This is a genomic window from Roseivivax halotolerans (assembly GCF_900115815.1).
Classification (GTDB): domain Bacteria; phylum Pseudomonadota; class Alphaproteobacteria; order Rhodobacterales; family Rhodobacteraceae; genus Roseivivax; species Roseivivax halotolerans.
Genome location: NZ_FOXV01000015.1, coordinates 1 through 57,104, shown reverse-complemented (window position 1 = coordinate 57,104; position 57,104 = coordinate 1). Strand labels below are relative to the sequence as shown.

Sequence of the window (57,104 nt, the reverse complement as noted above, 5' to 3'; positions counted from 1 at the left end):
GGTCGGCTTGCGAAGGTTGCGCATGGGCCTCCTTATGCAGCGACGTCGCCGCTGCACGGTATGCTGGCACTTGCCTTCATGGCAAAGACTGATTTTAGCCTCCTCCCGGCCGCTCGTGCGCATTGCGACGAATGGTCAAAAAATTCCTTTGTCCAGACACTTCGACCTGCACAGGGCCGTTATGCTACCATCCCAAGTTAGTCGCCAGCCTGTCGCGGGCTGTGCGACCATTAGGCCGCTAAGTGAGCGCATAGGGTGAGAGTGTCACATGGAATTATGGCACCTTGCAAAAGCCGACAAAAATAGTATGCCTTTCCGAGTATGGGCGAGGAAAGGATGCCTCACATGGAAGAATCTGCGGATCCTGCCGTGACGCGCGACGGGTCGGTTAGAGGGCCAGGATCGGCTATTCGTTGCGCCGGCATCTGCGCGGGATACAGCACGGAACGCATCCTGCACGACGTGGATTTCTGCGCTCTGGACGGAGGGATAACTGCGCTGGTCGGACCGAACGGTTGTGGCAAGTCTACCTTGCTCAAGGTTCTTGCACGGATCCTCAAACCCGGATCTGGTCGGATTGAACTGTTTGGAGCGCCGTTGGCCGATGTGCCCACGCGCCAGATTGCACAGAAGATGGCACTTCTGCCGCAAGGACCGATCGCGCCCGAGGGCTTGTCAGTGCGCGAGCTGGTGGCGCAAGGACGCTTTCCGCATCAGTCGCTTTTGCGACAATGGACACGCAAGGATGCTGATGCCGTCGATGAGGCAATGGCATTAACCGACGTTGCCGAGCTGGCCGACCGGCCTGTAGCATCGCTTTCCGGTGGTCAGCGCCAGCGGTGCTGGATAGCGATGGTGTTGGCACAGGACACCGAGGTGATCCTGCTCGACGAGCCGACGACGTTTCTCGATTTGCGTGTCCAGGTCGATATCATGTCGCTGCTCTACCGGATCGCGCGCGAGAAAGGGCGGACACTGGTCGTAGTCTTGCATGAATTGAATATGGCCGCCGCCTATGCGGACCGTATCGTGATGATGCGGGACGGCTGCATCGTCCAGGAGGGACTACCGGGCGAGACGGTGTCGGGAGACAACCTGAGCCATGTCTTTGATTTAGATGCGCAGGTGATCGCGGACCCCGAGACCGGTCGGCCCGTGTGCATCCCTCGAACCCGAATTCAGGCGCGCGCGGCGGAATGATGTCGCGCGCACTCTACCTGGGACCACCGGTCGTGATCGGCGGCATCCTCCTGCTATTCCTGTGGCATATCGCTGTCGGCGCCAAGGCGATCCCTTTATTGACCGTCGCGCAATCGTTCTGGGCCTTCGACCAGACCGAGTTCGATCATGTCGTGATCCGTAATTTACGCCTGCCGCGCGCAATCTTCGCGATCAGCGTGGGTGCATCGCTCTCAGTTGCCGGAGCTCTGATGCAGGGCGTGACCCGAAACCCCCTGGCCGAGCCGGGCCTTCTGGGATTGCTGGCTGGGGCATCATTTGCTGTCGTGGCCGCGATCGGGTTCTTCGGCCTCGCGGCGCCTGGCTGGATCCCGGCTGTTGCAGCGTTGGGAGCGCTCGGGGGCGCGGTTATGGTTTGGACTATCGCGGCGCGGGTGCCTGGTGGGGCAACACCGTTGTCGCTAATTCTCTCCGGCGCCGCGGTGACCGCTTTTCTCGGCGCCCTCATCACCCTGATGCAGCTCATGGACGAGCAGACTTTCGAGAGCCTGCGCGTCTGGCTGACCGGCACCTTGGCCGGTCGCCAGATGGACGTCTTTTTGTGGTGCTTGCCATGGTTTGCCGCTGGACTGTTGATCTCATTCGCGGTCGCGCGTCAGGTCACCGCGCTCGCCATGGGCGAAGAAACGGCGATTGGCCTCGGCGTCGATATCGCGCGACTGAAGATTATTGTTCTCATCTGCGTGGTTGTGTTGACGGCTGCGTCGGTCGCCGTTGCGGGGCCGCTTGGATTTGTCGGGCTCGTCATCCCGCACGTCGCACGACTGCTCGTCGGGTCGGACTACCGGCTCGTCGTGCCGTATTCGGCCGGCATCGGTGCAGCCTATCTGCTGCTGGTCGATATCGCGGCGCGGTTGGTGCTTGCGCCGGTCGAGGTTTCGACAGGCATCGTAACCGCGCTTCTCGGCGCGCCTTTCTTTATCTGGTTGGTGAGGACGCGGCTATGAATGACGCATTGATCCTGCGAAGCGCGGGCGAGCGAATAGCGCTGGCAGTTCCGATCAAGGGTCTTCTGGCCGTGTCAGGATTGTCGGCGGTCATCCTCGGGATCGTTGCGATCAGTTTGATGTCTGGAAGCTATCCGCTCGATTTGCCAGGTGTCTGGGCCACATTGACGGGTGTGCCGCCGGAAGAGACAGCTTCCACTGTTGTCTGGCAGTTTCGGTTTCCACGTCTTCTGGCTGCGCTTCTTGTCGGTGCGCTTCTTGGTCTGTCAGGAGCGATCCTGCAGAATGTTACGCTCAATCCCTTGGCTGACCCCTCGCTCGTTGGCGTCAGCCAGGGGGCATCGTTGGCTGTCGTCGCAATCATCGTCGCCTTTCCAGGTGCGGACGGTCCTTTGCGACCGTTGTATGCATTCGGTGGCGCACTTGTCGTCGCGGCGATCATTCAATGGATCGCCATGAAGCGGGCAGGGGGCGCGACCATGCGCTTTATCCTGACCGGCATCGGCATCGCCGCCTTTATTTCAGCGATCACTTCGGCCATGCTGACCTATGGGCAAGTCGATCAGGCTTTGTCGGCTCTTGGTTGGCTGGCCGGCAGCATACATGCGGCGGGCTGGGGCGAGGTCCGAATGCTGTCGCTTCTGACCGTGTTACTCGTTCCGGCTGTGATTTGGGCGGTGGGACCGATGCGCGCACTTCGCTTCGGGCCGGACATGGCGACCGGGCTCGGCGTGGCCGTGCGCCCGGCACGGATCATTCTGATCACCCTCGCCGTGGCTTTGGCGGCCATTGCAGTGTCGGCCGTCGGCCCGCTTGGTTTTGTCGGTTTGATCGCCCCGCACCTGGCGCGACGGCTGGTTCACACTGGCCTGGGACTCCAACTTGTTCTGACGGGGCTTGTGGGCGCGGTGATGGTCTCAGGTGCGGACCTGATCGGACGCGCGCTGTTCGCACCCGTTCAGATCCCAGCCGGGATCGTCACGGCGCTCGTCGGGGTGCCGGTCTTTGTGATGGTTCTGCTGCGCAGCCAAACGAGAACACAACTTTAAAGATCTCCTGTGCGGACATCTTTTACGTTTATTACCTTGAATCTTGTTTCCGACTATTTTAGTCAAGATTCGTTCGAAGGCGCGCCAGCCCCATCGCCAGCCAGCTTTGAAACCCAAAAAAGACTGGTGATGAGGGATACATGGGAAGGCAAATTAGATTCGCGCGCGGTGGTATGGCCGGGTTTCTCGCCTGTTCGGCGTCAATGATTGCAGCGCAAGCGTGTGCCGATACCGAGCTGAGCTTCGGTTTCAGTGCAGATGGGTACATCGCCGAAAGCGATATGAACGGGAGTGACAGCTACGTGGGTCTCTACCCGGAGTTCACGTTGACGACGACTGCCGATAGTGGCTGGAGTGTCGAGGCGTATTTGGCACCTGAGCTTTATACGAGTTCCAATGACGAAAAGGAGTTTGGAGCTGATGACCCGTATACTTTCAGCTCGCTCACAATTACCACACCGGGCGGCCTGTCGTTCGGTGCGGAATATGAGAGTACCTATCTCCGCGAAACCGAAGAATTCTTCCGTGACGCCTACGCTTTATTCATCGAGTCGGACGCAATCGGGCGTTTGGCCTACGGAGACATCGACAGCGCCGTTGGCTTCAGCTGCATAACGGCACCAGGCGGTACCACGAACTTCGCTGCCGACGACCTGACGAATTTCGGAAGCTGTGAGAGCTTCGGGTTCCAATCCACGCTCCTCTACAATACGCCCGACTTCAACGGCTACACGGTCTATGCAAGCCTGTCCAACCCGCCCGATGAGGATCTATCGGCGGGTGATCCCAGTCGGACATTCAGCCTGGCGCTCGCCTATGCCGGCGACGTCAGCGGCAACAGCCTCGAATACACAATCGGGTTCGAGCGCGTCACCGACTACTTTGGGACGCCAGATCATGGCGGCGCGCATGCAACTGTCGTCCAGGCAGGGGCGACCTATGGGATTGGTGATCTGATCTACAGCGCGTCCGGATCGGCCCAGTTCTATGAGGGAACAGACACGACGCAATTTGGTCTCGCACTCGGGCTCGATTGGCAGGCAACCGACCGTCTGCTGATCGGCGGCGGGGTTACCCGCGCCCAAGTGGCCGACTTCTCGACGGCAGATTTTTCGACTGAGCATCAAACAACCTACGGTCTCTCGGCAGAGTACGCCGTCATTCCGGACCGCCTGACTCTCGATATCGGGGCGTCACGACTGTCGGCGCCGTCGGGCGATGACACGCTGATCGGCGCCGGGTTCTCGGTCAGTTTCTAACGAAGGACCGGGCCGCGAGAGCGGTCCGGTCCTCTTCGGTGACCACTCCGGTCATCGCCCAAAAAAGAGGACATGCTGCATTGAAAAACGCGATCGTCTTTGCCTTTTTTGCCGCCGCCATGGGGTCATCTGCAGTTGCCCAGGATTGCGCCGAAGGCCAACGCCTTTTCGTTCATGACCATGGCCAGACCTGCATCCCCGAAACCCCGGAGCGCATTGTGTCCCTGCGCGGCGAACAGTTCACGGCGCCGCTTTGGGAGCTGGGTGCGAATCTTGTCGGCTCTTCGGGCCGAGTGGACGGCTCCAAGAACGACGGTCTGCCGTACCCACGCGGCGCCTACGATATCTTCGGGCTGACGTTCTCCGACTCTGACCTGACTTGGGTTGGTGATCCGAACAATCCTGATCTCGAGGCGATTGCAGGGGCCGACCCTGATCTCATTCTGATACCCGATTGGCAGACTGACATCTATGACCAGCTCTCGATTATCGCGCCCACTGTGGTGATTGGGATTTGGAGCAATCCCCTTTTGCAGCGGTTCGAGAAGATCGCAGATGCCGGCGGTGTGCTGGAGGAGTACGAGGACCGCCTCTCGCAATTTAACACGCAGCTCGCCGACGGCCGGCGCGTCGTCGAGGACATGATCGGCGATTCGTCAGAAGTCAGCGTCGCCGTGGCCGAGGCTTTCGACGGAAAGCTCTGGGTCTACAAGGATTACGCGGCCCTCAGCCACGTGATCGACGAACTTGGTTTCGTCACACCGCCGGTGATCGCGCAACTCAAAGACGGCAATGCTGAGTTGAGTCCCGAAATTTTGCCGCAGATCGACTCAGACTTTATGGTCGGCACTTACAATATCGCATTCGACCAGCCGCCCAGTACCCGCCTTGCAGAGTGGGACGACCTGGTCCCTGGCTGGGACGAGATCCTTCATGCACCCCGCCACAATCAGCATTTACTTCTCGACCGGGAAACCATGCGAGGCGTCAGCTTCCGCGCGCTCGAAAATACACTCGCAATCGTTCTGGCGAATATAGCGACCCGAGATTTCGTGCCGCTGAACAACTGATGGAACCATTAGGTTGCGCGTCGCGCGTTTTTGAAAGGAGCCTGTCATGCCCCAGGATGCTATTATTCCGGATACCCACGGCGCAACTTTCTGCGCCGATCACAGTCGTGCCATGGGCGAGGACTTGGCCGGCAGGGGAGGTTTTCCAGAGCGCAAGATCCTGATCCGGTGGCCGAAAGCTGCGTGGCGCTACAGTCGATTTGCGGCAGAGGGAATGCCGCAGGATCTGCTCGATGCCATCGATCGGGTTCAGGACGCGGGCTGGAATGTCAGTCTAATAGACCGCAAAGGCGAGCCGGACGCGCGCCATACGGTCTTGCTTATGCCGGATCGGCTGGCGTTTCATCTGGCCACGGGCGACTTACCGGGCTTTGTCGATGCCGTCCCGCGGGGGCTGTCCGTCATGGAGCGGTTTTCTCCGCGCAGCATGGAGCCGCGTACAGTCCTCGTTTGCACCCACGGCAAGCATGACCGCTGCTGCGCAAAGTTCGGATTCGCCACCTACAAGGCATTGGCGACAGAGGCTGCACGCCGCGGCGATTTTTGCGTTTGGGAGGCAAGCCATCTTGGCGGCTGCCGTTTTGCAAGCACCGTCGCAACCCTGCCGTCTCGCCGTAAATATGGGCGGGTCGCGCCCGCTGACGCGCCCGACTTTCTTTCCGCTGAAGCTGAGGACCGCCCGTATGTTCCCTGCTTTCGGGGCAGCGCTCAATTCGATGTCGCGGCCCAGACCGCCGAGGTGCTGACGCTCAGGGCTATCGCACCAGAGCACCCCCACGCAGTGGCGCAAATCGCCGAACTAGAAGGCCCCGCTTCAGCCCGGCGCTTCTTGGTCGAGGTGGCCGGGCACTGCGCCGAAGTAATTTGCCGACCCGAGCGGAGCTACGCCTACAACGCCTGCACGGACTTGGCCGATAATGTACCGCATGCTGGTTTCGATGCCTGGCACGGTGAGCTTCTGTCACTGGAGGCGCTGCCATGAGCCAGACCTTGGCAGGCGCCGTGACCCCGCCTCGCACGAGACGCGAAGCAGCGCCGATCCAACCTCTACGACAGTCCCATTCCCGATCTTCAGACCAGAAAGTCGTCATGAAACTCGCATATACCTCAGCCGTTGCGCTCGTAGTGACCCTCGCCACACCGGCTCTTGCTCAGGATTGTGGTGAGGGTTTGCGCGCCTTCGAACACCATTTGGAGACGAGCTGCATACCTGAGGATCCACAGCGCATCGCCAGCCTCCGCGGCGACCAGATTACCACGCCGCTGCTGGATATCGGCGCGCCGATCGCGCTTACGGTCATGAACCGGATGGAGGATGGGACGACGTATATTCGCGGCGCTGCCGACATCTTCAGACAGCAGTTCATCGAGGCATCGGGCGTCGAATATTTCAGCGACCGCGCGACGATAGACGTTGAAGCGTTGGCGGCCGAGCAGCCTGATCTCATCATCGGGCGCATCTGGAATGAGGAAATCTACGACCAGCTTAAGGCTATTGCACCAACCGTTATTATCCCGCCCAACATGCCGTTCCTCGAACATTTGGAGTGGCTCGCCGACGCCGCGAATATGAGCGACACATTCGACACCGAGCTTGCACGTTATGAGAGCCGGATTGCCGAGGCGCGAGAGGTCATCGGCACCCCGTCAGAGATCACGCTGTCGCGCTTCGATCTTTGGGATGACGGCCTTTGGTATTATCCGAACTGGGGCGCGATCGACCAGGTCATCAACGACATAGGCTTCGCCAAGCCCACGATCCAAACGGAGGCCACCGAGGGGCTCAGTGGTGTCAGCGTCGAACGCATTCAGGAGTTTGATGGTGATGTGCTGATTTCGAGCCGAGCGCCGCGCTTTGGGCAGACAATTCCGATGCTGAAAGAGCAGTGGGACAGCGTGGCGCCTTTTTGGCGCAACCTGGATGGCGTCGAGACAGGTAATCACTTCTGGTATGAGCGCGACATTCTTGTCGGCTACACGTTCGAGTCCCTCGATCGGTCTATCGATTTCCTGACGGCGATAACCGCCGGCCGCGGGTTTGAGTGAAGTCGTCATGATCTCTCTCACCTCACCGTATCCGAACATTGATCAGCCCGATGCCGAATGTAGCCAAGCGCTAGAGAAGCGCAGAAAAAGACGAGGCGCATTTCCTCGACTGCGCGTCGATCGGCCGTTTCAAACGCGCATGCCTTCGATCGCTGCCGCTGGCGGACGGGCAACAGCGCGATGCTGTCGATATGATCTTGTCGTCGGGGCTCATTGGCGGGCCCCTCCCGGATTTTCCGGGCGCGGCGATTTCTGTGCCGCGCCGTCCGCAACCGAAAGGCAAGACCCATGAGAACCACGCTCATCACCCTCGCGGCGCTCGCTGCACTGTCCATGCCGGCCCTCGCGCAGGAGACGCGGACAATCACCGATGATTTGGGTCGCACAGTGGACGTTCCGGTCGATCCGGAGCGCATAGCCGTCCTGCACGACAAGAACCTCGGTACCCCGCTGATCGAACTGGGGGTCCTGCCGGTGGGAAGCCATGGGCGCACGACCACTGAGGGCGAGCCCTTCATTCGCGGATCGATCACCGTGACGGGCTTTGACTTCGACAATTCCAACATCTCCTTCCTCGGCACCAACCCGGCCGATATCGAAGCGGTAGCGGAGGTTTCGCCCGACCTGATCATCACCTCAACATGGCAGAACGCGTCGGTCGATCGGCTCTCGGCAATCGCGCCCACGGTCGTCGTTGACACCACAGAACGGCAGACGCTGGGTGTCTTTCCGCTGCTGGCGGAGGCCACAGGCACGACAGAGCGGCTGGCACGACTGGAGACACGGTATCAGGCGCAGATCGACCAGATCCAGCGGCTCGTAAATACCGGCGACATTCGGGTGAATGTTATCCAGGGCATTAACGACGGTATCTACGTCCAGCACACCTATTCCGCTCTCGGCACCGTGCTGCGAGACGCGGGCTTCAAGTTCCCGCCCGCCGTCGATGCCATCGGTGTCGGAGGCGCGCAGACATTCTCGGCAGAGGCGATGCCCGAACTCGACGCCGACGTGATCTTTCTCACCTACCGTACCGACCAGGACCAGACGCCCGCCGATGCGCGCGCCGCGATGGAACGACTGTTTCCGGGTTGGTGCGAGACGCTGCATGCCTGCCGCGAGGACCAGATGGTGATCCTGCCGCGGGCCGAGGCGACGTCGGCCTCCTATGACGCGCTGATGAGCCTCGCCTTGGTGGTCCTCGCTGCCACGAGTTCCACCGACATCGTGTCAATTCCGGAGTGAATCCGGCGCCGGGATCAATGCCCATCCGAGAAATGAACGTGAGGAGCGACACAGAATGAAAAAGTACCTGGCAATCGCTTTTCTGCTCTCTGGCCTCTCGCTACCGGCCACGGCGCAGGAAACTCGTATTTTCACTGACAGCGCAGGCCGCGAGGTGACTATTCCAGCCAGTCCGCAGCGCATCGTTGCGCTGCATGACACGTCGATCACCTTGCCGCTGGTAGAGCTGGGCAAGCCGCCGGTGGGCAGCCTTGGGCGCGTGCGGCCCGACGGCAGCCGCTACCTGCGCGCGGTGGAGACCATCCTGCACACCTCTTTCGAGAATTCCGACATCGACTTCGTCGGTCAGTGGGCTCAGTTCGACTTGGAGGCCATAGCCGCACTACAGCCCGACCTGATCATCGGTCTGTCGGGATGTCAGGACGATATCTACGACCAGCTCGCCGCAATAACAGCCACCGTTTACGTCCCATGTCGCCCCGAGGACGCTTTGGAAAAGATCCGGATGATTGCCGGCGCGGCAGGAATCGTGGATCGCTACGAGACACGGATCGGCGCCTATCGCGATGCCATCGAGCAAGCCAAGGACTTTATCCCTGAGGCGGGCGAGATCACGGTCTCCCACATTCAAGCTCAGGGCTACGACGGAAAGGTCCATGTCTACGCAGATTACGGCGCGTTGACCACTGTGCTGGACGATATCGGCTTCGCCCGTCCCGCGCCGGTGGACGCAATGCGTGCAAATGGGACCGACGAGGAGATCATCAGTCCCGAGGTGATTGAGCGCTACGACGGCGATTTCGTCATCGACACTTTTCGCATCGACCAAGATGATAGCCCGGCGAATATGCTCTCCCGCTGGGCCGAGATGGTGCCGGGATATTGCGTGGCACTGCATGCCTGCCGCGAGGGGCAGTTCATCGCCCTTCCGCGCGAGCATGCCTCCCCACAGAGCTTCACCACGCTTCAGTACAATATCAATTACGTCGTCACCCACATCGCCGGCCGCGATTTCGCGCCGATGGACGCAGAATGACACGCTAAGAAATGCGATCTCTCTGATGGAGAAAAACTGATGAAGAACCAACTTACAATGGTCTTTATTCTCACCAGCTTCTTGCTCACTTCTTCTGCCCTGGCCCAGGATTGCTCCAAGGGCCTGCGCCTGTTCGAGCACCACGCGGGCACCGGTTGCATCCCCGCGGACCCGCAGCGGATCGTCACGCTGACGGACATCAATGCGCTGTTGCCTCTGATGACGGAACTCGGCGTGACCCCGGTCGCCAGCGCGGGACACATCGACGACAGCGGCGATCAGATTTTCCGGCGCATGGGCGCGTACGATACATCTTCTATTGAATGGGTGGGCACATACGGCAGCCCCGACCCCGAGGCGGTTGCCGCGCAGAACCCCGATCTGATCATCGGCTCGCCTTATCCCGAGACGAACTACGAGATATTTTCGAAGATCGCTCCGACGGTAATCCTCGACATGTTCGAATACCCGGCGGACGACACGCTTCTGATGTTGGCTGATGCGGTCAATCGGACCGAGCGAGCGCGGGAGCAGCAAACCGAGCTTGAAGCCGTCGCCGAAGGCGTGCGCGAGACGCTCGGAGCCGATTTCGAGCGCACGACGCTTTCGATCATCGCCACGCAGGATACCGACCGGACTTTCTATCGGATGGAGCCGCAGGGCGGATGGGGCGTGATCCGCGAGTATCTCGATCCCACCATGACCCCGCCCGAGCGCCCTCTTGACCCCGAAAACCCTTATGAGCGCATAACCTACGAAGCGCTTCCCGAGCATGCGGCCGACGTCATGTTTCTCGTCACCTGGGATCACGACGAAACGGGGCACTCGGCGATCTTCGAAGACTTCCTCGCCGATCCGCTGGTTCAGGCTCTGCCGGTCGCGCAGGCGAGCAAGATCTTCAACATTGAAGGACAAAAAGCTGGGGGGTTCTCATGGACGGGTATCGGCCATGGGCTCGAGCGGATTGCCGAGGTGGTGACGCGCGATGATCTGAACCGGGATCTTGTCGTGGAGTGACGGTCTCGTCTGCCATGACCTGCTCGGGCTACCCATAACCACATTCAACCGAAAGGAAAGTCACATGAAACCCAACCTTACCGTCCTTGCCGCGCTTGTGGCATTTGCTGCAACCCCCGCCCTCGCGCAGGATTGCCCCGAGGGCCAGCGCCTGTTCGAACATGCTGCGGGCGAGACCTGCATCCCCGAAAATCCGCAGCGGATCGCGTCGTTGCACCGCCTGACGGCGACATTGACGCTGATGGACCTTGGTGCCATGGACCGAATCGTGGCCTCCGAAGGCCATCCGACCGAGGACGCCTATTTCAGCGACCTCGTGTCCTCGCTTCTCGATATCGACCTGCAGGACACAGACATCACGTTCTATGGCTGGGAGGTCGATCTGGAGCGTCTCGCCGCGCTCGAACCCGACCTCATCATCGCGCGTCCGTGGGATACCGAGATATACGATCAGTTGGGTCAGATCGCCCCGATGATATCTCTGCCCATCGACGTCGACTTCCTCGACTACATGGGGATCATTGCTGATGCCGGGGGGGTAGAGGCCGAATACGACGCCGCGCGGGCCGCCTATGAGGCGCGGATCGAGACGGTTCGTTTGCGCATCCCCAACGCCCCCGAGATCGAAGTCGCCGTGATCTATGCGGACGACAGCGAGATCGGTCTTTACAACAATTTCTATGCCCTGACCCAGGTCCTCGACGATCTCGGTTTCAGCCGCCGCGACGTCGTGGACGAGGCCTTCCTGGGGTTCGAGGGTGCCTACGACCACGCGACCAGCGTTCCCATCTCGGCCGAGCGCATCGACATCATCGACGCCGACATCCTATTTGCCGCCTACTGGTATCCCTGGACCGACGAAAAGCCCGGCCGGAACTTCATCCGCGACAATCTCGATGCCCAGGTTCCGGGGTTCTGCCAGTTCCTGGAGGTCTGTGAGGCCCGGCAGATCGTCTATTTCGATGCGGCCGAAACCTACTCAGGATCCTTCGCATCACTGCACGCAGCAATCGACCTGATCGAGCAGCATGTGGCGAACCGAGACCTCGTCCAGGTCATCGAATGACACCGTGGTGGCTGCGTCCCACGCGAAACAGGCGGTCCACCAAGTCAGAAAGCAAGGATACCAGACCAATGAAACTCGCTATCACCACTCTCGTGGCTCTCGCGGCGCTCGCCACTCCTGCTTTCGCCCGGGACTGCGCCGAAGGGCAGCGCCTGTTCGAGCATGACGCGGGCGCCGATTGCATCCCCTCCGATCCGCAGCGGATCGTGTCGCTGCACGACAGCGTGCTGACCATCACGCTGCTGGAACTGGGCGTCATGCCGGTCGGCAGCCATGGTCGGCTGACCGACGACGGAGAGCCTTTTATCCGGTCCGCGAGGACGCTCACGGGCATCGACTTCGACAATTCCGACATCGCGTTCGTCGGCGCCTTCCCGGTCGATCTCGAGGCGATCGCCGCGCTCGACCCCGACCTGATCCTCACCACCCAGTGGCAGGACGCCCCAGTGGAGAGGCTCCGCCAGATCGCGCCGACGGCGCTGATCGACTATTCCCGGCGCGGAGACTGGGGCACCTACGCGACCGTTGCCGACATCGTCGGCGAGGCAGACCGGATCGCGGCGATGGAGACCCGCTACGCCGCGGCCATCGACCAGATCCGTGAGCGGATCGACACCGAGAACATCACGATCAGCACGATCCACGCCCATGACACCAGCCTGTTCGTCTACAACCCCTACGGCAATATCGGCCGCGTGCTCTACGACGCGGGGTTCCGGCAGCCGCAGGCCGTCCTCGACGTGCCGCTGAACGACTGGGCCGAGGTCAGCGCCGAGACGCTGCCCGCCTTCGACGGCGATTTCATCATCACCACGTTCAACGGCTCGACCGCCGACACGCCCGAGGACGTGCGCGGCTACTTCGACGCGCAGGTGCCGGGCTATTGCGATCTGCTGCACGCCTGCCGGACGGGGCAGATGTTCATCCTCCCGCGCGAGGAGGCCTCGGCCACGAGTTACGACGCGCTTCTGGCCACCGCCTACGCCATTCAGTCCATTGTCGGCGGCCGGCCCTTCGAGCCGATGCCGGAATGACGCGTATTATGAATAGGAGTATTCACATGAAGACCTTCACCATCACCGCTGCCGCGCTCGCGGCCCTCGCCCTTCCGGCCCTCGCGCAGGAATGCCCCGAGGGCCAGCGCCTGTTTGACCATCACGCGGGTGCGGACTGCATCCCCGAAGACCCGCAGCGCATCGTCACGCTGCAGGACCAGAACGGGCTGTTGCCGCTGATGGAGCTGGGCGTGCGGCCCGTCGGCTCGGCCGGGCACATCACCAATGACGGGGAACGGATCTTCCGAAGAATGGAGGGCTACGACACCGCCGGCATCGAGTGGATCGGCACCTACGGCACGGCAGTCGACCCCGAGGTCATCGCGGGCCTCGATCCCGATCTGATCGTAGCCTCCCCGTGGCCGCCGGAGGCACCGGAGCTCTACGGCGACATCGCTCCGGTGGTGGTGATCGACATGTTCGAGCAGCCCTTGCCCGACGCGCTGTTCCAGTTCGCGGACCTCGTGAACCGGACCGATCGGGCCGAAGAACTGCAGGCCGAGCTCGAGGCGCGCATGGACGAGGTTCGCGAGGACTTGGGCCCGGCGCTGGAGGCAACGACCGTGTCCTTCTTGACCTCGAACATCGAGGACGGCCAGTTCTACCCAACCAACCCGACCCAAGCGATGGGGGTGATCCTGCGGGGCCTCGACCCGATCCGCCCCGCCGCTGAAAGCGATCTGGCGGACAACCGCGAATACCGCTCGATCGAGACCATCGGCGCACACGAGGCTGACGTTATGTTCCAGCTTGTCTTCGACGCCGACGATCGAGGCGATAGCGACGCGTATAACGCGTTCACATCGCACCCCTTAGTGCAGGCGACCGAAGTCGCGCAAGCAGGCCAGATCTTCCCGCTCGACGGCTCGCAAATGGTCGGGTCGGCCTGGCGCAAGGTGATGAACGGCCTCGACCAGATCGCCGCCGTGTTGACCCGCGAGAATCTGAACCGGGACCTCGTATCCGAGTGACGCAATAACGACCCCGGTCGGCACTTGCCCGGCCGGTGGTCATCGAAGGAAGACCCCATGAGCTTCATACGGTTGATGACTTTCTTGATTGCGGCGCTGGTCGGACTTTTTGCTTTCGCCGCGACCATTACCGCGCAGGAATTCCCGCTCAGGATCCAGCACAAGTTTGGAACGACCGTGATATCCGAGCCGCCCGAACGGGTCGCGACGCTGGATTACGGTGGCGCCGACAATGTCCTGGCGCTGGGGCTGCAGCCACTGACCGTACGCGCATGGTTTGGCCCGTACGAGTCGCACCTCTGGCCGTGGGCGCAGGACCTCGCGGAGGCCGATCCTGTCCCCATACAGGCGCCATTCGATTTCGAGGCGATTGCCAAGACGGATCCTGACGTGATCCTCGCTTTCCGCTCTGGGATAACCAGAGAGGAATACGAAAGGTTGACGCGGATTGCGCCAGTGGTCGCTGTGCCGGAAGGCCGAGGTGACTGGGATCTTGGTTGGCGGGAACAAGCTGAGCTTGCTGGACGCGCCTTGGGTCGATCCGGCCGGGCGAGGAGGCTGATCGACGCGGTCGAACGAAGCATCGAGGATGTGGCTGCCGAACACCCAGAATGGTCTGACAACACCTTTGCCATGCTGACCTGGTGGGACGGCTCGGTGCTTCTGTATTCCGACACGGATTCCAGCGTGCGGATCGTCGAAAACCTCGGCCTCGCTGTGCATCCCCGCGTTCGCGAGCTGTCCGTGCCCGATCAATCGTCATTCACGATCTCACAGGAGATCCTGCCTGACCTCGATGCCGACGTGATCTTCTGGTGGGCGGTGCCGGAGAATATCCCGGTCATCGACGCACTGCCAGCGCGCCGCTTGATGCGCGCGCCCGACGAGGGACGAGAGATCATTTTATCAACCGAGGGTCTTGCCAACGGGGCCCTTGCCAATGGGTCGCTGCTGAGCCTGCCTGTCGCGATCGACGTTCTCACACCGATGATAGAGGCCGCGATGGACGGCAACCCGAATACTGCCGTTCCCGACCAATAAGGACCATTCAATGCGACTTCTCTTCACTCTCGCCGTGATCCTCTTCGCGCCGCTCGCACGGGCACAGGAATTTCCTCTGACCATCGAGCACAAGTTCGGAGCGACCGTAATCTCCGAGCGACCCGAGCGGGTCGCTAGCCTTGACTATTCCGGCGCGGATGACCTGCTTGCGCTTGGGGTGCAGCCGGTGGCGATCCGCTTTTGGTATGGAGACTACCCGCGCGCGGTCTGGCCCTGGGCTGAGCCGCTGCTTGAGGGCAATCCGGAAATCCTGCGCGGCGAGCTCAATTATGAACAGATCGCGGCGGCCGATCCGGATGTGATCCTGGCGCTCTGGTCGGGCATTACCGCGGAGGATTACGCACAGCTCTCGCGCATCGCACCCGTGGTCGCGGTGCCCGAAGGGGTTGGCGACTATGCGCTGCCATGGGATCGTCGCGCGCTGATCGCCGGCCGCGCCATTGGTCGAGAGCAGGCAGCCGAAGAAAAAGTCAATGCGATCAAAGACCGGCTGGCTCAGGTCGCCGCCGACCATCCGAATTGGCAAGGGCGCAGCGCCGTTGTTGCCTACGCGCTCGAGTCCGATGCGCCCGGGGCCTACACTTCCGAGGATATTCGGCCGCTACTGCTCGAAGAGATGGGCTTCGTGACCCCGCTAGAGGTGGACGCGCTGGCCAGCGAAGGCAACGCATTTGCAATACAGTTAAGCCCCGAAGACCTGCGCGTGCTCGACGCTGACCTCATCGTCTGGGTCACGACTGACGATGCCTATCCGCATGTGTTGGACCTCGACGCCCGTCCATTCCTGACTGCCTCGCAGGAGGGACGCGAGGTGTTCACCGATACCGTCCTCGGCTCCGCCTTCAGCCACGCCTCGCTCCTGTCGCTGCCCTTCGCTATCGACCGGTTGGTGCCGATGATCGAGACGGCGCTGGACGGCGACCCGACCACACATGCCGACGAACGCCCCGCGGCAGCAAACTGAATCTTCATGAAGGAGATACCAATGAAACGCGTTCTCACGACCCTGGCCGCGCTTGCGGTCATGACCTCCCCGGCGCTGGCCCAGGATTGCGCTGAGGGGCAACGGCCGCACGACCACGCTGCCGGGAACACCTGCGTGCCTGAACGCCCTGAGCGGATCGTGTCGCTGCACGATCTGACGATCACCCTGCCGCTTGTCGAACTCGGTCTGACGGATCGGATCGTGGGCAGCATGGGCCGGCTCGAAGATGGTGCATCGGGGCCGACACTGTCGACTGTGCCTGACCTATTCGGCGTCGATTTCGATAGCGCCGACATCGAGTTTCTGGGCGTCTGGGACTACGATCTCGAGGCGATCGCGTCGCTGCAGCCCGACCTGATCATCGGGCGGCCCAGCGAGGAGGAAATCTACGACCAATTGTCTGCTATCGCGCCGACGGTGCTGCTCGACCCAGCGGAGCCGCAACTGGAATTCCTCGAAGGCGTCGCGACACTTGGCGGTGCGCCAGACCGGTTCGACCAGATGCGCCGCGCCTATGACGCCCGCATCGCCCGCCTAAAGGGATTGATCGCGGATCCGGGAAACGTCGACATCGCGGTGCTCTACAGCGAACCCGGCTGGCACGGAATCTACGACACGTTCTACGCGCTGACGCAGGTGGCGGACGATCTGGGGCTGGGGCAGGCCGAGGCGGTCAGCGAGCTTTTCGATGGGACCGAAGAGGTGATCGACCACGCAACCAGTAAGGAGATCAGCGTCGAGGCGATCCAGGCTGCCGACGCGGACCTGACCTTTCTGCCGTACTGGGCCGAAGACGGAGCGCGCAGCACGCCAGCGGCGGTCCGCGCTGGCATGGAGGCCGTGCTGCCCGGCTGGTGCGACTTCTTCCGTGCCTGTGCCGCGGGCCAGGTGGTGATTTTCGAAGCGACGCCCGTCTACGCAGTCTCCTTCACCTCATTCGACGCGGCGATGGCGCTCCTCGAGGCTGAACTTGTCGGCCGCGATCTGACCGAAATCACAAACTGATCTCATAGCCTGGAAAAGGAAAGCACCATGAAACGCCTTCTCGCAACCGTGGCCGCGCTTGCGGCCCTCGCGCTTCCCGCCGTCGCGCAGGAGATGCGGACCTACACCGACGCTCTTGGGCGCGAGGTGGAAATTCCGGTCGATCCACAGCGCGTCGTTGTCCTGAATGACAGCAACGGCGGCGCCCAGACGCTGGAACTTGGCATCACGCCAGTCGGCATGACGACCCGCAGCGGCGTGTTCGAATTGGGCAGCCGCTACGACCTTTCGGGGACGACGCCGATCGGCGATTACGGTGCGCCTGACCTCGAGGCCATCGCCGCGCTGAACCCTGACCTGATCGTCGGCTACACCGCTTCTGGAGAGGCAGGCCAGTCGCCCGGAGAAATCTCCGCCTTCGAGGCATTGGCCCCCTTCGTCATGCCGGAAACCTTCGCGCCGGTCCACGAGGTGATGGCGGATTTTGCCGCGCTTTACGGCCGGGAGGAGATGCTCGCCGAATTGCGTTCCCGGGATGCCGAGAGGCTGGCCGAGGTGCGCGCCCTGCTCGACGTCGATTTCGACGATCTGTCGGTTTCGGTCGTGCAGATCAACAGCGAGGGTCTGGTGAATACCTTTCGTGCGGGTTTCTTCGCCTTCGGGGAAGTTCTGACCGAACTGGGCTTCCGCAACTTTCCCGAGAACCAGACAGATAGTTTCGCGGAAGGGGAGTGTTGCACGCCCGACGTCAGCATGGAACGCATCCAGGATTTCGATGCCGACGTGCTGTTCTACGTCCACTACACCCCCGACACCGATCCGATGAACGATCCCCTGTTCCGCTCGTTGAATGCGGTTCAGGCCGGGCAGGCCTTCGAATGGGATGACGATTGGTGGGGGAATACCTACGGCACGCGCATGAACGTGCTCGACGATCTCGCGGCATGGTTCACGGAAACGCCCATCCGCGCGGATGTACATCCTTGACCACGATTGTCACGACAGGCCCGATGAAAGGGAAACGCCCATGAAACGCCTTCTCACGACCCTTGCCGCGCTTGCGGCCTTAGCTATTCCCGCCGCCGCGCAGGAGATGCGGACATTTACCGATGCGCTGGGGCGCGAGGTCGAAATCCCGGTCGACCCGCAGCGGATTATCGCGATCCATGACCTGACCATCACAATGCCGCTTGTCGAGCTGGGCGCGCCAGTCGTGGGCAGCCATGGCCGGGTGCGCGACGACGGATCAACCTACCTTCGCTCGGTCAACACGATCTTCAATGTGGATTTCGACAATTCTGACATTGAATTCGTGGGCGCCTTCAACCAAATGGACTTCGAGGCCATGGCTGCACTCGATCCTGACCTCATCATCGCGCGCGCGCCTTGGGACGAGGAAATCCGTGAGCAACTCGAAATCGTCGGCCCCACGGTCTACGTAGCCGACGTGCCAGAGCCATTCGAGACCTATCGCCAGATCGCCGATGCGGCCGGGATGCTACCGGAGTTTGAGGCGCGGCTTGGCGACTACGACGCGCTGATCGAGGATGCCCGCAACTGGGCGCCGCAACTCCAGGGAGCCAGTTATTCGAAGATCCAGGGATATGACGGTATCCTTTGGGTTGCCGCGGGCTACGGCGGGCTCACGCAGGTGCTGCACGCGCTGGGGATGGAGCGGACAGACTTCGCGCAAGCCATGGCAGACCGCGGCGTCGTCTGGGGCGAGGAAGTCAGCGCCGAGGTACTGCCGGAACTAGAGGCCGATTATATCTTCGACACCTACCGCATCGACCAGGACGACACGCCGCAGAAGGCCTTTGATAGGCTGAGCGATGTCTTTCCCGGGTGGTGCGACCTGCTGAGCGGCTGTGCCCAGGGGCGCTACATCCTTGTCCCGCGCGAACACACCGGGTCGACATTCCGCGAACTCGAAATGCTGGTGCATTACGTCGTCAGCCACACCGCCGGACGGCCAAGCATCTCGGCACCAGAATGATCCTGCGCCGGGGCAGCTCCGACCGTCCCGGTTCCCAAAAACCTGAAGGAAATGGCCATGTCTCTGCATCAGACCCCACTCATGCTGGATCCCCGCGCCGTCTACGCTGCCGCGCTTCCCGCGATGGGACCGCTGCCCGACACGGCCCTGCGCCTTTCGGACATGGCCCGTGACATCGGCGCCTGCGACGCGGCCATGGCCGAGGAGCTTCGCCACGAACCGGGCCTCGATGCCAAGGGCTGCGGCGCTTACCTCGTCAATCGGCTCGGCTACGACATTGGCCGCGCGCTCGCTGGGCTGGACTTGTCGGGCCACGATCTGTCGCCGCTCGATCCGGACACGACCGGCGTAACCAGCGCGCTCGCCACGGGAGAGGAGGCTGGAGAGATGTATCAATACCTCGACACCGGCGTGACGCTGGCGCCATGCTGTCCTAGCGCCGCGCTCGATCCTGCAGAGCTTGCCCGCCTTTACGAAGCTCTTTTCACTCCAACCGTCCTCGGCGTGTCTGCTGCGTGCAAGCTGAGCCAAGGCGCTCTTTGGCGTCTGGTCACCGATGGAATTTCAGCAGCCTACCTCAACCTCGGCGAAGAAGCGGGCGAGGTGCGGGCGGCTGTTGCACGGGCCGAGGCTATCCTGAAGCAACGGGGCACACGCCTCTTTGCGAAGCAGTTGAATTTTCTGGAGGTCACGCTGCCAGCTGCGGAGAACCCTCTAGGCGAAGAGATTGTTGAGACCTTCCGCGAACGCGCCGGCTGCTGCCGATACTACATGACATATCGGAGCGATGGCGACTATTGCGGCAGCTGCGTCCATAGGAAGGACAGGCCCGAACGCTTCCGCCTTTCCATGCTGCACCGGGCCAGACTTGCGGCGGGATTACCCGGTATCTTCTGAAGAAAAAATTCTCAAGGCGGCTTCCGATCATGTGCACCCTGTTTTTCTATATGAAACCTTATTGGCGAGTGATGCTCGTCGTCTTGCTGACGATCTTGATTGTCACTGCGACTGGCCTGCTGGGACCTTGGTTGATCCGGGCGATCGTCGGCCTGATCGCAGATGGGGGACCGGGGCAAGCAGGCAGTCTGCTCTGGATTAGCGTAGGGCTGGCAATGGTTTACGTCGTGCGCTCGCTTGGCGCGGCGGGCGTGTTTCACTACTCGCATGTCGTTGCGTTTCAGGTCTGCCGCGATCTCCGGGATGCAATCCATGCCCGTTTGCAAACGTTCTCTCCCGCCTATTTTTCAGCACGTCAAAGCGGAGACATTGTCACGAGAGTCGTCAAGGACACGCTGACGCTTGAGCCCGTGATTGCCGATGCCGTCTACGGCTTCGTTACGAGCTTTCTTCTCGCGCTTGGGATCATGGTGATATTGATTTACCTGTCGCCGGTGCTGACCCTTCTTGCGTTAGCGCCACTGCCGATTGCCGCGATTGTGCTTTGGCGCCTTGGTCGTCACGTCCAGCCTGCCTTTGATCGCGAGTCCAACGAGGAGGGCGAATTGAGCGCCATGGTGCAGGACCAGGTCGGTGGCATGCGCGACATCCAGCTGTTCAATCGTGAAGCGGCCGAGACTCACCGCTTCATCGGCCTCTCCGGCGCTCTGGCGCGCTCCCAGATCCGGGCGCGTCAGATCATGTCGGGTTTTGATCCTGTGGTCGAGGGCGCCATCGGTCTGTCGACTGGCCTTGTCGTGCTGGTCGGCGGCCGCATGGCGCTGGCTGGCGACCTTCCGGTAGAGGACCTCGTCGCCTTCATCCTCTACATCGTCACACTCTATCAGCCACTCTATTCCGTGGTCGACGCGGCCGAGAACGTTCAGCGTGGCTTCGCAGCACTACGGCGGATCAACGAAGTCTTGGAATACGAGCCCGAAGTGGCGGACCCGCCTGGCGGCTCGGTCTTGTCACGAGCGCATGGCGAGATTGTGCTGGAGGACGTATGTTTCGGCTTTCAACCCGATCAAACGGTTCTGTCCGGCATCAGCCTAGAAATTCCGGCCGGCGGATCGCTCGCTCTCGTCGGCCATACCGGGGCAGGCAAATCGACGCTGGCCGCCTTGATTGCGCGGTTCTACGACGTCAGTACCGGGCGCATCACTCTTGACGGGCACGACCTTCGCGACATTCGACTGAGCGACTTGCGCCGCAACATCTCGATGGTTCAGCAGGACGTCTTCCTTTTCAACGCGAGCGTCCGGGACAATATCCGTTTCGGGCGGCCAGATGCCAGCGAAGACGACGTCATGGTGGCAGCCCGGGCGGCCCGCGCCGATGAATTCATCGATAGCCTACCCGAAGGTTACGACACGATGATCGGTGAGCGCGGTGTCAGACTCTCGGGTGGTCAGAAACAACGGCTTTCTATCGCTCGCGCGATACTCAAGGACGCACCGATCCTCATCCTCGACGAGGCCACGGCAGCCGTCGATCCCAACACGGAGACACTGATCCAAAAGGCTCTCGATGAGCTCATGCGCCACCGGACAACTGTCATCATCGCGCATCGACTTTCAACGATCCGTAAGGCGGACCGGATTGTCGTTCTGAAGGAAGGTCGGATTGCCGATACTGGCACTTTCGCGGACTTGAGTTCGCGGCAGGGCGAGTTCAGTCTTTTGTCGGGAGCGGCTTAGTGTTTCGTGGAGGATCGGATCGACTCCTTTGCAACATGAGGCGGGTAGGGCGGACCGATGTGCGATCCGTGCGCAATGCGATCTGTCAAGAAACTTACTATTTCACAGATGCTTAGCCCTGATCAGTATCTAGTGGCTTCGACGGGTCTGGATTCTTGCGGTTCGCCTTCGATCCCGTTTTGCGCGCTGCGGCGAACCCGCGGTCCGTGGCCATGAAGCGTTCCAGCATGGGGCCCACGAGGCGGGCAGGCTCAAGGTCCTGTCCGGTCTGTTGGCCCAGAACTGCCGCGTAGTCGCAGAGATCACGGTGCACGTCGGCGGGAAGCTCCACGGTCAGCTTGACCGGCTTGTCGTCATGGATCGGGCCAAGCTTCAGCTTCGTCATCGCACTTCTCCCAAGGGTTCGAGGATCAAATCGCGGGTGACCATGACGCGGACGGGGAAGCCCGGGCGGATGGTCAGTGTCGGCGAGACGGCGAGCTGCTGCCGGACGATCTCGTCCCCGGTCCGGCCGATCGTGTCCTGTGCGGCCTCGCGGATGGCTTGGGCGACATCGTCCTCGCTCTCTGCGCCGTTCCCCAGACCGAGGTTCAGGATCGTGGCGAGGCCTGCCGCGAGGAAAACGCGACCCCAGTGGTAGTTCACCCTGTCCTGCAGGCCAGACGCGCCTGTGCCGTCAGTTCCGGGGGCACGCTCGAGCAGAATGGAGCGACCGTCTGGAAGGATAAGGCGCGTCCAGACCAGAAGCAGGCGGCTTTGGCCGGATGCGATGCGGCTGTCGTATTCGCCAAGCAGACGTGCCCCTTGCGGGATCAGCAGGTATCGACCGGAGGGGCTGTCATAGACATTCGAAGTCACCTGGGCCGAGATCTGGCCGGGTAAGTCGGAGCGCAGCGCGGTGATCAGGGCGGCCGGGATCACCGTTCCGGCCTGCAGGATGTAGGGGCTGGGTGGTGCCGTGATGCGTTGTGCACTCACGGTTTCCGTGTCTCCAGGACGGGTAAGGAACGCTTCCCGGCCCGAAATCGGATCGTTCGCCGTCGGGCTGCCCAAGGTGGAGGGGAACAGTGCGCCGGTCGCGGGAGACGTTGGCGTGGGCTGTGCGCCGCCGCGCGGCACGGTTTGCGCCTCGGCGAAAAGGGTGCTCAGCCGGGCAGCGTCGAGTTCCTGAAGGCGGCGTTGTTCCTCCGGATCGACTGTGGAGGCCAATGGACCGGAAAGGGGCGGTGCCGGGACGGGCTGGCCGCGATCTTGCGCCCCAAGGATGGCGCGACCCAGTTCACCGGGCAAGGGCGGACCGAGACGTGGGATATCGGCGTAGTCCAGTGGCAATGTGGACAGCCCTTCGGCGGCCTGAATGCGTTCGGTCGAAAAGAGCTCGGTCTGGTTGCCCTCCTGCCGGTTGTTCTGCAGAGCCACGATCAGGATCGCGCCAAGACCAAGTCCGCCGATTGCGGTGGCAAGGGCAATGGCCCGGCGGGACAGGCGCATGACACGGGGCGGATCGGGCTGGAGGCGAAGCTCCTGGGCGATGTCTTCCTCGCTTCGGGGCGGCTCTTGGTTGTCAGGGTTCTGTGTCATCGCTCCGCCTCCGGTCGTGGCGCGCGCGGTGGGTTCTGGACGCCGTCCGTCCGCACGATCCGCACGACCTGCTGTTGTCTTTCGCCAAGACGCAGTTCCGCGGCTCCGAAGAGCCGGTCCACGATCAGCACATTGCTGAGCACGCGGGTATTGACGATCTGGCCGCGCCCATCCGCGCCGATCACGAAGAGCGGGGGCATTTCGCCCTGGGCGATGCCGGGCGGAAAGACGACATAGACACGGCGCCCGTCGTCGAAGACGGAGATCGGCTGCCAGGGCGGGGTGTCGCCCTGCAGGCCATAGCGATAGTGCCGTTCTGCATCTGGCGGGATCGCAGGACGGCGGATTGTCGGGGTGCGGGGCGTGGATCGCACCTCCGGGTAGGCCCATGCAACGCTGGGCATCCAGGCATCTTCATTCGCGCGCAACTCGATATGGTAGCTGCGCCGGTCGGTGTTGACGACGAGATTGGTGGCGATGTCGGGGCGCGTGGGCTTGACGAGGATATGCACGCGCTCGGTGCGGCCCGACCCGCTGGTGGTGTCGCCGATGATCCAGCGCGCGGTGTCGCCCGCCGCGATCGGGCCGGGGCCGGTCAGGCGTTCCCCGGGTTCGAGCGCGATATTCGTGATCTGCCCGGGGGCGGCGTAGATCTGGTAAAGCGCGCCTTCGCTCCATGGGAAAACCTGCATGGCATTGTAATAGCCCTGCTGGCGGGGTTCGACCCGGGCGGCGGCATTCGCGGCGATGATGCGCGCCTCCGGCGTGTCCGCTTCGGGATCGCCGCCGCGGGAGGGCGTCCAGCTTGGCGGCGTGTGGACGGGGCGGGGCGGTCCTTCTGCCGGGGGCGGTGCCGGCGGCGGAGCGAGGGCCGGGACCAGGTCGTCATAGGCGATCTCGGGCGGGCGTTGTCCAGTGCAGGCGGTCAGCGCGGTGGCCGCGACGAGAAGGACGGAGATGGGGGGTAATCGGTTCATTGGGCACTCTCCCTCGACCAGTTGATGGCATGGACATAGACGCCGAGCGGGTTGGCCCGCAGGCGCTCCGCATCGCGCGGTGGCTGGATCACAATGCTCAGGATGGCGGTCCAGCGTTCGGTGGCGGCGAGTTGGCCATTCTCATAGCGGCGCTCGATCCAGGCGACGCGGAAGCTCGTGTCCGAGGCGCGAATGACGCTTGAGACCTCGACGGAAATCTGCGTGTCACCGACCTGCGCGAAGGGATCGTTCACACGGGCATGGTCATTAAGCGCGACAGCGCCGCGATCCGTAGCGAAATCGTAGGCACGAAGCCAGTTCTGGCGCAGCACGATCGGATCGGCCGGGACCTGCCGGACATGCTCGACGAAGCGGGCGAGATGCCAGGCGATCTGCGGGTCGGTCGGGCGATACTCTGCCAGCGCCGGGGCGACGGCTTGGGCCGCACCGAGATTGTCGACCTCGACCATGTAGGGCACCACGCTGCTGCGCGTCGATTGCCAAGCCAGTGCCGCGCTGAGCCCGGCGGACAGGACAAGGCAGCCCATTGCCATGAGGCGCCAGTTGCGGGCTTGGACGCGGGCCGAGCCGATGCGCTCGTCCCAGACCTGGGCGGCCTTCTGGTAGGGGGTGACGGGTTCAGGCGTGGTGCCATAGCGGACACTGGGGCGTCGGAACATCAGGAGGACCTTTCAGAGAGGCTGACGACCGTGCCGCCGCCGCCATGATCGCCGGAACGAACGACATGGGCCGCGGTGGAAAGGCCGTGTTGAAGGGATTGTTGGCGCTTCATCCGGCGCGCCCAATCGGGCGGGCCGTCATTGGCTGGGGAGGGCAGGGCACCACCCGCCATCCGTCCCCCGGTGGCGGCATAGGCCGCGCGGGCGCCGGACTGCGCGCCGTCCGAGATCGCGCGTCGGAGCGGGCTGAACGCGGCGACAGCACCGGTCTTGCCGATAGCGGCCACGCCACCGACGGACTTGCTCAACGCTGTGCTGCGGGACGCGGCACCAAGTTGGTAAGCGGTCGCGGTTCCGCTGCCAACCGCACTAGCACCACGCAAGGCCGCGCCACCGGTGCCAAGTGCCATCCGAGTCCCGGCGACACCGGCGACCGCGGCCCCGCCTACGGCGATACCTGTGCCGACCGCGGCGCCTGCGCCAAGCTGTGGCCCGCCCGAGACAATGCCATTGGCGATGCCGGGGCCGAAGATACCGAGGGCGAGAAGCGCCAGCGCGCCGAGGACCACGGACATCGCGTCGTTGATTGTGGGTTCACCCGCAAACCCGGCGGTGAACTCGCTGAAGATGGTCGACCCGATGCCGACGATCACGGCCAGGACCAGAACTTTGACGCCGGAGGAAATGACGAGGCCCAGCACGCGTTCGGCCATGAAGGCGGTCTTGTTGAAGAGGCCGAAGGGCACGAGGATGAAGCCCGCCAGCGTGGCCAGCTTGAATTCGATCAGGGTGACGAAAAGCTGGATCGCGAGGATGAAGAACGACAGCAGAACCACCAGCCAGGCGAAGAACAGGATCCCGATCTGGATGAAGTTCTCGAAGACGGCGACGAACCCGGAGAGTTCGGCGATGGAGGCAAGGATCGGCTGGCCCGCCTCGAGCCCGACCTGCGCGATGCGCCCGGGCTGCAGCAGTTCACCGGCGGAGATCGTGCCGCCGGTAGCGACTAGGCCAAGGCCCGCGAAACTGTCGAAAACGATCCGGGCCAGCGTGTTCCAGTTGCCAATGATATAGGCGAAGACCCCGACAAAGAGGGTCTTCTTCACCAGCCGCGCGATGATGTCGTCATCCGTTCCCCAGGCCCAGAAGAGCGCGGCCAGCGTGATGTCGATGACGATCAGCGTGGTGGCGAGAAAGGCGACGTCGCCACCCAGAAGTCCGAACCCGGAATCAATGTAGGAGGCGAAGACCTCGAGAAACCGGTCGATGACACTGACGCCGCCCATTGCCTTACTCCGTCCCGGCCGGCTCTGGAGCCAGATCGAAGAAGCGCTGCCGGGCCGCCTCCCAGGCGGCGCGGCATTCTGTGTCGGTGGCGTAGTCTTCGGGCGTCAGGTCACGGCAACGCGCGAGGGTGCCGCGCAAGGTATCATCCGTGACCACATGCCCGGTGTCGGTGGGCAGGATCGTGCGGGTCAGTTCGACCACGGCTGCGAGGGCGGCAAGGCCGCCGATACCGAAGGCGATCAGGCGCAGAGCTCGCGGGGTGTCGAGTGCCATACGCTCACTCCCCGAAGAAGCGCACGGTGCCGGGCGTGTAGCCGCCGCCGTAATCGAGGAACCGGGTGAGGTTCTCGCGGCCCTGCGCTTCGGCCGAGGCGATTCGGGCGGCTTCGAGCGCTTCGGCGCGGTTCTGCGCGGCGATGGCTGCGGTCAGATCGGCGATCTGCGTCGACTGCAATGCGAGGAGCTGGTTCCCGGCTTGGGCCACCTGCAGGGTCCCGACGGCCCCCTGGCTTTCGCTGATGAGCGCGTTCATCTGGGTGCGCGCGCCGTCGATATTGCCGACAACGCCCGCCTGCACGCGCAACGCGTCCTCGAAGCCCGCGACCGAGGTTTCCCACCGCTCGCGCGCACCGGCGATCATCGCGTCGAAATCACCTTGGGCTGCGGCAGTGCCGTAGTCCTGCGCGAAGGCCTGTTCGATGGTGGCGACGTCGAAGGCGAGGCTTTGGGCATCGGCCAAGAGGCGCTGGGTTTCGCCGATGGCGCCCTGCAGTTCCGCCAGCGAGGAATGCGGCAGGTTAGCGAGGTTCAGCGCATCGTTCATCAGCATCTGCGCCTGGTTCTGGATCTGGGCGATCTGGTTGTTGATCTGCTCTAGCGCGCGGGCAGCCGAGAGGATGTTTTCGGCGTGGTTGCGCGGGTCGTAGACGATCCGTCCGCCACCGCCGAAGAGGAAGGCCTGGGCCGGTGTCGATAGAACCGGTGTTAGGACGAGGGCGCTGGCCATCAATGCGGCGGCGAGTTTGCGGGGCCGGGCAGGGCGCTCAGGATTGTGGGTCATGTTCCGTCTCCTTTTGGTTAGGGTGAGGGGATGTCGGATCGGCTGGTGCGATGTCGGGCCCGAGCAGGTCGATGGCCCAATCAAGACCGCGATGGCGCAGCCAGGCGGCGGCGAAGCCGTCCCGGCCATGGCTGGTAAGCAACTCGGTGATGGCGGTCTGGTCGGCCTTGGCGGACGCGGCGGTGAAGGCCAGCGCCACCTCGCCGAGGCCCAGCGAGAACAGCCGGTTGCCCCGCCGCGACTGGCAGTAGTAGTCGTGCTTCGGTGCTGCGCGGGCGACGATGTCGATTTGTCGGTCGTTCAGCCCGAAATTCCGGTAGATGCGTGCGATCTGCGGCTCGAAGGCGCGCTCGTTGGGCAGGAAAATCCTTGTGGGGCAGCTCTCGATGATGGCGGGTGCGATGAGGGACCCGTCGATATCGGCCAGCGACTGGGTGGCGAAGATCACCGACGCGTTCTTCTTTCTCAGCGTCTTCAGCCATTCGCGCAGCTGCCCGCCGAAATTGGCGTCGTCCAGCGCCAGCCAGCCCTCGTCGATCAGGATCATGGTGGGCCGCCCGTCGAGCCGGGCCTCTATCCGGTGGAAGAGATAGGCCAGCACGGCGGGGGCCGCCGCCGAACCGATCAGTCCCTCGGTCTCAAACGCGAGCACATCGGCGCTGCCCAGGTCTTCGGTCTCGGCATCAAGAAGGCGCCCGAAGAGTCCGCCGAGGCAGAACGGTTTCAACGCGCGCTTCAACTCGGTCGATTGCAGAAGGACCGAGAGGCCGGTCAGCGTACGCTCCTCGCGCGGGGCCGAGGCCAGCGAGGTCAATGCCGACCAGAGATGGTCCCGCGCCGCCGGGTCGATCGCCGCGCCTTCACGCCCGAGGATTCCCGCGAGCCAGTACTGCGCCCAGGCACGTTCCGCCGCGTCGTCGATCCGCGCCAGTGGCTGCAGCTGCACCGCTGGTTCCTCGTCGGCCAGCGTATCGCCAAGGTTTTCCCAATCCCCGCCCATGGCGAGTGTGGCGCAGCGGATCGAGCCGCCGAAGTCGAAGGCGAAGACCTGGGCACCGGCATAGCGTCGGAATTGCAGCGCCATGAGTGCCAGCAGGACCGATTTGCCCGCCCCGGTCGGGCCGACGATCAGGGTATGGCCGACATCGCCCACATGGGTGGAAAACCGGAACGGCGTTGTGCCTTCGGTCTCGGCATGAAAGAGCGGCGGGCCGTCGAGGTGGTCGTTCCGGTCCGGCCCCGCCCAGACCGCCGAGATCGGGATCATATGGGCGAGGTTCAACGTCGAGATGGGTGGCTGACGGACATTGGCGTAGAGGTGGCCGGGCAGGGAGCCGAGCCAGGCCTCGAGCGCGTTCAATGTTTCTGGGATGCAGGTGAAATCGCGCCCCTGCACGATCTTCTCCGCGGCCTTGAGCTTGGCCTCGGCGGCTGCCGCGTCCTCGTCCCAGACGGTAATCGTTGCGGTGACGTAAGCCGCGCCCGCCACATCGGCGCCGAGTTCCTGCAGCGCCTCGTCGGCATCCGCCGCCTTGTTGGCCGCGTCGCTGTCGAGCAGGGTCGAGGCTTCGTTGGTCATCACCTCTTTCAGGATCGCGGCCACCGACTTGCGCTTGGCGAACCACTGGCGGCGGATGCGGGTGAACACCCGGGCAGCATCCGTTTTGTCGAGGCAGATCGCGCGGGTGCACCAGCGATACGCGAAACCTTGCCCGTTCAACTCGTCGAGCAGCCCGGGCCAGGTCGCGCTTGGCAGCCCGATGATGGCAAGGGTCTTGAGATGGGCGGCCCCAAGCCGGGGTGTCAGCCCACCCACCAACGGGTCATCGGCCAGAACCGCGTCGAGATGCATCGGCACCTCCGGCACGCGGACATGCTGTCGCCGCGTTGAAACTGTCGAGTGCAGGTACGTCAGGGTCTCGGCGTCCGAGAGCCAGGCGATTTCCGGCATGAACCCGTCGAGCAGATCGATCAGCCGGTCGGCGCGGCCGACAAAGCTGGAGACAAGATCCTGTGGCTTGGTGCTGCGATCAGGTGCGTTCTCCAGCAACCAGCCTTCGGCGCGGCTCGCGTCGTCTGCGGGCGGCATCCAGACCAACGTCAAGAAATACGCGCTCTCGAAATGCGCCCCTGCTTCTTCGAATTGCGCGCACCGTTCGGCATCGACGAGGGCGGAGACAGGATCGGGAAACTTGGAGGCGGGGTAGTTCTGCGCCGGTATCCGCTGCGCCTCCACGAAGACGGCCCAGCCGGAACCCAGCCGCCGCAGTGCGCTGTTCAGCCGGGCCGAGGTGGCGACCAATTCGGCGGGTGTGGCGGAATCCAGATCCGGCCCCCGAAACCGCGCTGTGCGTTGCAGGCTGCCGTCCTTGTTCAGGATGACGCTGGGCGCGATCAAAGCAGCCCAGGGCAGGAAATCGGCCAGTAGGGCGGATTTGGAGCGGTATTCGGCGAGACGCATCATCCGCTCAGACCCCGAACCAGGACGGGTAACGGAGATGCCGCCGCGCCACTTCGGCGATCTGTGCGTCTCGCTTCGCGGCCCAGACTGCGAGGAGGTGGCCGACCAGCCAAAATGCGAGGCCCACGAGCCAGAGCCGCAAGCCCAGCCCGATGGCGGCCGCCAGGGTGCCATTGGCAATGGCGATGGTGCGTGGCGCACCGGCCAGCAGGATCGGATCGATCAGGGCGCGGTGCACCGGCGCGAAATAGCCGGGAATGTCGGTGGGGTTCTCCATCAGATCAGCGCCCCGCCGCCAAAGGAGAAGAAGGACAGAAAGAAGCTCGAGGCGGCAAAGGCGATGGAAAGTCCGAAGACGATCTGCACCAACCGTCGGAAGCCGCCCGAACTGTCGCCGAAGGCCAGCGTCAGCCCGGTAACGATGATGATGATCACGGCGACGATCTTGGCGACCGGGCCTTCGATCGACTCGAGGATGGATTGCAGCGGGGCCTCCCACGGCATGCCGGACCCGGCGGCGAACGCTGGCTCGGGCAAGGCGAAGACGAGGAGGGCGAGTGCTGCGGTGCCGAGCGGTAGGGGGAAAGATCGGATGGGTGTCACGGATTGTCTCCTGAGTTTCGGGAAAGAAGGGGGGTGAGGGCGTAGTCGCCGGAAGCAGTGAGGCCGGTGACACGCGCCAGTTCAGTCAGGCGGCGCTCGGCGCCCCGTCCGGACAGAACGGCGATCAGATCGATGGTTTCTGCGATCAGCGCGTGCGGAACTGTCACCACCGCTTCCTGGATCAGCTGTTCAAGCCGGCGCAGCGCACCAATGGCGGACCCGGCATGGATCGTCCCGATCCCGCCCGGATGACCGGTGCCCCAGGCTTTCAGGAGGTCGAGCGCTTCCGGTCCGCGCACCTCGCCAATGGGGATGCGATCAGGCCGTAGCCGCAAGGATGCGCACACGAGATCGGAGAGGGTTGCGACCCCGTCTTTGGTGCGAAGCGCCACGAGGTTCGGCGTCCGGCATTGAAGTTCTCGCGTATCCTCGATCAGGACAACGCGGTCGGAGGTTTTGGCGACCTCCGCCAAGAGCGCGTTGGTGAGGGTCGTCTTGCCGGTGGAGGTCCCACCCGCGACAAGAATATTGGCCCGGCTGGTGACCGTGTCGCGCAACTGCGCAGCCGCATCTGAGGAAAGAATGCCCTTTGCTACATAGTCCTCGAGGGTGAACACCGCGACGGCGGGCTTGCGAATGGCAAATGTGGGTGCAGAAACCACTGGTGGCAACAAACCCTCGAAGCGCTCGCCCGTGTCCGGCAATTCAGCCGAAACACGCGGGGCCGCGGGATGGACCTCCGCCCCAACGTGATGCGCGACAAGACGGATGATGCGCTCGCCATCGGCAGGGGACAGGACAGCGCCAGCGTCAGCCAGACCGTCGGCCAACCGGTCAATCCAGAGCCGTCCGTCCGGGTTCAGCATCACTTCGACGACGTCCGCTTCTTCGAGCCAGGCGGCGATGCGGGGCCCAAGAGCGGTGCGCAACATGCGTGCGCCGCGGGAAGACGTCTCGGTTTGGAAAGGTGTGACGGTCATAATCGGCCCCGTGATGGTTCACGGGACCGATCAAGAAGACCGTTATCTGGTTACGGGCAACAGCGGTGAAGGCGTAGTAGGGCCATGGCGTGCAGAGGCAGGGAGAATTCGGCGCAAAGCTATCGAGAGGTCAACTCCATCGCAATAGTGGCCATTGAGCCATATCGCGGCGAGCAACCGTTTGAAGCCCGTTGCGGAAGAGGCAAATTCTCGCTGCGTGCGCTTGCAGCGGTATTCCTGTTGCGGCGCAGCAATTCTTCATCCGGCATCACAGCTGTGGATCCAGTCATTCGAACTGAGCGCAGCGAAACCCTCGGGAGCAACGACCGCATCACGGAACTTTCCAGTCATTAGTCGGCCATTCATCGCGATTGCAGCATGGGAATAGAAGGGATCGCGGTCGCAGCAAACGGATTCTGAAGCACGGCGAAGATCATCGAAGCCAAGACCGGGACGCGGAACTGGTAAGAAAGACCGGCATGCCGACATGACCTGAAGCCAAATCCGGTTTTCGACGAGACGCTCGGCTCAATCCGGCATGGATACCGGAAGTGCCTCGGGGGCGTCCTCGGCGTCCTTGCGGCACTCGCTCGGCACCGCCACAAGCCCGGCGCCGAATACCCTGTCGGGCCCCGGGTCGCCGAGATCACGAGCGGTATCGCGCAACGCCTGCCGCACCTCAGCCGCAGTCAGGTTTGGATCTGCCTGCCGCAGTGCCGCGGCTGCCGCAGTTGCGAATGGCACCGCGTAGGACGTGCCCGTTTTCCACCGAGCACCGCGGATCGAGGCGGCCGTCCAGACCGTGACGCCGGGCGCCGCCAAATCCACATGGTCGCCCTGCACTGCCCGGCGGTAGATGGCACGGTCGCGGTCCACCGCAGTGACCGTTACCACCCCGTCATAGGCCGCCGGATAGAGCGGGTCCGCGCTTGGGCCCGCATTCCCGGCAGCGGCGAGCAGCACTATGTCGGACGAGCCCGACAGCTCCGTCACGAGCAGCTCGAGCGCTGTATTGGCCGGTCCCGCAAGGCTGAGATTTATGACGTCGACACCCAGCTGAGCCAGCCGGTCGAGCGCCTTGATGAGGGTGAACACGTCGGCGCGTTCATCGCCGCTGTCGCGGTGGAATGCATCGATCGCCGTGACGGACGCACCGGGCACAAGGCCCGGCGATCGGGTACCCGGCGCGCCAACCAGCAGTGCAGCGATGGCCGTGCCGTGCAGATCCTCGGACGGGATCAGGTCCTGGTCGCTCAGCGTCTCGACAGCGAGATCGGCGCCCGCGAAGGTCTCGTGATCGGGATTGATGCCGGTATCGACCATGCCGATCGACATTCCGCGGCCGCAGGATACATCCCGCCCCTCGGGCAGTGACCAGCCGAACGCGACACGCGCAGGACATTCGAGACCGCTACAATCGGGCGGAAAGCCCTGCTCGGCGCGATAGAAGTGATTGAAATCGGCTTCCTCTCCGGTCGGCAGAGCGCGAACGGCGGCGCGCGCCTCCTCGAGCGTCGTTCCCGCGGGCACGGTCAGGCGGCGCGCGGTCTGGCCGAAGGTGGCAATGTCGTAGGTTTCGATCAACGCATATCCCTGTGCCTGCAGCGTGGTGAGATCCGCATCGCTGAGCGCAAGTGTCACGATTTCGTCGGGTGCGGCCAACGGGCGAGGCTCCGGTTCGGGTGAGGGCGTCGGTGCGGGCTGGCGCTGCACCCGGCGGGGCGCGTCGTCGTTTCGACCGAACACGCCTTCGAGGAAGCGCGTGATCGGATCGGTGCCGCTTCCACGCGGACGACGGGATCGATCACTTTCATCGTCGTCGTCACCGTCCCTGTCAAAATCTCCGCCGCTGCGATCATCGTCGTCGTCATCGTCATCACCGTCGTCGTCATCGTCATCGTCATCATCACCGTCGTCGTCATCGTCCCCGTCTTCCTGCGCGCGGGCCATGCCAGTGTCGTCCGTCACGGGGACGAGCGGCTGCGCGAAGAGAACAACGCAGGCAATTGCCAAGGTGATAAAGAACTTGCTCAGAGTCATGAGGGGCCTCTTTTGCGTAATCTGAACCGGTGTATCGGGTTACGTAGGGGCTCACAAAATATTCCAATTTCAGCGGAACCGCGTTCCGCAAGACGTGAAGGCACCTCATGTCGCGCAGCGATTGCATGTTCGAAGACAGATTGATCGCGGTGCTGCCAAACCTCTTCCGGTTCGCATTTTCGCTGTGCCGAGCGCGTGACGTGGCCGAGGATCTCGTCCAAATCACCGTGATGCGTGCGCTGGAGTCGCAAGGCAGCTTTGACCCGGAGACGCGGATCGAGCCCTGGAGCTTCCGTATCCTGCGCAATGCCTGGATTGACATGACCCGGCGCAACGCTACGCGCGGGCCCGAGACGGACATCGACGCGGCGGCCGAAGCGGTCGGCGAGGACGGACGGCGCGTGACGGAAGCGCGACTGATGGTCGATGCGACCGAGCAGGCGCTGGATATGTTGCCCGCATCGCAGCGTGAGGTGCTGATCCTCGTGTGCTACGAGCAGATGTCCTATGCCGAGACTTCCGAGATTCTCGGCGTGCAGCTCGGCACCGTCATGAGCCGCCTCTCCCGCGCGCGCATCGCGCTCGCTGACGCGCTGGGTCTGGAATAAAGCGCGGCGCGATACGTTATCGGGGAAGAAACGCAGGATGATGACATGACCCGAGAAGAAATCTCCGACGAGACGCTGATGGCTCATGCTGACGGTGAACTGGAGCCGACCGAGGCGGCACGCGTGGCCGAGCGGGTTCGCACCGATCCCAAGATCGCAAGACGGCTGGAGCGATTTGTGGTCACGCGGGACCGTCTCAGGCGGGCCAGCGCGGCGCGGGCCGAAGAACCGCTGCCCGAGGGGTTCGAGGCGCGGATGCGCGACACGATCGCCGCGCGGCACGCCGATGGCAACGCGGTCACAAGCATTGGTGCGGCCCGCATGGCGCAGCGTCCCCGGGCTGGTTGGTTGCCTACCGCTGCCGCGGCCTGTCTTGCGCTCGCCGTCGGACTCTCAGGCGGATATCGCCTCGGCCAGCCGGGCGATGCCGGGGGGGACGCGTCGGGCGGATTAGCCCGGATCGACGCGGGTGTGGCAGAGGCCCTCGCCTCCCTGCCCTCTGGCGAGACCGCGGAACTGGACGGGGGGCGTGAGATCGCGCCAGTTGCCTCCTTCGAAGTGTCGGACGGCACGCTCTGCCGCGAATACGAGATGCACGCGTCCGGACAGCGCACCGTATCCGTCGCCTGCGCCGAGGAGAACAGATGGTCGCTGCGCTTTGCCATGGATGCGGGCGGGGCGGAGGGCGAGTCCTATGCCCCAGCCTCTTCGCTGGAGGTGCTGGATGCCTACTACATGAGTTCCGGCGCAGGCGCACCACTCCCGCCCGAAGACGAGGCCGAAGCGCTCGCGCGGCTGCGCTGAATGTCTTCCTAAGTCGCAACGGTCAGGGTGCGGCGCGCGGCACTCTCATCGCTCCGGCCTGCCGCAGGACCGTGGCCCCCGTGGCACTCAGCCAGCTCGCGATGCGCTCCTGCATCTGAACATCGAGGCTCCCGGTCGAGTCTTCGAGAAGCACGAGTCGCGGCGTCAGCTGGCGCGCCCGCACGAGGCTGATGGCGGCGCCTTCGGCACCCGAAAGGTTCCGGGCTCCCTCGCGCACCGTTCCATCAAGCCCGCCCAGCCGATCGAGCGTCGGGCCCAGCCCGGCCTCTCTCGCCAGTGCTTCCAGACGGTCATCCGCCAGTCGATCCGTCACACCCATGGTGAGCGCACGACGCAACGAGCCCTGAAGGATCGGCGGTGTGGCTCCGACGAGGGCAACCCCGCGGCGAAGCGCGCCCCGGCTGAGGCGTGTGATGCAGACGCCGGAGAGCCGGATGCGGCCGGCGGGCACGTCCTCGAGACCGGCAAGCGCTCGAAGGGCAAAATCGCCGTCTCCGTCGCGCGCGGGAAGCTCCACCACCGCGCCCGGCGCAAGGTGCAGGCTCATCGTGCGTCCAGAAGGAAGAGGCATGTCCACGATTTCGATCTCTGCCGGGCCGGAGGGCAGACGGCGGGTCTCGGTATATGTACCGCGCTGCGAACGATCGAGCGCCACCTCGGCCTTGCGCGCCGCCTGTCGCCACGCGGAATGCAGGTTCCAGACCGACGCGAGGTCGCGCATGGGAGACAGCACGAGCCCGAGCGCGGCGAGCCCGCCCGCGATGCTGCCGGGGCTCGCGCCTGCGCGCTCACCGGCGACGAGGATTGCGACTGCGGCGAGGCCCGCCAGCGCGTCGGGCACCGCCTTCAGGGCCTCGGACAGGCGAAGCCGCGCGACCGCCGCCGCGACCATACGGTCGATCCGCTTGTCGAGCTGGCGCCGTTCGGTCCGACGGCGCCCAAGCCGGTCGAGATGCGGGGCGAGCGGCATGCGTTCGCTCATCTCGGCGGCGATGCGGGCGCGGCGTGCGCGTAGGCGCCGATGGAGCGGGCGCAGTCGGAGCCCACCTGCCGTGATCGTGGCGAGCGCGAGCCCGACGAGCAGCACGGTCCAAACCGCGAAGGCCGGCTCGAGAAGGCCGAGCACGATCAACGCAAGCGGGATCAGCACGGCGCCCGCAATCAGACGCGGCAGACCGAGACCGAGCCAATTGCGGAAGGCCGTCATATCCCCGACGAAGCGCAAGCTCATGTAGCCGCTGCGCCGGGCGGCAACGTCGCTTGCGGGCATGCCGGCGGCATGCTCGAACAACGCCATGCGAATGTCGCGGGCATAGCTCTGGCCCAGTCGTTCGCCGGACACCCGAGCGGCGACTCGCGCCGCCGCGATCACGGCGCCCGACGTAGCGAGAACGGCGAGGAGCGTGGCCGGGAGCGGATCCGGGTCACGCAGCGCCTCGAAGAGGCCGCGCGTGGCGAAGGCCGCCGCTCCGGCGGCGCCGCCTTGTACAAGCGTGAGCGCGGTCACGCGCGCCAGCCCGCGCCCGCGCCCGTTGGCGAGAGGCCCGGGACACCGCATCAGGCTGCCTCCCTCCAAGCTGCCCCCGCGCGCAGAGCGAAAGCGTTGGCCTCGGCCGGATCGCAGAGATGCTCCTTGGTCAGCACGTCGATCCCGGTCTGCGCCTTTGCCTCGTCGGAGGCCATGGGCGAACAGCTGAGCATGCCGGTCAGCGCGTCGGCCTTCAGACCCAGCCGGGTCAGCTCCGCCACACCGCCCGCTGCGGCCACGGCATCGCCACAGGCGAACACCAGCCCGGAAATACGCGCCTGGAAGTCCGGATCGGCCAGCAGCTGCGCCGTCTCGCGCTGAAAGAGGCCGTCCGCGATCTCGATAACGGCAATGTCGCAGCCCTTGTCCTCGGCATGGGAGAATAGACGATCAATCCCAGCCTTCACCCGGTCGATCGGCTCGCGGTAGGTTGTTACCATGCCGGCGTCGGTGAAGTCGGCGACCACGTGAGCGCCCGTGTCGAGATACTCGTTGTAGTCGCCGAAGGCACCGGTTCCGGTGCCCTTCAGCGCGGCGACGCGCCAGCCTGCACGGCGCAACCCGAGCGCAAGCTGCGCGGTTGCGAGCGTCTTGCCGCTGTTCATGGCGGTGCCGCAGACGGCGATCACGGGGATCTGCCGCCCCGAGGCCTGTGGCGCGAGCGCGTGATCGGCCAGGGTCACCGGCGCACCGCTGGCGTCGAGGAGCCGCCCGATGGGGATGAGTTCGGTTGCGCGCTTGATCCGTGCGTTCCTCGCCGTCATCCGGCCGATGCAACCGCCTCCGGCCAGAAGGTCTGCCCGCTCGGGATCTATCTCGGCCACGCCCTCGAACTGGTCAGGGGCGTAGCGCGCGCCGCAAGCGAGCACGAGCATGTCACCGGGATAGATGTCGGAGGGTCGGCCGGATGGCAGCTGAACCCGGCGATGTTGTCCGATCTTCGCGACCTGCGCGAGGATGAGGTCGCCCGGCCGCGCCGCCGCGAAGTCGTGATCCATCGCGACAGCGATCTCGTGCGGAACGCGGCGCGTCGTGAAGGTCCATTTGGCATCGTGAAGCTGGGATTCAGGCAAAAGGGCCATCTTTGATCTCCAAGGGCCAAGTTGAGGGGAAGAGGTCGACAAGCGCGCCTCCGGTTCAGGACAGGGTCCTACCGAAACCGACGGGCGCGGGACCGGTCACAAGGCGGGCGAGCCCACCCTCCGTGATCGACTGCTCCACGTCGTGGTGGCAGCCCGGCAATTCGGTCATCGTGACATCTGGCGCGATACCGCGGCGTTCTGCAGCCCCCCGGACCGCGCGGGCATAGGCGTGCGCCCGGTCGCGGCGCGTGCGGCCCTGGCCCGCGTCGAGTGCGGCGCCAGTGCGCAGCGCCTCGTCGCGTTCGATGTCCTCGTCTCCCACGTAGATTCTCAAGGGCAGACGGAGATAAGCGTCGAGGCCCGCACGCTTGCGGCGGATCCAGTCTACGGCATCCTTCATCTCGCCGGGCGCAAGACCGTAGGGATAGGGCATGCTCTCGTCCGGCAGGCAGTACCATCCGGCGGCGGCCAGGCTGACGGTGCCGAAGCGCTGCGGATAGAGCATGGCGAGTCGGTGTGCAAGCTGCGCACCGCCCGAATGCCCGAACACGTCGAAGTTGCGCCCGTACTCGGGATGCGTTGCCGCAATGACATTCAGCAGCTCGAGGATCGCCTGATCCGGCCGCGCTGCTGCCGACGGGCGTTGGAAGTGCGGCCAGTCCTTCTGCTTGAAGTGGGGCACAATGACCGGCCGCCCCGTCCGCTCGGCTTCTTTGCGGAACAGCTGCGTGAGTTCTCGCGCATTGCGCGAGATCCCGTGTAGCACCAAAAGTGGCCGTCGTCTGATCAGCAGTGGGCGGATCACACGCGCGTGGAGCGTGCCTGCCGAGGAGGCCACACGGAGCCTTTCAATGGTGGATCTCTGGAAGGTTTCTGCGCTCATAGGTCTCATCTTTCCGTCTCCAGAATGGTGGTTCTGGGAGGGTTACGGAGACCAGCGGGGATTATTCCCCTACTGAACAAAAAATCTCGAAAGCGTCCGCGCATTCCTATCTGCTGACATGAGACCCAACTCTCCTCCGAATTTCCGGAGAGTCCGCGGGTTGATGCACTGCTCCCCAACCCTGGACCGCTGGAAGCTGGAGCTTCCCGGCTCTTTCACGATGACGGGCTGGTGACGCCATCGGGATAATGCATGGCGATCGGGACGTTGTATCCGATCGCGCTGTGGGGTCGGTCCTCGTTATAGTGCCTGCGCCAATCCTCCAGCTTTTCGCGGGCGTCGGCAAGGCTCATGAACCAGTGGGCGTTCAGGCATTCCGCCCTGAGCTTCGAGTTGAATGCCTCGATGAAGCCGTTGTCTGTCGGTTTGCCAGGCCGCGAGAAGTCCAGCGTGACGTCGTTTGCATAGGCCCAGAGGTCGAGGTCCCGAGAGATGAATTCGCTGCCGTAGCACGTCGGGAAGAAGGGCTGCCGATAGGTTATGCCACGCGCGCAGCCCCCAGATAGCGCAGCGTGTGGCCATAACCGGGCCTCAGGTCTCAACAGTGGTTTTGCACAACCACACCGCTGAGGAGACCGGCTATGACCGCCACCCATTCTACCGCGCCGACCCTGTTGGTCGCCATCGACATTTCCAAGCATCGCCACGAAGTGCTGATCGGCATTCCGGGTAAAAAGCGCCGCCGCCGCATAACCATCACCAACACGCTGGACGACTTCCAGCGCCTGTCTGCTGTCCTCACCAGTTACGATCTGCCGGTGAGGATCGGGTTCGAGGCGACCGGCAACTATCACCGCACGCTTGCGCACCACCTCGGCCGGGCGGGATTCGAGCTGAAGCTTGTCTCCTCCGTCGGTCTGGCCAGGACGCGGGAGGCCCTGCACAACAGCTGGGACAAGAATGACCCGAAGGACGCCCAGGTCATCATGCACATGCTGGACATCGGCGCCGTACAGTGCTTCCACGATCCACTGGTTGTCGGAACCGCCGACATCCAGGAGCTGTCGAAGACCCACGAGATCGTTTCCCGCGCGAAGACCGAGCTTTGGCACCGCATCCTCACCCACTATCTGCCGTTGTACTTCCCTGAAGCCGAACGATTTCATCGCAGCTCGCGGACAGATTGGTTCCTGGCATTCCTGGAGAAGTACCCATCGCCACACATGATCTCGGCGATGAGCCGGGACGCCTTCATCGCCGATGCGTGGGATGTCGTCGGCCGCAAGGTGTCCAAAGAACTCCTGCTTTCAGATATTTACGCCACGGCTGTTGGTTCGGTTGGACTTCCGGTCCACCCGGATTCCGACGCGGTTCGCATGTTCCGCCTCGTTCTCGCAGAGGGTCGCAGCCTGATCCGGCAACGCGATGAGATCGAAGCCCGGGCCGTCGAGTTGCTGTCGGATCTGTCCGACTATCGGCTTCTGACGACCATCCCCGGCATCGGCCCGATCAACGCCATGACCATCCTGGCCGAGGCTGGCAACCTGCGTCGGTTTCGCCATCATCGGCAGTTCCTGAAGTTCTGCGGCATGGATCTCGCTACCGTTCAGTCCGGCATGTTCCGCGGTCAGAGCCGCATCTCGAAGTACGGCAATGCCCGGCTCCGGCGGACGCTCTGGATGGCCGGCCAGACCGCTGTTCTCAAGCGAACCAACAGCTTCAGGGACAAGTTCGAGCGCTACATCTCGAAGGATCGACACAACGCTCATCTGCGTCGCAAGGCCTACACCGCCATCGCGGCGAAGATGGCGCGCACCGTACACGCCGTGGTCAACCACGGCGAACCATATCGCCCCTTCGTCGAGGGGGTGAGCCCAGGCGGAAGGACCACTCTCTGACGAGCCGTGGAGGCAGCTCGCTGACCTCGTAGATAATGTTCGGGCCTTCTGCTTGGGATTTGGGATCTCGTATTGAGGACGGTGAGGGCCGCCGCCGAGCGTACCCTGTGTTTGCTATGGAAGAGATCATTTCTTGACGGCAGAGCCCGTCTGGGCAACCGTAACAGGGCATCCGGGACACCGGACGCCCCATGACCTGCTGACCTAAGCGGCCAGATTTTCCCGACATAGGACGTAGTCGACCCTGATCGTCTTCGGATAGCCGGCTCTGGCGCAGACCCTTTCCAGCGTCTGCACGACATCCTCGCCGCGGTAGGCGAAGCGGGGATCGGCCGCCGGACACAGCCGGGAATGGGTATCCACGACCGTCAGGATGCGAAGCTTCTTGCCCATGGCGAGCTGGTCGTGGACGAAGTCCATCGCCCAGACATCGTTCGAACCGACCGCTTCCTGGCGATCTTCCCGCAGCTTCGCCTTGACCCGACGCTTCGGGTGCTTGTTGCGCAGCTGCAGCCCCAACTCGTTGTAAATCCTGCGGGTCTTCTTCATATTGATGATCCATCCTTCGCGCCGCAGCAGGACATGGACGCGCCGATAGCCATAGCGCACGCGCGTCTCTGCGATCTCCTTGATCCGCCTTTCGACGGCAGCCTGGTCCGCCCGCCGGGACTTGTAGTGGTAGCTGGACGTGTCGAAGCAGATGGCCCCACAAGCCTTCCGGATCGACACGCCCCAGTCGACGCACATCCCGGTCACGATCTCTCGCAGACGCCCAGGCTTCAGAGCTTTTGCACTGCTCCCCAACCCTGGACCGCTGGAAGCTGGAGCTTCCCGGCTCTTTCACGATGACGGGCTGGTGACGCCATCGGGACAATGCATGGCGATCGGGACGTTGTATCCGATCGCGCTGTGGGGTCGGAACGGGTGGCCCGGCCAGATGCGCACCGACTGGTTCGACAGCGAGCGAGAGGCCAAGGATGCGCGCTTCGAGCTGCACATGGCCAAAGCGAGGCGCGGCTATCTATAGCGGTTTGACAACAAGGCGCGCCATTTATTCACGACCCGTCGGTTTGCCATCGTCAGACATGAAGGCCAAGGGTCCGACTTTGCGGATCGCTGTCTGCGCCGCGGTCAGAGCATCGAGGTCCGATGCGAAGTCAATCATCCATATATGGGCGCCGCCGACCTCGTCAACGACCTCGAGCGTCCAGGTGGCATCCCCGTCCAACCGGTAGATTAAGACATCGAAGACGAATCCATCGACATAGATTGCTTGCGATAAGCTCGAGTCGACGACGTTCGCGGCACCATCCATCATCAAATCTTCCGTATACTGCCTGCGGGACAACCAAAACCGTGTCACACCTATCAGTATTCTGCAGGAGGGCCGTCACTGCCAACCCGGTGATCCGTCGCAGATGGCAAGAAAAGGTCGAAAACGACCCGTCTCGACGTGGGCCAGTACTACCGGTCGCACGTACTGAAAGCCGAGGAGGATAGGGAGGTAGCCGTGTATTGAGATCTACACCTCAAGGTAATCCACAGATTCTGTGAGCAATTATAGGAAATAGTCGCCACAAAGTGTCAAAATCGGTTTTATATCAGGGGGTTGAACTGGATACTCAATTTTCAGGCACTCAGTGCCGTCTCTTATTGATGAGCATAAAGTCAAGGCTGAATATACGAGCCTCGATTGAGCTACTGTGGACGGACAGTGAAATGGGGGCAAGATCACTTTGCGCCGCTCCCAAGGCGATCGGTCGCAGAGAGTCGTCATCACTTGTAAGGAATAGCCAAGTGACGCTCTACCGGGTGCGACGTCTTGCCGTTACTCTGCCATCGGCGTTTCGGCCCAGCTCGTCTGCGGTGCTGAGCGCGCCTCGCGGCGCAGGTAGACCTTCCACAGCTCGGTGTCCTTCTCGAGCCGGAAATTTTCCTCGAGATGCGCGCCGTAGATATCCAGCATCAGCTTCGTGGTCCCCCCAGCGACGGGGCGCTTAGGGACCATCACGACATCCACGCCGCCCATTACCTCTTCGGCAGGAAAATAGTTCTTGGCGTCGAAGTTGCGTCCGTTGTGCATCCACGCCGGGCCGCCGTCGGGCGGGGTGACCCCGAGGAGCGACGAAAACGGACTGACGAAGTCGAAGACCAGCACGCGGCGCGGCGCGGCCTCGAGCCTCTGGAGAAGCTGCGCGCCGGCGTCGAGCGATTCCGCGTAGCGCGTGTAGAAGGCGAATTGCCCGTCACTGGTGGTGTTCATCACGCGCAGGCCCTGGCCGTTCGGCGTCTCAAGCGCGACACCGGATCGGGTCGCCGCTGCGGCGGCATGCAGGCCGAGCGCCCCTGCGGATGACACTCCGATTGGCAGAAGCAGCAAGATTGCGGCAAGCGGCGCACCGCGGGTGACCGCCTCCGCGAACGGGCCCATCCCGGGCCGCGCGCTCCGCGCGAGGGTCTCGGCCGCGACGGTTGTGCCGACGAGAAGACTGACGATCCCTTCGGTCTGGAAGTTCTGGCTGAGCAGCATAAGCCCCGCCGCGATGCAGAAGCCGTAGAACAGCGCATCGGTGACGTTGGGACGCACCCACAACCCAGCCGTCGCAAACGCGAGGAAGACGACGTATTCGTCCGAGGTCTCGAGTGCTGAGCGCACGTAGGACGTGACCGACCGGCCGCCGCTCGTCTGCGTTGCGACGATCAGGTCCCCGATATGAATGCGTGTGCCGCCCCAAGCCAACTCGACCAGCGCGACGCCGACCAGCCCGCCGAAGATCGCCAGCATCGCAAAGCGTCGCCCGCCGGGCTGCAGCAGCAGTATCAAGAGGAACCCGGCCGCCACCACGCCGTATGTCGCCTTGGTGTAACCGGCCAGAAGCGCGAGCGCCGCCGCCGCCGCCGCGTCCAGTGCCGTCTGGTGGCGGGTCGGCCGCTCCGGCCGCAAAAAAAGGATTAGCAGCAATGCCAGTAGCACCCAGCCAATCCGGTTGTAGTACATCGCGAAGGACACGCGGCTGAACGCCTCCCCGGTGTTCATGGGCGTCGCGAGCAGCAGCATGACGAAGATCGCCACCGCCACGCCGATCAGGGGCCGCATCCGCGAGCCGATCACGTGAATAGCGATCGGCGCGATGAGCAGCATTAGAAGCGACATGCCGACGGGCATGGCGAGGCCGAGCGACCCTGAAAGCCAGTACCCGGCACCAGGGATGTAGAACGAGAGCGGCCCGAGCGCAGTACTGAAATCGATGTTTGGCACCTGTCCGTGGACCACCCGGTAGCCGCCATCGAGAAAGATCAGCAGGTCGTTGAAGTACATCGACGACACCGTGACCCCGGGCAGGATCAGCAATGCGCAGCAGAGCGCCGTGGTCAGGAGCACCGCCAGTGGGATCGGCCGGGTGACGCTGCTCATGCCATGATCCTCACAGCTTGAGCTTTTTGAAGATCGCCTCCGGAATGGCGCGGATGATCAGCATCACCAGCCGCCAACGGCGCAAGATGTAGACCACGTCGCGCGGGCGCTCTTCAAGCGCGACGATGCGCTCAGCCACCGTGGCGGGTGTGGCGGTCAACGGGCCCGGCAGGTCCATGCCCTCGGTCATCCGCGTGCGCACGAAGCCGGGCTTGATGGTCGCGACGTGCACGCCGCCCTTGGCGAGGCGGTTGCGCAGGCCCGACAGATAGGCGGTGAACCCGGCCTTGCCTGCGCCGTAGACGTAGTTGGTGGCGCGCCCGCGGTCCCCCGCGACGGAACTGATGCCGACGATGAGCCCGCGCCCCCGCGCCGCGAAGCGGCCAGCCACCGCTTCGAGAAAGAGCGCAGGACCCTCGAAATTGGTACGCAGCACTTCAGCGGCGTGGACCGGATCGCGCTCTGCGCGGGCCTGCTCTCCCATCGCACCGACGACGCAGATGACGGTGTCGGGCAGGGCGGGCAGGCCGTCGAGGAAGCCGCGAAACGCATCTGTATCGAGGATGTCGAGGGAGCGAGTCTCGATCCGTGAAGTGTCTCGGCGCGCAGTCAGATCGGCGGCCTCGCGCGCAGCCGCCTTGGCATCCCGCGCGGCGAGCGTGACCTGCCAGCCTTTCGCGGCATAGGCTGAGGCCACGGCCCGCCCGATATCCGAGGTCCCGCCCAGGACGAGGACCGATTGCGCTGGTGCGTCGCTCATAATCCGAGCCTTTCTGATTGCTTGGATGACATGTGCTCGAAAACACCGGCGTCGCGGCGCACTTCTCGAAACGCGGCGATGTTGGGATAGCCGGCCTCAAAGGTGTCACGCGATTGGCACGCGTCCTTGGCCAGGTAGAGGCGCCCGCCCGCGTCGGACACGAGCCCGTCGATCTCGGCCATGAGCGCCAGCCGGCGTTCGCTGACCGGAATGTCGAGCGCGAGCGTCAGCCCGTCCATCGGGAAGGACATAAGGCCCGTTCCAGCGCGCAATCGTTTCAGCACCGCGAGGAACGACCCCGTGCCGGTCTCGGACAGCCGGTCCAGCATGGCGGACAGCACCGCTTCAGCCCGCGCCTCGGGGATCACGCATTGATGTTGAACGAAGCCGTGCGGCCCGTAGATGCGGTTCCACCGGGCGATGCCGTCGAGGGGAAAGAAATAGCTGTCCCACGGCACGAGCGTTGTCTGCCCGGCCCGCCGCGCGCCCTTGCGGTAGTAGAGCGCGTTGAACGCCGACACCGTCCTTGCGTTCAGAAGCCCGCCCGGCATGTCGAAGGGCACACCAAAGCGACCGGTACGCGCAGGTGGAAAGGGCACCTGCCGCGGCTCGAGTTCATCGCGCCCGGCATGCTCTCCCTCGAGGATGAGCGAGCGGCCGAGCGAGGTGCCGCGCGCCAGCACATCGATCCACGCGACTGTGTAGGTCGCGCCGGACGTCCGGCCGAGAAGAGCGATGGCCTCGGACAGGTTTTCGGCAACGCTGGTGGTCTGGCGAATCCAGCCGGTTTCGACCCGGCGCAGGCGGAACGATGCGTCGAGGATCGTGCCGGTGAGGCCCATCCCGCCGATCGTGGCGCGAAACAGCTCGGGGTTCTCGTTTCGGCCGCAGCGGATCGTGCGCCCGTCCGGCAGCGCGAGGCTCAACACCTCCACGTGCTCACCGAAGGTTCCCTCGTTGTGCTGGTTCTTGCCGTGCACGTCCGAGGCGATCATGCCGCCGAGAGTTACGAACCGTGTGCCGGGAACGACCGGAGGAAAGAAGCCGCGCGGGACGAAGGTGGTCAGGATGTCGTGCAAGCTGACACCCGCCTCGGCCCGCAGGAGACCGGTTTCGGCATCGAACCCCTTCAACCGGTCGAGACCGGGGGCGGCGAGCGTGCGCTCGCGTCCGATGGCTGCGTCTCCATAGGCGCGGCCCAATCCTCGAGCGACGACGCCCGGTGCAGACGCAGTCAAGCGCGTCGCAGCTTCCGCTGTCTGCGCGGTCGCCAAAGGCCCATAAAGCCGTGGATAGCGGCCCCAGCCGCTGAGGTCCTTCATACGGTCGCCTCGCGAAACACCATGCGGCGATCGAGCATGTACTTGACCACGTAGCCGATAGTGAGGCCCAGCACGGCGCCCGTGTACTTGGCGATATCCGTGCCCCAGATCGTGTAGAACCCGAGTTCGAACCCCCAGAAGATAATCGTGGTCAGCACGCTAAAGACGCCCGACAACGTGATGCGTCGCGCTTCCGCGGCCGGGGTGATGTAGGGCTCCCGGAACGTCCAGGTCTTGTCGATGACGTGTTTCACGAGAAAGCCCACGCCAGTGCCGATCACGATAGACACCATCAGAGGCGCGGTGGGCGCCGTCTGCATGACCGCCTCTTGCGCCGCGAGGTTGGTCGCGACGCAGATGGCGGCTGCTGCCGCGTAGCGCACGACTGGGTGTGCGTCTCGCAGTCTGCGGTGAGAGAGAGAGAGACGCGTCATGTCAGATAGCGGCGATGAAGACGCCGAGCATCGAGATGCCTGTGATCCGGCTCTGCGGGTCTTTGATTGCGAAGAGTACCGGATCATCAGCCATCTGCCGCCGCTGCGCAAGTATCAGCGCCCGACCGATCCAGTAGGTCAGGATCGGGCATGCGAGCAGCAGAACCTCGGGGCGGCTGTAGAGTGTGCTAACCGAGCTGCCCGAAACATAGAGCGCGAGCACCGTAACCGCGTTGAACCCCGCCGCTGCCGAAAGTGCTGCGAGCATCCCGAGATCGAGCGTCTCGTAATCGCGGTTGGAGGGTGAGGGTTTATTGGCATCGACCAGTGCAGCGAGCTCGGTGAAGCGCTTCATCAGCGCCAGCGACACGAAGATGGACAGCGAGAACACGACGAGCCAGGACGACAACGCGATGCCCACGGCGACCGAGCCGCCAAGCATCCGGACCGTGTAAAGCCCGGCGAGTGTCAGTACGTCGATCAGCAGGATGCGCTTTAATATGAAGCTGTAGGCGGTCGTAGTCGCGAAGTAGATCGCCAGCACCAGCGCGAAGACCGGCGAAATGGCAAGCGAGACCGCCGCTGCCATCAGCAATAGGACAGGGATCGCGAGAACCGCGTGTGTGATTGACATATCGCCGCGTGCGAGCGGCCGGTTGCGTTTTGAGTGGTGCGCCCGATCCTCCTGCAGGTCGACGATGTCATTCAGGATATAGCAAGCCGACGCCGCCATGCAGAACGCGAGCGCGGCGAGGCTGGCGAGGACGACATTTTCGATGGTGAGTGCATGCCCAGCGATCATGGGCACGAACACCAGAACGTTCTTGGCATATTGATGGACCCGGAGCTGCCGGGTCCAGACCGACAGACCGGGAGACGGCTGGTCGATTAGCGTGGCATCGCCGGCGACCTCGCCCATCTGCGCGGTGACCCGGCGCGACGTCCTAACGGCGAAGGCGCGCCGCGCGGCCTTCCAGACCGGTAGGTCTGCAGCCTCGTTCCCAATGTAATCGAACCGGCCTGTGCCGAAACGATCGCGCAGCTTGGCCGCCTTGGCCGGACCGGTCAGGTTGGTGTCGCCTTCCGTGGCGAGCCAGCCGTCGAACAAATCGAGGTACTCCGCGATGGCGGCTACGAACCGCGCGTGCGATCCTGAAGCGAGGTAGACAGGCCGCCCGGCTAATCGCGCCCGTCGCGCCAGCGCGAGCACGTCGCCGTCGTAGGGCAGGTTAGCCGGATCGACGTGCACCGCGTCCGCGAGGTGCGCTTTCACCGCGGCTTTACCGTGGCGTGCTGCGCGCAGCAGATCCGGAGCCTTCATCGGCGCGCTTGCCACGTGGCGCAGCATTGTTTCGACCAAGAGGTCAGAGCGCAGGAGTGTGCCGTCCAGATCGATCACGAGGGGCACGTCAGGCGTAGAGGCGAGATCGATTGCCTCAGCGGAAAGCCGAACGACGCCGGTTGATGCTCCCGCTTGCTTGTTGAGAGGACAATGCGGTGGTTTGGCCGCCGTAAGCACGCCATGTTTTACAGGTGGGGGCGTGGACGTCATTCTTTCAGGCTCCTCCCGGCTCACCGTGCAGTTCGGCCACACCGGAGCCGTCACAGAGGGCCATGCAGCGCAGTCTGGGCCAGTAAAGTGGCAGTGTTATTCGCTGCCAAAGCATGCTGTTAAACTTCGTCATTGGAAGTCAGGTTCCCGGAACTCGCTGCCATTCGGCGGGAACGCGCCATTCTCGGCGGCGATCGGCAAGAATCCGATGATACGGGGCGGTTCGCTCATCATGATGGCAGGATTCCGCGCGAAGCGCTGGAAAATAGGTTGGCGGCTCCATTTAGTCCGGTGTCACTTTCGGGTGCTAATGCTCGGAGTCAGACGTCGCGGCGCTGTGAAGAAGATTGGACGCGGTCGTTGGTCGTGAAGCGGCCCTAATTCCGAAAAGGCCAGAGCGAACGGATGGAAGGCATGAAGACACCGCGTAGTGGCACAAACGACAAGCTTCCAATACGCCGTTTGGTGGCCACTGGTCTCGTGGTAGCGTCAATCGTCGCGGCCGGCGCTGCCGCTGTCTATCTAAAACTGCCGTCGGCTGTCCCCGAGAGGGTCCTGCGTACGCAGCTTGCTTCGCATTTTGAAGAGCTGAGTGATGGCGCGGTCACGATCGGGCGACATGGGGGTGTGTCGATACATCCCGGTGGTCGTCTGCGGATCGCGCGCCCGGAATTCCTGCCGACCGGCGCCGAACCCGCGCGATGGAGCGGCCGGGCCGAAGCTATCGAGGCGACGCTGCGGCTCGCGCCGCTCTTGGCCGGCCGGGTCGAGATCGTGCGGCCGCGCATCGTGCGCCCCGACATCACGCTGACCGGGCGCACCCGCCTGCAATCGTCGCAGGCGCTCGCCGCGGCGGCGTTCGGGATCGGCGATCCGGGCAAGGCACTCGAGGTGACAGAGGGCACGATCCACTACGACGACGGCAGAGCGCGGCAGATGATCCTGACCGGGCTCGACCTGCGCGTCGTGGGGGCCGAGACGCCGGGCGGTGTCGCCATCGCCGCGCGGTTCGATGCCGGGGCATTGCATGTCAAAGCCGACCTCGCGCTCGACGATCTGCGCCTGCTCGGGACGTCCGGCGGCAGCCCCGGCCGCATCTCACTCGACGTCGCGGCGGCGGGCCCAGAGGGCGAGCTGCCGGCAGAGCTGCGCGATCTCGCCGCGAGCGGCGATGTGGCGACGCTGTTGCGCAAGCTCGGTGCCGGGATCGGCCTGCCGTCGCTCACCCGCATCGACGCCGAGGGCCGCATCGCGATGACGTCGTCGGCGGTCGCCCTCGAGGATGCGACCTTCTCAGTGGGCGGCGTGTCACTCGACGGCCGCGCGCGGGTTGCGGTAGTGACCAATGAGGCGTTGCTGCCCCGATTGCGCGCGCTTCAGGACGACGCCGAACGGGCCGTCGTTGAGGCGCGCGCCGCGATGGAGACCGACGACTGGGCCGCCGTCCCGATCGGCACCGACTGGCTGTCGCAGGTGGCGATCGACTTCGAACTGTCGGGCCAGGATCTGTCCGCTGCCGGCGTCAGCTTCGAGCAGGCGGCGCTGGACCTGTCGGTGGGGGAGGGCGCCGCGACGCTCTTTTTCGATGGCGCGAGCGAAGCGTTCGGCACGTTCCGCACCGCCGCGACGCTGAGCGCCGCGGACGCGGCGGCGCATCTCGACCTGTCGAGCCAGATCGCCGGCCTATCGCTCGAAGACACCGTGGAGGTCGTCACCCGCTTCGCCACGGATCCGCTCGTCGGGACGCCGCAGCGGCCCGGAGGGCGGCTCGACGCCGTGGCGCGGGCAGAGGCGACCGGCCGGACGCTGGGCGACCTCGTCGATTCCTTGACCGGCAGCGCCTCGGCCCATGTCGCGGAGGGCAGCCTGTCGGGCGGCAATGTCATTGCAACCCTCGACTCGCTGGCCGAGGGGCGCGAGTTCATGACCGAAGACAAGGGCCCGTTGATCCCGTCGGCGGGGCGCACGCCGTTCGACACGATCGACATGCAACTCGCCTTTGCTGGGGGCGCGGCCGATCTGTCGCGCCTGACCATCGCCGGCGATCGATACCGCATCGACATGGACGGAGCGATCGGGCTGCGAAGCGGCGCCGCCGAGGTCGAGGGCAACGCCATCCTGTTTAGCGAAGCTGAGACGGAGCCGGCCGAACAGGCGGTCGACCTGCCGTTCGGCGTCGGCGGCACGCTCCTGTCGCCGGTGATCGCGGCCGGGATGCCGACGGTGGCGGCCGATCTCGCCCGGACCACCGCAGGTGAGGCAGAGTGACGTGGCGGTGAGCATAGAGCCCAGGGCGTCCCTGCCGTCATGTGCGGAGGCATCGAACGGCTTGAGAAACCGTCGCCTGATCGCGCTCGGCGTCCTAGCGTTCTGGCTGGTCTACTACGGGGTCTGCCAGTTTCCGGGGCTAGGCGGAGCGCTGAATGCCGGGGACTCGGCCAAATTCCAGACTTTGGGGCACACCTCGATCCTCGTTCACGGGCCGGGCTATCCGCTCGTCCTGCTGATCGGGACCATTGTGCGCGCGTTGTCGCTGCCGGTGGAGCCTTGGTGGGCGATGACGTTCGCGATGGCGTCCTTGCCGGGTGCGATCGCCAACACGATGGCGTTCCTGATCGTCACGCGGCTGACCCGAAGCCGGCTCTTCGCCCTCGCCGCCGCGATGCTGCTGGGCAGCGCCGGCCTCATGGCGGTGCAGGCGACCGAGGCCGAGGTCTATCCGCTGGCGCTCTGCTTCATCCTGTCGGTAACCTACCTCCTGTTGTGCTTCGTCGACACTAAAGACCCGCGCTGGTTCATCGCCGCGGTCGCGGTCTACGCGCTGTCCTTCGGCAACCACCTGATGATGATGATGCTGGCTCCGGTGGGCCTGTGGGTGATGATCGCGCACCATCGCCTGCTCGTGCGAGGTCGCGTCATCGCGGCGATGGTGGGCCTTCTGCTGCTCGGGGCGTGCCAGTACCTCTACCTCTACTGGGTCACGCACCAACCGAGTACAGCCTATTCCGAGTACATGCCCCTGCCGCCCACGGTTGGAGAGCTGATCGACTATATCCGGGGCACCTATTTCGGAGATCTCTACGGGTCGGGCCTGTCGTCGCCGCAAACGCGGGAGGTTCTGCTCGACACGCTGTCGCACGCGCATCCCCACGTCTCCGGGCCACTAATGCTCGCCGGTCTCGGGATCTTCGTGCTGGGCTGGCGGCGCCGCGACTCCGGCTGGAGCGGGCTGGCGCTCGTCTTCGGCGTGGCGTTCGCTTTCGTCCCGTTCATGCTGTGGTACGGCGCCTACGACATCCGCGCGTTCCACCTGCCGGTGCTCGGTCCGCTCGTTGTCGCGTCGGTCGCCGCGATCGGCTGGCGGCTCGCGCCAATGCCGCGCGCGCATGTCGTCGTCGGGCTGCTGCTGCTGGCTTTCGCGGTGATACGCACGGGCGTCGTCGCGACGGAACTGCGCGGCCGCGAGGCGCCCTTCGACGGCATGATGACCGCCTTAGAGGCGGCGGTGGCGCAGTCGCCGGTCGAGAACCCGCTCGTGTCGATGACCTATTACGAGCGCATGGTGACACTTTATTACGAGCTTCTCAGTCACGCCCCGGCACCGGCCGAGTACCGCGTGACCTGGCGCACGCAGGAGGAGGTCGAACGCCGCGAGGTTGTGGGCGGTATCGTGTTTCCCACCGACGGCGGCCAGTTCCTGCGCTGGGTCGAGCATCGCCGCCCCGACCTCAGCTGCGCCACGATCCCGCTCGAACAGCCGACGGCGCCGACATGGCCAGCCGAAGGGTTCCTCTGCCGTCCGAGCGAGTGACCGCCGCAGGTCCGGACATCATGGGCCAGCTCATACGGCTGCCCGGACAATAGGCAGCGGAAATCTGACGCACGTAGTCGGGCCGCGACATTCCAGCACATTCGAACTGCTCCACTTGATCGAAATTCCGGCCCGATGCATGTCCGAAAGATCTGTTTTTGCTGATAGATCCTGCTGTCATGCGAAGTTCCGTGTTTCGGCATGAATGCGGTTCCCTATCAGAGGATGTCCTTATGCGCGTCGCGTTGTCTCTTGCCGTGACCTTCTTGAGCCTCGCGACCCTTGCCAGGGCCGCGCCGCTGATCTTCGACGTCCCTGTGCCGGATCCTGCAGAGGCCGAAACTGCAGTGAGCGCGGATGCGCCGCGGGATGAGACCAAGGCGACCGAGCTCGACAGCCGCCTGTCCGGCGCACCCGTGGTGGGCGCGACTGAAGTCGTACGGCAATTGACCGGTGCTGCATCGCACAACTCCACCGCAGCGCGCTGGAATGTGCACGGCACCGACCTGGGCCATATGTTTCGACATGATGGCGCGCTCTATATGGTTTTCGGCGACACCTACGGTGCCGACGGAGGCGACTGGCGCAGCAACACGATGGCGCGGATCGACGACCCGGATCCAGCCGGCGGGCTGCCCTTCACAGCGATGATCAAAGGGGCCACGGGCACAGCAAAGGAACTGGTGCGCTCCGTCAAAATCCCCGGCCACGAATGGACTGTGATTCCGACGAACGGGATCTCAGTCGCAGGGCGGATGATCCTGCACTACATGTCTGTGCGGTTCTGGGGCGCGGACGACCAGTGGTTCGTACGACGCTCCGGCCTCGCATTCTCGGACGATCACGGCCAGTCTTGGACGAAGTCCGACCGCGCGATATGGGCCTCTGGGCTTGGGTTCGAGCAGGTGGCCTATGCCAAATACGACGATATGGTCTACGTCTTCGGCATTCCGCAGGGCCGCTACGGCGCGGTACGGCTTGGCCGCGTGGCGCCCGAGGAGCTGCTCGACCCGGCCGCCTACAGCTATTGGGACGGCACCGCATGGAGCGACGATATCGCGCGCGCAGAAACCATTGTGCCTGCCCCTGCCGGAGAGCTCTCGGTAGCGTGGAGTGAAACGCACGGGCGCTGGCTGATGCTCTACTTCGAACCGGCGCGCGCCGAAATTGTGCTGCGTACGGCCCCCGAGCCGACCGGACCATGGAGCGCAGGGCAGCGCGTTGTCTCCTCGGCCGATCACCCGGGGCTTTACGCCCCTTACATCGTGCCTGCAGACGATATCGGAGACTCGCTCTACTTTACGATGTCCCTCTGGAAGCCGATCTACAACGTCTTCCTGATGAAAACAACGCTCGAGGGCGGGGCAGGGGTGATGGCCACAAACGACGTGCCGACCGAAGCGCTTCCGCCTGCCAAGGATTGAGGGCGTCGGCTCAACAATGGGTGGAAACCCGCCGGTCGGCGTCCGCTTCTGGCACAATAATGCCTATCCGCGCGGAAGCGCGGGAACTGCGGGGGCACCTTTGGCATACATATCTCATTACACAATTTACTTGCGAGAATGCTATGCGCCATTCGAGTCTTAATAGTCTCCGATTTGCCGCTGTGCCAATTACGGTTGGTGCAATCTGCCTTCCCGTCACGGCCCAGGCCTATGTCGGCCCGGGCGCGGGCCTGACCGCGATCGGTACCCTGATCGCGCTGGCCGCGGCCATCCTGCTCGCGGTCGTTGGGTTCGTCTGGTACCCGATGAAGCGCATGATGCGAAACCGCGCGGAGCGGCAGGACACGCGGACCGCCGGCAGTGGCGACGAGGGACGCCGCGAGTGATCATAGCGGCTCTATCGCTGGGACTGATCGCGTTCGTCGGAGTTCTGAGGATACTGCAAGCCGAGGCCGTCGCACGCCAGATCGTGACGACCGCCCAGGACGCACTGCAAGTCATCAGCAATCCCGATCTTTCCGACATCGAGAAGGAGCGGAAGGTCCGTCGCGCGTCTCTGTCGCTCTTTGGACGATTCCTGGCGATCGCCGGCATTGGCCTGGCCTCGCTCGTTGCGGCGGCGGCTATCGTCTGGAGCGGCTCGGTGGCCGGTCTCTACGGTCTCGACGCAGCAATGTCAGTGGCGATGGGCTGGCCCTTCCTCATCGGCTCGACCTTCTGTGCAATCGCGCTCTGGCTGACGCTCGACCAGATCGGCGGACAGCGCGGAGCCCCAGCCAAGCAGGCGGGCGAAGTGCCCTACGGCCCGATGGAGCAGGCCCTTCACAACTTCGCCTTCGCCTCGCCCGCCCGGCAGCGCAGGCTCGGCGCGCTCGAGACCCGTCTTTATAGCAGCTGGATCGACGAAGGCCGCGCCGCGCGGCCGGTGTTCGTCACCTCGCTGCCCCGGGCAGGCACCACGATCATGTTGAACGTACTTGCCGAGACGCCCGAGTTCGCCTCGGCGACCTACCGGCACATGCCGTTCACACTTGCGCCGCTTCTTTGGGGGCGCATCGGGCCGCTCGTCCAGAAAATCGCCGAGCGCACCGAACGCGCGCATGGGGACGGCATCGAGGTCTCGGGCGACAGTCCCGAAGCGTTCGAGGAAATGCTCTGGATGGCGTTCTGGCCCGAACACTACCGCCCCGACCGGATCGAGACGTGGAGTGCCGAGGACCATGACGCGGCCTTCGCGAGATATTTTCGCACCCATATGGCCAAAATCGTCGCGTCGAAACCTGGCGCCAGCCGATACGTGTCGAAGAACAACGCGAACATCGCGCGCTTGCCACTGCTCGACACGATCTGCCCCGACGCCACCATAGTGATCCCGGTTCGCGAACCGCGCGCCCAAGTCGCATCGTTGATGCGCCTGCACGAGCGCTTTCTCGACCTGCACGCGCGCGAGCCCTTCGGGCGCCGTTACATGGAGGGTCTCGGGCATTTCGAGTTCGGACAGGCGCTGCGGCCGGTCGCGTTCGGCGGGACAACCGCGGATGTCGAGATGGCGTCCGGCGCGGATTTCTGGCTGCGCTACTGGATAGGAGCCTACGAGCATGTGCTGGCGACAGCCGGCCGGAGTGCCGTCTTTGTCGACCACGACGCGCTGTGTGCCGCGCCGCACGAGACCCTGCCAGCACTCGCGGAGGCCATCGGCGCCGACGCGACCGACGTCATCGTCGATCGTGCAACGATCTTCCGGTCCCCTGGCCCGCCTCCCGAGATCGACAGCGCCAGCCCGCCGCTGCTGGCCCACGCGCGAGCGGTGCATGCCGCGCTCTTGGACCGTGCGCTCGCGCCTGCGGCCCCATCCCACCGCAGGAAGGTCATCGCATGAGCAAACCGCCCCTGTCGGATCGCCTCGCCCCGGTGGTCTTTGCCGTCTCCATTGGGGTCCTCGGCATCGTTTACGGCACCGTCGCCTCGTGGTGGGGCTGGTTCCCTGCGCCACAGCTCGGCCTTGCGCACCGAACCTACGTGGACATCAAGGAAAACTGGCGGAATGACATCGGGCTCGAGCCGACCCGCCACCTCGTGCCGCCGGGCGGCACAGACACACCGGATCCGGAGCGTGACTTCACCGCGCATCAGCCGCAAAAGGCGCAGGACGGTTTCACGCTCGTTTCCGGCCTAAATACCGATGTCGGCGGCACGTTCCACACAGTAAGGCTCTACGATGGAGAGGGCGAAGAGGTGCACCGCTGGCCGATCCCCTATGCCGAGCTCGATGGCGAAATCCGGCCTCAGAACACGATGCTGCACGGTATGGAGGTCTTCGAGGACGGCTCCATCGCCGTGACCTTTGACACCGGGCAGGTGCTGACCCGACTCGATTCCTGCGGTGAGCCGATGTGGAGCAACATCGACTGGTATCACCACACCCTGACCCGGGACGGTCAGGGCAACATGGTCACTTGGCGCGGCGAGACGATCGTCTGGGTCGACGAGGACACCGGCGAGGAAGTCCGCAGCCTCGATTTGCGCGGAACCATCGCGCGCGGGAACGACCGCGCCCAGCAGGGCTACCTCGATCTGCGCACGGTAACGCTTGACAACACCAACGGCGAGATCCGGTACGGCCACGACCCGTTCCACCCGAACGATGCCGAACCGCTGACCGAGGATCTGGCCGACGCCTTCCCGATGTTCGAGGTGGGCGACGTGATGATCAGCCTGCGCGAGATCAACCTCGTGGCGGTGGTCGATCCCGTGACGGGACGGATGAAGTGGTGGCAGCACGGGCCATGGCTCAAGCAGCATGATCCCGATTTCCAGCCCGACGGAAGCATCACAGTCTACGACAACAACCCCGGCACGAAAGTCTCGCGGATCATGCGCGTCGACCCACAGACGCGCGATGTGAGCATCGACTTCACCGGCTCTGAGGAGGTGCCGTTCTACTCTTGGCGGCGCGGCAAGCACCAGGTCTTGGCGAACGGCAACCTGCTCCTGACAGAGGCCGAACGCGGGCGTCTGCTCGAGGTCGATCCGGCCGGCCAGCTCGTGTGGGAGCGTCACATGGTCTGGGACGCGGACTCGAACGTGATCGTCACCGAGGCGCGCAACATCCCGCGGGACTTTTTTGCCGACGGCGTCCCGAGCTGCGTGAGCGAAGTTGCGCAGCCGTCGGCGGCAGCCTCAGATTAAATCGCGAGGGGACTGTTGCGTTATTCAGGGCGGGCTGAAGCGCCTGCCACGTGCCCATTGGTCAGCTAGCCGCGTCGAACAGGCCGGCGATGAATGTGATCTCGGCCTGAACGCCGGGTTGTTTGTGATGGATATGGCCGCGTTTGATTGTTCGGATGGTTTCAACTCCGCTCAGCGTCGCTTTGGCCGTTCGGAGCGACCGGAAGCTCTGACGGTAGCCCAAAAGGCGCTTCAGGGCGGCGTGATCGCTCTCGATCAGGTTGTTGCGCCATTTTCTGTCGATGTGCCGGATGCTGTCGAAGTGCGGATCATAGCGATGATTGATTTCGCGGATGACACGCCGATAGGCATGTGCCTTGTCTGTGCAGATCGTGACCGGCCGATGCAGCCGCACGCGCTCGATTGCCTTGTTTAGAAAGGCTCTGGCCGCCTTCGCATCCCGACGCGCGGTCAAACGGAAGTCGACCATCTGACCGTTCGCATCGATCGCGCGCCAGAGGTAACGCCATTTGCCGCCCACACGGATGTATGTCTAGTCCACGTGCCAATCGAGGCTCGCCCGTCGCAGGTGCCTCTCGGTGCGCGTCTTCAACTCCGGACCGAACTTCTGAACCCAGCGATAGATTGTCGACCGATCAACAGTGATCCCGCGCTCCGCCAGCAAGTCGACCACGTCCTGATAGAACAGAGGATAGCGCAGATACCAGCGCACCGGGCAGAGGATGACGTCACGCGGGAAGCGGTGATGTTTGAACAGTGATCGACGCAGCATGAATGACCTCAAAAGCTACAGACTCGCCAACGGTGAGGAAAAATGCAACAGTCCCCTTATGACCACAGATTATTGTCCCAACCGACAGGCGGCTGCGCGGGACAAAGCTGCCGCTTTTGCTTTTCTATCCAGGATCGGTAGTGCCCCGGGAGTTGGTGTAAGAGCGCCGACCTTCGGAGAGGTCCAAGGGTGATCAGGTCGCCACGGCGGACAGCCTGATGTCGGGATTGTCTGTGACGCGCGCGAGG

General features: G+C 63.9%; 52 protein-coding genes and 3 pseudogenes (1 of these 55 running past the window's edge). 31 read left to right on the top strand and 24 right to left on the bottom strand.

Annotation, left to right across the window (positions count from 1 at the left end; all coding sequences use genetic code 11):
• The 21 genes from BM171_RS16380 to BM171_RS16280 all read left to right on the top strand — a co-directional run.
• A protein-coding gene (locus tag BM171_RS16380; protein ID WP_093014984.1) for a DUF1284 domain-containing protein crosses the window boundary here: on the top strand, positions 1-92 show its end. The gene continues 337 nt to the left of window position 1, outside the view; only the last 92 of its 429 coding nucleotides appear in the window; the start codon falls outside the window, past its left edge; its stop codon occupies positions 90-92.
• 253 nt (positions 93-345) lie between these two features.
• Positions 346-1,200: an ABC transporter ATP-binding protein gene (locus BM171_RS16375; RefSeq protein ID WP_093014982.1), complete on the top strand. Its 855-nt coding sequence runs from the start codon at positions 346-348 to the stop codon at positions 1,198-1,200.
• On the top strand, positions 1,200-2,186 hold the full coding sequence (locus tag BM171_RS16370) for a FecCD family ABC transporter permease (RefSeq protein ID WP_093015035.1): 987 nt from the start codon (positions 1,200-1,202) through the stop codon (positions 2,184-2,186). Before BM171_RS16375 ends, BM171_RS16370 begins: the two co-directional genes overlap by 1 nt.
• Positions 2,183-3,235 (top strand): FecCD family ABC transporter permease, encoded by a 1,053-nt coding sequence (locus BM171_RS16365; RefSeq protein WP_093014980.1) that lies wholly within the window; start codon positions 2,183-2,185, stop codon positions 3,233-3,235. Before BM171_RS16370 ends, BM171_RS16365 begins: the two co-directional genes overlap by 4 nt.
• A 173-nt stretch (positions 3,236-3,408) precedes the next feature.
• Positions 3,409-4,494: a porin family protein gene (locus tag BM171_RS16360; protein WP_093014978.1), complete on the top strand. Its 1,086-nt coding sequence runs from the start codon at positions 3,409-3,411 to the stop codon at positions 4,492-4,494.
• An 80-nt stretch (positions 4,495-4,574) separates the two neighbouring features.
• Positions 4,575-5,564 carry an ABC transporter substrate-binding protein gene (locus tag BM171_RS16355; RefSeq protein WP_093014976.1) on the top strand — a complete coding sequence of 330 codons (990 nt, stop codon included), beginning with the start codon at positions 4,575-4,577 and terminating at the stop codon, positions 5,562-5,564.
• Positions 5,565-5,610: 46 nt separating this feature from the next.
• On the top strand, positions 5,611-6,546 hold the full coding sequence (locus BM171_RS16350) for a sucrase ferredoxin (protein WP_093014973.1): 936 nt from the start codon (positions 5,611-5,613) through the stop codon (positions 6,544-6,546).
• A gap of 107 nt (positions 6,547-6,653) precedes the next feature.
• Entirely contained in the window at positions 6,654-7,610 is a 957-nt protein-coding gene (locus BM171_RS16345; protein ID WP_175497605.1) for an ABC transporter substrate-binding protein, read from the top strand.
• 288 nt (positions 7,611-7,898) lie between these two features.
• Positions 7,899-8,855 carry an ABC transporter substrate-binding protein gene (locus tag BM171_RS16340; RefSeq protein WP_093014966.1) on the top strand — a complete coding sequence of 319 codons (957 nt, stop codon included), beginning with the start codon at positions 7,899-7,901 and terminating at the stop codon, positions 8,853-8,855.
• Positions 8,856-8,910: 55 nt separating this feature from the next.
• Positions 8,911-9,891 carry an ABC transporter substrate-binding protein gene (locus BM171_RS16335; RefSeq protein WP_093014963.1) on the top strand — a complete coding sequence of 327 codons (981 nt, stop codon included), beginning with the start codon at positions 8,911-8,913 and terminating at the stop codon, positions 9,889-9,891.
• Between the two features lie 39 nt (positions 9,892-9,930).
• Positions 9,931-10,908, top strand: a complete 978-nt coding sequence (locus tag BM171_RS16330) for an ABC transporter substrate-binding protein (RefSeq protein ID WP_093014960.1) — start codon at positions 9,931-9,933, stop codon at positions 10,906-10,908.
• Between the two features lie 64 nt (positions 10,909-10,972).
• Positions 10,973-11,974 (top strand): ABC transporter substrate-binding protein, encoded by a 1,002-nt coding sequence (locus BM171_RS16325; RefSeq protein ID WP_093014957.1) that lies wholly within the window; start codon positions 10,973-10,975, stop codon positions 11,972-11,974.
• Between the two features lie 68 nt (positions 11,975-12,042).
• Positions 12,043-13,008, top strand: a complete 966-nt coding sequence (locus BM171_RS16320; RefSeq protein ID WP_093014954.1) for an ABC transporter substrate-binding protein — start codon at positions 12,043-12,045, stop codon at positions 13,006-13,008.
• 26 nt (positions 13,009-13,034) lie between these two features.
• A complete protein-coding gene (locus BM171_RS16315; protein WP_175497604.1) occupies positions 13,035-14,000 on the top strand; it encodes an ABC transporter substrate-binding protein in 966 nt (321 codons plus the stop codon).
• Between the two features lie 57 nt (positions 14,001-14,057).
• Positions 14,058-15,041, top strand: coding sequence for an ABC transporter substrate-binding protein (locus BM171_RS16310; protein ID WP_093014948.1), 984 nt, complete (start codon positions 14,058-14,060; stop codon positions 15,039-15,041).
• A gap of 10 nt (positions 15,042-15,051) precedes the next feature.
• Positions 15,052-16,026, top strand: a complete 975-nt coding sequence (locus BM171_RS16305; RefSeq protein ID WP_093014945.1) for an ABC transporter substrate-binding protein — start codon at positions 15,052-15,054, stop codon at positions 16,024-16,026.
• A gap of 21 nt (positions 16,027-16,047) precedes the next feature.
• Positions 16,048-17,052 carry an ABC transporter substrate-binding protein gene (locus BM171_RS16300; RefSeq protein ID WP_175497603.1) on the top strand — a complete coding sequence of 335 codons (1,005 nt, stop codon included), beginning with the start codon at positions 16,048-16,050 and terminating at the stop codon, positions 17,050-17,052.
• Positions 17,053-17,079: 27 nt separating this feature from the next.
• A complete protein-coding gene (locus BM171_RS16295; RefSeq protein ID WP_093014939.1) occupies positions 17,080-18,018 on the top strand; it encodes an iron-siderophore ABC transporter substrate-binding protein in 939 nt (312 codons plus the stop codon).
• Positions 18,019-18,058: 40 nt separating this feature from the next.
• On the top strand, positions 18,059-19,027 hold the full coding sequence (locus BM171_RS16290; RefSeq protein ID WP_175497602.1) for an ABC transporter substrate-binding protein: 969 nt from the start codon (positions 18,059-18,061) through the stop codon (positions 19,025-19,027).
• A 57-nt stretch (positions 19,028-19,084) separates the two neighbouring features.
• Positions 19,085-19,924 (top strand): hypothetical protein, encoded by an 840-nt coding sequence (locus BM171_RS16285; RefSeq protein WP_093014933.1) that lies wholly within the window; start codon positions 19,085-19,087, stop codon positions 19,922-19,924.
• A 29-nt stretch (positions 19,925-19,953) separates the two neighbouring features.
• Positions 19,954-21,663 (top strand): ABC transporter ATP-binding protein, encoded by a 1,710-nt coding sequence (locus BM171_RS16280; protein ID WP_093014930.1) that lies wholly within the window; start codon positions 19,954-19,956, stop codon positions 21,661-21,663.
• Positions 21,664-21,775: 112 nt separating this feature from the next.
• On the opposite strand, the gene BM171_RS16275 is transcribed toward BM171_RS16280, so the two are convergent.
• The 12 genes from BM171_RS16275 to BM171_RS16220 all read right to left on the bottom strand — a co-directional run bounded on the left by BM171_RS16275 (position 21,776) and on the right by BM171_RS16220 (position 33,332).
• Positions 21,776-22,048, bottom strand: a complete 273-nt coding sequence (locus BM171_RS16275; protein ID WP_093014927.1) for a DUF2274 domain-containing protein — start codon at positions 22,046-22,048, stop codon at positions 21,776-21,778.
• Positions 22,045-23,244, bottom strand: coding sequence for a TraB/TrbI/VirB10 family type IV secretion system protein (locus BM171_RS16270; protein ID WP_245760302.1), 1,200 nt, complete (start codon positions 23,242-23,244; stop codon positions 22,045-22,047). The genes BM171_RS16275 and BM171_RS16270 overlap by 4 nt, the downstream gene beginning before the upstream one ends.
• Complete coding sequence (gene trbG, locus BM171_RS16265) at positions 23,241-24,221, bottom strand: P-type conjugative transfer protein TrbG (protein ID WP_093014924.1); 981 nt, start codon at positions 24,219-24,221, stop codon at positions 23,241-23,243. Before trbG ends, BM171_RS16270 begins: the two co-directional genes overlap by 4 nt.
• A complete protein-coding gene (gene trbF / locus BM171_RS16260; protein WP_093014921.1) occupies positions 24,218-24,901 on the bottom strand; it encodes a conjugal transfer protein TrbF in 684 nt (227 codons plus the stop codon). The genes trbG and trbF overlap by 4 nt, the downstream gene beginning before the upstream one ends.
• Complete coding sequence (gene trbL / locus BM171_RS16255) at positions 24,901-26,187, bottom strand: P-type conjugative transfer protein TrbL (RefSeq protein ID WP_093014919.1); 1,287 nt, start codon at positions 26,185-26,187, stop codon at positions 24,901-24,903. The genes trbF and trbL overlap by 1 nt, the downstream gene beginning before the upstream one ends.
• A gap of 4 nt (positions 26,188-26,191) precedes the next feature.
• Positions 26,192-26,461: a putative entry exclusion protein TrbK-alt gene (trbK-alt, locus tag BM171_RS16250; protein WP_093014916.1), complete on the bottom strand. Its 270-nt coding sequence runs from the start codon at positions 26,459-26,461 to the stop codon at positions 26,192-26,194.
• Between the two features lie 4 nt (positions 26,462-26,465).
• The gene (gene trbJ, locus BM171_RS16245; RefSeq protein ID WP_093014913.1) at positions 26,466-27,248 is read right to left on the bottom strand and encodes a P-type conjugative transfer protein TrbJ; all 783 of its coding nucleotides are present in this window, start codon (positions 27,246-27,248) and stop codon (positions 26,466-26,468) included.
• Positions 27,232-29,712 carry a conjugal transfer protein TrbE gene (trbE, locus tag BM171_RS16240; RefSeq protein ID WP_093014910.1) on the bottom strand — a complete coding sequence of 827 codons (2,481 nt, stop codon included), beginning with the start codon at positions 29,710-29,712 and terminating at the stop codon, positions 27,232-27,234. The genes trbJ and trbE overlap by 17 nt, the downstream gene beginning before the upstream one ends.
• Positions 29,713-29,716: 4 nt before the next feature.
• The gene (locus BM171_RS16235; RefSeq protein ID WP_093014907.1) at positions 29,717-29,986 is read right to left on the bottom strand and encodes a VirB3 family type IV secretion system protein; all 270 of its coding nucleotides are present in this window, start codon (positions 29,984-29,986) and stop codon (positions 29,717-29,719) included.
• The gene (locus BM171_RS16230) at positions 29,986-30,312 is read right to left on the bottom strand and encodes a TrbC/VirB2 family type IV secretion system protein (RefSeq protein WP_093014904.1); all 327 of its coding nucleotides are present in this window, start codon (positions 30,310-30,312) and stop codon (positions 29,986-29,988) included. Before BM171_RS16230 ends, BM171_RS16235 begins: the two co-directional genes overlap by 1 nt.
• The gene (trbB, locus tag BM171_RS16225; protein ID WP_425438958.1) at positions 30,309-31,244 is read right to left on the bottom strand and encodes a P-type conjugative transfer ATPase TrbB; all 936 of its coding nucleotides are present in this window, start codon (positions 31,242-31,244) and stop codon (positions 30,309-30,311) included. The genes BM171_RS16230 and trbB overlap by 4 nt, the downstream gene beginning before the upstream one ends.
• Before the next feature lie 576 nt (positions 31,245-31,820).
• The gene (locus BM171_RS16220) at positions 31,821-33,332 is read right to left on the bottom strand and encodes a S8 family serine peptidase (protein WP_175497601.1); all 1,512 of its coding nucleotides are present in this window, start codon (positions 33,330-33,332) and stop codon (positions 31,821-31,823) included.
• Between the two features lie 125 nt (positions 33,333-33,457).
• Here BM171_RS16220 and BM171_RS16210 point away from each other — a divergent pair, with 125 nt between their 5' ends.
• Positions 33,458-33,940 carry an RNA polymerase sigma factor gene (locus BM171_RS16210; RefSeq protein ID WP_217646738.1) on the top strand — a complete coding sequence of 161 codons (483 nt, stop codon included), beginning with the start codon at positions 33,458-33,460 and terminating at the stop codon, positions 33,938-33,940.
• Positions 33,941-33,985: 45 nt separating this feature from the next.
• Positions 33,986-34,744: an anti-sigma factor family protein gene (locus tag BM171_RS16205; protein WP_093014890.1), complete on the top strand. Its 759-nt coding sequence runs from the start codon at positions 33,986-33,988 to the stop codon at positions 34,742-34,744.
• Between the two features lie 22 nt (positions 34,745-34,766).
• On the opposite strand, the gene BM171_RS16200 is transcribed toward BM171_RS16205, so the two are convergent.
• The 4 genes and pseudogenes from BM171_RS16200 to BM171_RS16185 form a co-directional block, all read right to left on the bottom strand.
• Positions 34,767-36,323, bottom strand: a complete 1,557-nt coding sequence (locus BM171_RS16200; RefSeq protein WP_093014887.1) for an ABC transporter transmembrane domain-containing protein — start codon at positions 36,321-36,323, stop codon at positions 34,767-34,769.
• On the bottom strand, positions 36,323-37,375 hold the full coding sequence (locus tag BM171_RS16195) for a P-loop NTPase family protein (protein ID WP_093014884.1): 1,053 nt from the start codon (positions 37,373-37,375) through the stop codon (positions 36,323-36,325). The genes BM171_RS16200 and BM171_RS16195 overlap by 1 nt, the downstream gene beginning before the upstream one ends.
• Before the next feature lie 55 nt (positions 37,376-37,430).
• Complete coding sequence (locus BM171_RS16190; protein WP_093014881.1) at positions 37,431-38,258, bottom strand: alpha/beta fold hydrolase; 828 nt, start codon at positions 38,256-38,258, stop codon at positions 37,431-37,433.
• 215 nt (positions 38,259-38,473) lie between these two features.
• Positions 38,474-38,764: pseudogene (locus tag BM171_RS16185) on the bottom strand (integrase core domain-containing protein); the annotation flags it as partial.
• Between the two features lie 135 nt (positions 38,765-38,899).
• Between BM171_RS16185 and BM171_RS16180 the strand changes: the two are divergent.
• Positions 38,900-40,156, top strand: a complete 1,257-nt coding sequence (locus tag BM171_RS16180) for an IS110 family RNA-guided transposase (RefSeq protein ID WP_093014878.1) — start codon at positions 38,900-38,902, stop codon at positions 40,154-40,156.
• A gap of 237 nt (positions 40,157-40,393) precedes the next feature.
• Here the strand turns inward: BM171_RS16180 and BM171_RS16175 are convergent.
• Positions 40,394-40,945: pseudogene (locus BM171_RS16175) on the bottom strand (IS3 family transposase); the annotation flags it as partial.
• Positions 40,946-41,033: 88 nt separating this feature from the next.
• Between BM171_RS16175 and BM171_RS16170 the strand changes: the two are divergent.
• Positions 41,034-41,183, top strand: coding sequence for a WGR domain-containing protein (locus BM171_RS16170; RefSeq protein ID WP_139218724.1), 150 nt, complete (start codon positions 41,034-41,036; stop codon positions 41,181-41,183).
• 24 nt (positions 41,184-41,207) lie between these two features.
• Here BM171_RS16170 and BM171_RS16165 read toward each other — a convergent pair whose 3' ends face one another.
• From BM171_RS16165 to BM171_RS16140, 6 genes are all read right to left on the bottom strand, one after another.
• Complete coding sequence (locus BM171_RS16165) at positions 41,208-41,474, bottom strand: hypothetical protein (RefSeq protein WP_093014875.1); 267 nt, start codon at positions 41,472-41,474, stop codon at positions 41,208-41,210.
• A 510-nt stretch (positions 41,475-41,984) separates the two neighbouring features.
• The gene (locus BM171_RS16160; RefSeq protein WP_093014872.1) at positions 41,985-43,571 is read right to left on the bottom strand and encodes a hypothetical protein; all 1,587 of its coding nucleotides are present in this window, start codon (positions 43,569-43,571) and stop codon (positions 41,985-41,987) included.
• Between the two features lie 10 nt (positions 43,572-43,581).
• Positions 43,582-44,331, bottom strand: a complete 750-nt coding sequence (locus tag BM171_RS16155) for an SDR family oxidoreductase (RefSeq protein ID WP_093014868.1) — start codon at positions 44,329-44,331, stop codon at positions 43,582-43,584.
• Positions 44,328-45,653 carry an FAD-binding oxidoreductase gene (locus tag BM171_RS16150; RefSeq protein ID WP_093014865.1) on the bottom strand — a complete coding sequence of 442 codons (1,326 nt, stop codon included), beginning with the start codon at positions 45,651-45,653 and terminating at the stop codon, positions 44,328-44,330. The genes BM171_RS16155 and BM171_RS16150 overlap by 4 nt, the downstream gene beginning before the upstream one ends.
• Positions 45,650-46,087, bottom strand: a complete 438-nt coding sequence (locus tag BM171_RS16145; protein WP_245760301.1) for a GtrA family protein — start codon at positions 46,085-46,087, stop codon at positions 45,650-45,652. Before BM171_RS16145 ends, BM171_RS16150 begins: the two co-directional genes overlap by 4 nt.
• Before the next feature lies 1 nt (position 46,088).
• Positions 46,089-47,639 carry a UbiA family prenyltransferase gene (locus tag BM171_RS16140; RefSeq protein WP_093014859.1) on the bottom strand — a complete coding sequence of 517 codons (1,551 nt, stop codon included), beginning with the start codon at positions 47,637-47,639 and terminating at the stop codon, positions 46,089-46,091.
• 627 nt (positions 47,640-48,266) lie between these two features.
• Here BM171_RS16140 and BM171_RS16135 point away from each other — a divergent pair.
• The 6 genes from BM171_RS16135 (at position 48,267) to BM171_RS16110 (ending at position 56,084) form a co-directional block, all read left to right on the top strand.
• Positions 48,267-49,907, top strand: a complete 1,641-nt coding sequence (locus BM171_RS16135) for an AsmA family protein (RefSeq protein WP_175497599.1) — start codon at positions 48,267-48,269, stop codon at positions 49,905-49,907.
• A 61-nt stretch (positions 49,908-49,968) separates the two neighbouring features.
• Complete coding sequence (locus BM171_RS16130) at positions 49,969-51,450, top strand: protein O-mannosyl-transferase family (protein ID WP_175497598.1); 1,482 nt, start codon at positions 49,969-49,971, stop codon at positions 51,448-51,450.
• Between the two features lie 233 nt (positions 51,451-51,683).
• A complete protein-coding gene (locus tag BM171_RS16125; protein WP_175497597.1) occupies positions 51,684-52,874 on the top strand; it encodes a glycoside hydrolase family 183 protein in 1,191 nt (396 codons plus the stop codon).
• A gap of 182 nt (positions 52,875-53,056) precedes the next feature.
• Positions 53,057-53,281 carry a hypothetical protein gene (locus tag BM171_RS16120; protein WP_139218723.1) on the top strand — a complete coding sequence of 75 codons (225 nt, stop codon included), beginning with the start codon at positions 53,057-53,059 and terminating at the stop codon, positions 53,279-53,281.
• The gene (locus BM171_RS16115; protein WP_093014847.1) at positions 53,278-54,774 is read left to right on the top strand and encodes a sulfotransferase; all 1,497 of its coding nucleotides are present in this window, start codon (positions 53,278-53,280) and stop codon (positions 54,772-54,774) included. Before BM171_RS16120 ends, BM171_RS16115 begins: the two co-directional genes overlap by 4 nt.
• Positions 54,771-56,084 carry an arylsulfotransferase family protein gene (locus BM171_RS16110; protein ID WP_093014844.1) on the top strand — a complete coding sequence of 438 codons (1,314 nt, stop codon included), beginning with the start codon at positions 54,771-54,773 and terminating at the stop codon, positions 56,082-56,084. Before BM171_RS16115 ends, BM171_RS16110 begins: the two co-directional genes overlap by 4 nt.
• A gap of 61 nt (positions 56,085-56,145) precedes the next feature.
• Here BM171_RS16110 and BM171_RS19445 read toward each other — a convergent pair.
• Positions 56,146-56,856: pseudogene (locus tag BM171_RS19445) on the bottom strand (IS6 family transposase).
• Positions 56,857-57,104 lie beyond the last annotated feature (248 nt).

Excerpts from the sequence above, each read along its gene's own strand:
- BM171_RS16375 (WP_093014982.1), top strand. The coding sequence starts at position 346 with ATGGAAGAATCTGCGGATCCTGCCGTGACGCGCGACGGGTCGGTTAGA.
- BM171_RS16370 (WP_093015035.1), top strand. The coding sequence starts at position 1,200 with ATGTCGCGCGCACTCTACCTGGGACCACCGGTCGTGATCGGCGGCATC.
- BM171_RS16365 (WP_093014980.1), top strand. The coding sequence starts at position 2,183 with ATGAATGACGCATTGATCCTGCGAAGCGCGGGCGAGCGAATAGCGCTG.
- BM171_RS16360 (WP_093014978.1), top strand. The coding sequence starts at position 3,409 with ATGGCCGGGTTTCTCGCCTGTTCGGCGTCAATGATTGCAGCGCAAGCG.
- BM171_RS16350 (WP_093014973.1), top strand. The coding sequence starts at position 5,611 with ATGCCCCAGGATGCTATTATTCCGGATACCCACGGCGCAACTTTCTGC.
- BM171_RS16345 (WP_175497605.1), top strand. The coding sequence starts at position 6,654 with ATGAAACTCGCATATACCTCAGCCGTTGCGCTCGTAGTGACCCTCGCC.
- BM171_RS16340 (WP_093014966.1), top strand. The coding sequence starts at position 7,899 with ATGAGAACCACGCTCATCACCCTCGCGGCGCTCGCTGCACTGTCCATG.
- BM171_RS16335 (WP_093014963.1), top strand. The coding sequence starts at position 8,911 with ATGAAAAAGTACCTGGCAATCGCTTTTCTGCTCTCTGGCCTCTCGCTA.
- BM171_RS16330 (WP_093014960.1), top strand. The coding sequence starts at position 9,931 with ATGAAGAACCAACTTACAATGGTCTTTATTCTCACCAGCTTCTTGCTC.
- BM171_RS16325 (WP_093014957.1), top strand. The coding sequence starts at position 10,973 with ATGAAACCCAACCTTACCGTCCTTGCCGCGCTTGTGGCATTTGCTGCA.
- BM171_RS16320 (WP_093014954.1), top strand. The coding sequence starts at position 12,043 with ATGAAACTCGCTATCACCACTCTCGTGGCTCTCGCGGCGCTCGCCACT.
- BM171_RS16315 (WP_175497604.1), top strand. The coding sequence starts at position 13,035 with ATGAAGACCTTCACCATCACCGCTGCCGCGCTCGCGGCCCTCGCCCTT.
- BM171_RS16310 (WP_093014948.1), top strand. The coding sequence starts at position 14,058 with ATGAGCTTCATACGGTTGATGACTTTCTTGATTGCGGCGCTGGTCGGA.
- BM171_RS16305 (WP_093014945.1), top strand. The coding sequence starts at position 15,052 with ATGCGACTTCTCTTCACTCTCGCCGTGATCCTCTTCGCGCCGCTCGCA.
- BM171_RS16300 (WP_175497603.1), top strand. The coding sequence starts at position 16,048 with ATGAAACGCGTTCTCACGACCCTGGCCGCGCTTGCGGTCATGACCTCC.
- BM171_RS16295 (WP_093014939.1), top strand. The coding sequence starts at position 17,080 with ATGAAACGCCTTCTCGCAACCGTGGCCGCGCTTGCGGCCCTCGCGCTT.
- BM171_RS16290 (WP_175497602.1), top strand. The coding sequence starts at position 18,059 with ATGAAACGCCTTCTCACGACCCTTGCCGCGCTTGCGGCCTTAGCTATT.
- BM171_RS16285 (WP_093014933.1), top strand. The coding sequence starts at position 19,085 with ATGTCTCTGCATCAGACCCCACTCATGCTGGATCCCCGCGCCGTCTAC.
- BM171_RS16280 (WP_093014930.1), top strand. The coding sequence starts at position 19,954 with ATGTGCACCCTGTTTTTCTATATGAAACCTTATTGGCGAGTGATGCTC.
- BM171_RS16275 (WP_093014927.1), bottom strand. The coding sequence starts at position 22,048 with ATGACGAAGCTGAAGCTTGGCCCGATCCATGACGACAAGCCGGTCAAG.
- BM171_RS16270 (WP_245760302.1), bottom strand. The coding sequence starts at position 23,244 with ATGACACAGAACCCTGACAACCAAGAGCCGCCCCGAAGCGAGGAAGAC.
- trbG (WP_093014924.1), bottom strand. The coding sequence starts at position 24,221 with ATGAACCGATTACCCCCCATCTCCGTCCTTCTCGTCGCGGCCACCGCG.
- trbF (WP_093014921.1), bottom strand. The coding sequence starts at position 24,901 with ATGTTCCGACGCCCCAGTGTCCGCTATGGCACCACGCCTGAACCCGTC.
- trbL (WP_093014919.1), bottom strand. The coding sequence starts at position 26,187 with ATGGGCGGCGTCAGTGTCATCGACCGGTTTCTCGAGGTCTTCGCCTCC.
- trbK-alt (WP_093014916.1), bottom strand. The coding sequence starts at position 26,461 with ATGGCACTCGACACCCCGCGAGCTCTGCGCCTGATCGCCTTCGGTATC.
- trbJ (WP_093014913.1), bottom strand. The coding sequence starts at position 27,248 with ATGACCCACAATCCTGAGCGCCCTGCCCGGCCCCGCAAACTCGCCGCC.
- trbE (WP_093014910.1), bottom strand. The coding sequence starts at position 29,712 with ATGATGCGTCTCGCCGAATACCGCTCCAAATCCGCCCTACTGGCCGAT.
- BM171_RS16235 (WP_093014907.1), bottom strand. The coding sequence starts at position 29,986 with ATGGAGAACCCCACCGACATTCCCGGCTATTTCGCGCCGGTGCACCGC.
- trbB (WP_425438958.1), bottom strand. The coding sequence starts at position 31,244 with ATGTTGCGCACCGCTCTTGGGCCCCGCATCGCCGCCTGGCTCGAAGAA.
- BM171_RS16220 (WP_175497601.1), bottom strand. The coding sequence starts at position 33,332 with ATGACTCTGAGCAAGTTCTTTATCACCTTGGCAATTGCCTGCGTTGTT.
- BM171_RS16210 (WP_217646738.1), top strand. The coding sequence starts at position 33,458 with ATGTTCGAAGACAGATTGATCGCGGTGCTGCCAAACCTCTTCCGGTTC.
- BM171_RS16205 (WP_093014890.1), top strand. The coding sequence starts at position 33,986 with ATGACCCGAGAAGAAATCTCCGACGAGACGCTGATGGCTCATGCTGAC.
- BM171_RS16200 (WP_093014887.1), bottom strand. The coding sequence starts at position 36,323 with ATGCGGTGTCCCGGGCCTCTCGCCAACGGGCGCGGGCGCGGGCTGGCG.
- BM171_RS16195 (WP_093014884.1), bottom strand. The coding sequence starts at position 37,375 with ATGGCCCTTTTGCCTGAATCCCAGCTTCACGATGCCAAATGGACCTTC.
- BM171_RS16190 (WP_093014881.1), bottom strand. The coding sequence starts at position 38,258 with ATGAGCGCAGAAACCTTCCAGAGATCCACCATTGAAAGGCTCCGTGTG.
- BM171_RS16180 (WP_093014878.1), top strand. The coding sequence starts at position 38,900 with ATGACCGCCACCCATTCTACCGCGCCGACCCTGTTGGTCGCCATCGAC.
- BM171_RS16170 (WP_139218724.1), top strand. The coding sequence starts at position 41,034 with ATGGCGATCGGGACGTTGTATCCGATCGCGCTGTGGGGTCGGAACGGG.
- BM171_RS16165 (WP_093014875.1), bottom strand. The coding sequence starts at position 41,474 with ATGATGGATGGTGCCGCGAACGTCGTCGACTCGAGCTTATCGCAAGCA.
- BM171_RS16160 (WP_093014872.1), bottom strand. The coding sequence starts at position 43,571 with ATGAGCAGCGTCACCCGGCCGATCCCACTGGCGGTGCTCCTGACCACG.
- BM171_RS16155 (WP_093014868.1), bottom strand. The coding sequence starts at position 44,331 with ATGAGCGACGCACCAGCGCAATCGGTCCTCGTCCTGGGCGGGACCTCG.
- BM171_RS16150 (WP_093014865.1), bottom strand. The coding sequence starts at position 45,653 with ATGAAGGACCTCAGCGGCTGGGGCCGCTATCCACGGCTTTATGGGCCT.
- BM171_RS16145 (WP_245760301.1), bottom strand. The coding sequence starts at position 46,087 with ATGACGCGTCTCTCTCTCTCTCACCGCAGACTGCGAGACGCACACCCA.
- BM171_RS16140 (WP_093014859.1), bottom strand. The coding sequence starts at position 47,639 with ATGACGTCCACGCCCCCACCTGTAAAACATGGCGTGCTTACGGCGGCC.
- BM171_RS16125 (WP_175497597.1), top strand. The coding sequence starts at position 51,684 with ATGCGCGTCGCGTTGTCTCTTGCCGTGACCTTCTTGAGCCTCGCGACC.
- BM171_RS16110 (WP_093014844.1), top strand. The coding sequence starts at position 54,771 with ATGAGCAAACCGCCCCTGTCGGATCGCCTCGCCCCGGTGGTCTTTGCC.